55 protein-coding genes and 4 pseudogenes (2 of these 59 cut by a window edge) are annotated in these 55436 nt (G+C 57.3%); 20 read left to right on the forward strand and 39 right to left on the reverse strand.

What is annotated here, in order from left to right; translation table 11 throughout:
- The 5 genes from dgoR to AC6I7Z_RS10355 form a co-directional block, all read left to right on the forward strand.
- Positions 1-288, forward strand: partial view of a D-galactonate utilization transcriptional regulator DgoR gene (gene dgoR, locus AC6I7Z_RS10335; RefSeq protein WP_497814142.1) — the 3' end only. The gene continues 402 nt to the left of window position 1, outside the view; only the last 288 of its 690 coding nucleotides appear in the window; its start codon lies off the left edge, out of view; the stop codon is at positions 286-288.
- Positions 285-1160 carry a 2-dehydro-3-deoxygalactonokinase gene (locus tag AC6I7Z_RS10340; RefSeq protein ID WP_497814143.1) on the forward strand — a complete coding sequence of 292 codons (876 nt, stop codon included), beginning with the start codon at positions 285-287 and terminating at the stop codon, positions 1158-1160. Before dgoR ends, AC6I7Z_RS10340 begins: the two co-directional genes overlap by 4 nt.
- Complete coding sequence (locus AC6I7Z_RS10345; protein WP_497814144.1) at positions 1144-1761, forward strand: 2-dehydro-3-deoxy-6-phosphogalactonate aldolase; 618 nt, start codon at positions 1144-1146, stop codon at positions 1759-1761. The genes AC6I7Z_RS10340 and AC6I7Z_RS10345 overlap by 17 nt, the downstream gene beginning before the upstream one ends.
- Complete coding sequence (dgoD, locus tag AC6I7Z_RS10350) at positions 1758-2906, forward strand: galactonate dehydratase (RefSeq protein ID WP_497814145.1); 1149 nt, start codon at positions 1758-1760, stop codon at positions 2904-2906. The genes AC6I7Z_RS10345 and dgoD overlap by 4 nt, the downstream gene beginning before the upstream one ends.
- 85 nt (positions 2907-2991) lie before the next feature.
- Positions 2992-4383, forward strand: a complete 1392-nt coding sequence (locus tag AC6I7Z_RS10355) for an MFS transporter (RefSeq protein ID WP_497814146.1) — start codon at positions 2992-2994, stop codon at positions 4381-4383.
- Here the strand turns inward: AC6I7Z_RS10355 and AC6I7Z_RS10360 are convergent.
- Positions 4371-5276, reverse strand: a complete 906-nt coding sequence (locus AC6I7Z_RS10360; RefSeq protein WP_497814147.1) for a LysR substrate-binding domain-containing protein — start codon at positions 5274-5276, stop codon at positions 4371-4373. The two genes, AC6I7Z_RS10355 and AC6I7Z_RS10360, sit on opposite strands and share 13 nt — an antisense overlap.
- A 119-nt stretch (positions 5277-5395) precedes the next feature.
- Here AC6I7Z_RS10360 and AC6I7Z_RS10365 point away from each other — a divergent pair, with 119 nt between their 5' ends.
- Complete coding sequence (locus AC6I7Z_RS10365) at positions 5396-5689, forward strand: DUF1330 domain-containing protein (RefSeq protein WP_497814148.1); 294 nt, start codon at positions 5396-5398, stop codon at positions 5687-5689.
- A gap of 36 nt (positions 5690-5725) precedes the next feature.
- Here AC6I7Z_RS10365 and AC6I7Z_RS10370 read toward each other — a convergent pair whose 3' ends face one another.
- From AC6I7Z_RS10370 to AC6I7Z_RS10385, 4 genes are all read right to left on the reverse strand, one after another.
- On the reverse strand, positions 5726-8806 hold the full coding sequence (locus AC6I7Z_RS10370) for an efflux RND transporter permease subunit (protein WP_497814149.1): 3081 nt from the start codon (positions 8804-8806) through the stop codon (positions 5726-5728).
- Positions 8803-9951 (reverse strand): efflux RND transporter periplasmic adaptor subunit, encoded by a 1149-nt coding sequence (locus tag AC6I7Z_RS10375; protein WP_497814150.1) that lies wholly within the window; start codon positions 9949-9951, stop codon positions 8803-8805. The genes AC6I7Z_RS10370 and AC6I7Z_RS10375 overlap by 4 nt, the downstream gene beginning before the upstream one ends.
- 78 nt (positions 9952-10029) lie before the next feature.
- Positions 10030-11205 (reverse strand): sensor histidine kinase, encoded by a 1176-nt coding sequence (locus AC6I7Z_RS10380; RefSeq protein WP_497814151.1) that lies wholly within the window; start codon positions 11203-11205, stop codon positions 10030-10032.
- On the reverse strand, positions 11202-11894 hold the full coding sequence (locus AC6I7Z_RS10385) for a response regulator (RefSeq protein ID WP_497814152.1): 693 nt from the start codon (positions 11892-11894) through the stop codon (positions 11202-11204). Before AC6I7Z_RS10385 ends, AC6I7Z_RS10380 begins: the two co-directional genes overlap by 4 nt.
- Positions 11895-12016: 122 nt before the next feature.
- Between AC6I7Z_RS10385 and AC6I7Z_RS10390 the strand changes: the two genes are divergently transcribed.
- Together AC6I7Z_RS10390 and AC6I7Z_RS10395 are read left to right on the forward strand one after the other, a co-directional pair.
- Positions 12017-12799: a MipA/OmpV family protein gene (locus AC6I7Z_RS10390; protein WP_497814153.1), complete on the forward strand. Its 783-nt coding sequence runs from the start codon at positions 12017-12019 to the stop codon at positions 12797-12799.
- Between the two features lie 138 nt (positions 12800-12937).
- Positions 12938-13303, forward strand: coding sequence for a helix-turn-helix domain-containing protein (locus tag AC6I7Z_RS10395; RefSeq protein ID WP_497814154.1), 366 nt, complete (start codon positions 12938-12940; stop codon positions 13301-13303).
- 170 nt (positions 13304-13473) lie between these two features.
- Here the strand turns inward: AC6I7Z_RS10395 and AC6I7Z_RS10400 are convergent, their stop codons facing one another.
- Positions 13474-13869: a RidA family protein gene (locus AC6I7Z_RS10400; RefSeq protein WP_497814155.1), complete on the reverse strand. Its 396-nt coding sequence runs from the start codon at positions 13867-13869 to the stop codon at positions 13474-13476.
- A gap of 140 nt (positions 13870-14009) precedes the next feature.
- Between AC6I7Z_RS10400 and AC6I7Z_RS10405 the strand changes: the two genes are divergently transcribed.
- A complete protein-coding gene (locus AC6I7Z_RS10405) occupies positions 14010-14603 on the forward strand; it encodes a TetR/AcrR family transcriptional regulator (protein ID WP_497814156.1) in 594 nt (197 codons plus the stop codon).
- Here the strand turns inward: AC6I7Z_RS10405 and AC6I7Z_RS10410 are convergent.
- The gene (locus AC6I7Z_RS10410; protein ID WP_497815426.1) at positions 14600-15520 is read right to left on the reverse strand and encodes a nickel/cobalt transporter; all 921 of its coding nucleotides are present in this window, start codon (positions 15518-15520) and stop codon (positions 14600-14602) included. The genes AC6I7Z_RS10405 and AC6I7Z_RS10410 overlap by 4 nt on opposite strands.
- A 465-nt stretch (positions 15521-15985) precedes the next feature.
- Between AC6I7Z_RS10410 and ghoS the strand changes: the two genes are divergently transcribed.
- From ghoS to AC6I7Z_RS10425, 3 genes are all read left to right on the forward strand, one after another.
- Positions 15986-16276 carry a type V toxin-antitoxin system endoribonuclease antitoxin GhoS gene (gene ghoS / locus AC6I7Z_RS10415; protein ID WP_497814157.1) on the forward strand — a complete coding sequence of 97 codons (291 nt, stop codon included), beginning with the start codon at positions 15986-15988 and terminating at the stop codon, positions 16274-16276.
- 300 nt (positions 16277-16576) lie between these two features.
- On the forward strand, positions 16577-17350 hold the full coding sequence (locus AC6I7Z_RS10420; protein ID WP_497814158.1) for a COG4705 family protein: 774 nt from the start codon (positions 16577-16579) through the stop codon (positions 17348-17350).
- Positions 17351-17625: 275 nt separating this feature from the next.
- Entirely contained in the window at positions 17626-18834 is a 1209-nt protein-coding gene (locus AC6I7Z_RS10425) for an MFS transporter (RefSeq protein WP_497814159.1), read from the forward strand.
- Between the two features lie 151 nt (positions 18835-18985).
- Here AC6I7Z_RS10425 and AC6I7Z_RS10430 read toward each other — a convergent pair whose 3' ends face one another.
- The gene (locus AC6I7Z_RS10430; RefSeq protein WP_497814160.1) at positions 18986-19294 is read right to left on the reverse strand and encodes a YicS family protein; all 309 of its coding nucleotides are present in this window, start codon (positions 19292-19294) and stop codon (positions 18986-18988) included.
- Positions 19295-19488: 194 nt separating this feature from the next.
- A complete protein-coding gene (locus tag AC6I7Z_RS10435; RefSeq protein ID WP_497814161.1) occupies positions 19489-21465 on the reverse strand; it encodes an alkyl/aryl-sulfatase in 1977 nt (658 codons plus the stop codon).
- A gap of 545 nt (positions 21466-22010) precedes the next feature.
- Here AC6I7Z_RS10435 and AC6I7Z_RS10440 point away from each other — a divergent pair.
- Positions 22011-22079 (forward strand): annotated as a pseudogene (locus tag AC6I7Z_RS10440) (hypothetical protein); the annotation flags it as partial.
- Between the two features lie 73 nt (positions 22080-22152).
- Positions 22153-23082, forward strand: coding sequence for a tRNA 2-thiocytidine(32) synthetase TtcA (gene ttcA / locus AC6I7Z_RS10445; protein WP_497814162.1), 930 nt, complete (start codon positions 22153-22155; stop codon positions 23080-23082).
- A gap of 50 nt (positions 23083-23132) precedes the next feature.
- Here ttcA and AC6I7Z_RS10450 read toward each other — a convergent pair whose 3' ends face one another.
- The 3 genes from AC6I7Z_RS10450 to AC6I7Z_RS10460 all read right to left on the reverse strand — a co-directional run bounded on the left by AC6I7Z_RS10450 (position 23133) and on the right by AC6I7Z_RS10460 (position 26310).
- On the reverse strand, positions 23133-23279 hold the full coding sequence (locus tag AC6I7Z_RS10450) for a hypothetical protein (RefSeq protein ID WP_193390104.1): 147 nt from the start codon (positions 23277-23279) through the stop codon (positions 23133-23135).
- Positions 23280-23587: 308 nt separating this feature from the next.
- Positions 23588-24571 (reverse strand): zinc transporter ZntB, encoded by a 984-nt coding sequence (gene zntB / locus AC6I7Z_RS10455; RefSeq protein WP_312058841.1) that lies wholly within the window; start codon positions 24569-24571, stop codon positions 23588-23590.
- Between the two features lie 119 nt (positions 24572-24690).
- Positions 24691-26310 (reverse strand): peptide ABC transporter substrate-binding protein, encoded by a 1620-nt coding sequence (locus AC6I7Z_RS10460; protein WP_497814163.1) that lies wholly within the window; start codon positions 26308-26310, stop codon positions 24691-24693.
- Between the two features lie 155 nt (positions 26311-26465).
- Between AC6I7Z_RS10460 and mpaA the strand changes: the two genes are divergently transcribed.
- Positions 26466-27173 carry a murein tripeptide amidase MpaA gene (gene mpaA / locus AC6I7Z_RS10465; protein ID WP_286873175.1) on the forward strand — a complete coding sequence of 236 codons (708 nt, stop codon included), beginning with the start codon at positions 26466-26468 and terminating at the stop codon, positions 27171-27173.
- Here the strand turns inward: mpaA and ycjG are convergent.
- A complete protein-coding gene (gene ycjG, locus AC6I7Z_RS10470; RefSeq protein WP_497814164.1) occupies positions 27148-28131 on the reverse strand; it encodes an L-Ala-D/L-Glu epimerase in 984 nt (327 codons plus the stop codon). The two genes, mpaA and ycjG, sit on opposite strands and share 26 nt — an antisense overlap.
- Before the next feature lie 142 nt (positions 28132-28273).
- On the opposite strand from ycjG, the gene tpx reads away from it, so the two are divergent.
- On the forward strand, positions 28274-28777 hold the full coding sequence (tpx, locus tag AC6I7Z_RS10475) for a thiol peroxidase (protein ID WP_497814165.1): 504 nt from the start codon (positions 28274-28276) through the stop codon (positions 28775-28777).
- Between the two features lie 18 nt (positions 28778-28795).
- Here the strand turns inward: tpx and tyrR are convergent, their stop codons facing one another.
- The 7 genes from tyrR to pspA form a co-directional block, all read right to left on the reverse strand.
- Positions 28796-30376: a transcriptional regulator TyrR gene (gene tyrR / locus AC6I7Z_RS10480; protein WP_497814166.1), complete on the reverse strand. Its 1581-nt coding sequence runs from the start codon at positions 30374-30376 to the stop codon at positions 28796-28798.
- Positions 30377-30512: 136 nt separating this feature from the next.
- A complete protein-coding gene (locus AC6I7Z_RS10485) occupies positions 30513-31580 on the reverse strand; it encodes a TIGR01620 family protein (protein WP_497814167.1) in 1068 nt (355 codons plus the stop codon).
- Positions 31577-32971: a YcjX family GTP-binding protein gene (locus AC6I7Z_RS10490; protein ID WP_497814168.1), complete on the reverse strand. Its 1395-nt coding sequence runs from the start codon at positions 32969-32971 to the stop codon at positions 31577-31579. The genes AC6I7Z_RS10485 and AC6I7Z_RS10490 overlap by 4 nt, the downstream gene beginning before the upstream one ends.
- A complete protein-coding gene (gene pspD / locus AC6I7Z_RS10495; RefSeq protein ID WP_048786259.1) occupies positions 32955-33200 on the reverse strand; it encodes a phage shock protein PspD in 246 nt (81 codons plus the stop codon). Before pspD ends, AC6I7Z_RS10490 begins: the two co-directional genes overlap by 17 nt.
- Positions 33201-33256: 56 nt before the next feature.
- Entirely contained in the window at positions 33257-33604 is a 348-nt protein-coding gene (pspC, locus tag AC6I7Z_RS10500; protein WP_033746944.1) for an envelope stress response membrane protein PspC, read from the reverse strand.
- The gene (gene pspB / locus AC6I7Z_RS10505) at positions 33601-33825 is read right to left on the reverse strand and encodes an envelope stress response membrane protein PspB (RefSeq protein ID WP_033746941.1); all 225 of its coding nucleotides are present in this window, start codon (positions 33823-33825) and stop codon (positions 33601-33603) included. The genes pspC and pspB overlap by 4 nt, the downstream gene beginning before the upstream one ends.
- 36 nt (positions 33826-33861) lie before the next feature.
- On the reverse strand, positions 33862-34527 hold the full coding sequence (pspA, locus tag AC6I7Z_RS10510; protein WP_048786254.1) for a phage shock protein PspA: 666 nt from the start codon (positions 34525-34527) through the stop codon (positions 33862-33864).
- A gap of 163 nt (positions 34528-34690) precedes the next feature.
- Between pspA and pspF the strand changes: the two genes are divergently transcribed.
- A complete protein-coding gene (gene pspF, locus AC6I7Z_RS10515) occupies positions 34691-35680 on the forward strand; it encodes a phage shock protein operon transcriptional activator (protein ID WP_497814169.1) in 990 nt (329 codons plus the stop codon).
- 466 nt (positions 35681-36146) lie between these two features.
- Here the strand turns inward: pspF and AC6I7Z_RS10520 are convergent, their stop codons facing one another.
- Positions 36147-36305: a hypothetical protein gene (locus AC6I7Z_RS10520; protein ID WP_497814170.1), complete on the reverse strand. Its 159-nt coding sequence runs from the start codon at positions 36303-36305 to the stop codon at positions 36147-36149.
- Between the two features lie 836 nt (positions 36306-37141).
- Here AC6I7Z_RS10520 and sapA point away from each other — a divergent pair.
- A complete protein-coding gene (gene sapA, locus AC6I7Z_RS10525; RefSeq protein WP_497814171.1) occupies positions 37142-38764 on the forward strand; it encodes an ABC transporter substrate-binding protein SapA in 1623 nt (540 codons plus the stop codon).
- Positions 38765-39730 (forward strand): putrescine export ABC transporter permease SapB, encoded by a 966-nt coding sequence (gene sapB / locus AC6I7Z_RS10530; protein ID WP_033746932.1) that lies wholly within the window; start codon positions 38765-38767, stop codon positions 39728-39730.
- Between the two features lie 776 nt (positions 39731-40506).
- On the opposite strand, the gene AC6I7Z_RS10535 is transcribed toward sapB, so the two are convergent.
- The 10 genes from AC6I7Z_RS10535 to AC6I7Z_RS10580 all read right to left on the reverse strand — a co-directional run bounded on the left by AC6I7Z_RS10535 (position 40507) and on the right by AC6I7Z_RS10580 (position 46253).
- On the reverse strand, positions 40507-40818 hold the full coding sequence (locus tag AC6I7Z_RS10535; RefSeq protein WP_497814172.1) for a contact-dependent growth inhibition system immunity protein: 312 nt from the start codon (positions 40816-40818) through the stop codon (positions 40507-40509).
- Complete coding sequence (locus AC6I7Z_RS10540; RefSeq protein ID WP_497814173.1) at positions 40805-40963, reverse strand: MafI family immunity protein; 159 nt, start codon at positions 40961-40963, stop codon at positions 40805-40807. The genes AC6I7Z_RS10535 and AC6I7Z_RS10540 overlap by 14 nt, the downstream gene beginning before the upstream one ends.
- Positions 40964-41068: 105 nt before the next feature.
- Complete coding sequence (locus AC6I7Z_RS10545) at positions 41069-41362, reverse strand: barstar family protein (RefSeq protein ID WP_497814174.1); 294 nt, start codon at positions 41360-41362, stop codon at positions 41069-41071.
- A 14-nt stretch (positions 41363-41376) separates the two neighbouring features.
- Complete coding sequence (locus AC6I7Z_RS10550) at positions 41377-42027, reverse strand: hypothetical protein (protein WP_497814175.1); 651 nt, start codon at positions 42025-42027, stop codon at positions 41377-41379.
- A 319-nt stretch (positions 42028-42346) separates the two neighbouring features.
- Positions 42347-42607 (reverse strand): hypothetical protein, encoded by a 261-nt coding sequence (locus AC6I7Z_RS10555; protein WP_497814176.1) that lies wholly within the window; start codon positions 42605-42607, stop codon positions 42347-42349.
- 167 nt (positions 42608-42774) lie between these two features.
- On the reverse strand, positions 42775-43086 hold the full coding sequence (locus AC6I7Z_RS10560; protein WP_497814177.1) for a hypothetical protein: 312 nt from the start codon (positions 43084-43086) through the stop codon (positions 42775-42777).
- 12 nt (positions 43087-43098) lie between these two features.
- Complete coding sequence (locus AC6I7Z_RS10565; protein ID WP_497814178.1) at positions 43099-43896, reverse strand: VENN motif pre-toxin domain-containing protein; 798 nt, start codon at positions 43894-43896, stop codon at positions 43099-43101.
- Between the two features lie 356 nt (positions 43897-44252).
- Positions 44253-44903 (reverse strand): SMI1/KNR4 family protein, encoded by a 651-nt coding sequence (locus AC6I7Z_RS10570; protein ID WP_497814179.1) that lies wholly within the window; start codon positions 44901-44903, stop codon positions 44253-44255.
- A gap of 1 nt (position 44904) precedes the next feature.
- On the reverse strand, positions 44905-45666 hold the full coding sequence (locus tag AC6I7Z_RS10575) for a VENN motif pre-toxin domain-containing protein (RefSeq protein WP_497814180.1): 762 nt from the start codon (positions 45664-45666) through the stop codon (positions 44905-44907).
- Positions 45651-46253: a hypothetical protein gene (locus AC6I7Z_RS10580; protein WP_497814181.1), complete on the reverse strand. Its 603-nt coding sequence runs from the start codon at positions 46251-46253 to the stop codon at positions 45651-45653. Before AC6I7Z_RS10580 ends, AC6I7Z_RS10575 begins: the two co-directional genes overlap by 16 nt.
- A 605-nt stretch (positions 46254-46858) precedes the next feature.
- On the opposite strand from AC6I7Z_RS10580, the gene AC6I7Z_RS10585 reads away from it, so the two are divergent.
- Complete coding sequence (locus AC6I7Z_RS10585) at positions 46859-47053, forward strand: SymE family type I addiction module toxin (protein ID WP_497814182.1); 195 nt, start codon at positions 46859-46861, stop codon at positions 47051-47053.
- A 54-nt stretch (positions 47054-47107) separates the two neighbouring features.
- Here the strand turns inward: AC6I7Z_RS10585 and AC6I7Z_RS10590 are convergent, their stop codons facing one another.
- The 8 genes and pseudogenes from AC6I7Z_RS10590 to AC6I7Z_RS10625 all read right to left on the reverse strand — a co-directional run.
- Positions 47108-47338 carry a hypothetical protein gene (locus AC6I7Z_RS10590; protein WP_497814183.1) on the reverse strand — a complete coding sequence of 77 codons (231 nt, stop codon included), beginning with the start codon at positions 47336-47338 and terminating at the stop codon, positions 47108-47110.
- Positions 47335-47850, reverse strand: a complete 516-nt coding sequence (locus tag AC6I7Z_RS10595; protein ID WP_497815427.1) for a TNT domain-containing protein — start codon at positions 47848-47850, stop codon at positions 47335-47337. Before AC6I7Z_RS10595 ends, AC6I7Z_RS10590 begins: the two co-directional genes overlap by 4 nt.
- 189 nt (positions 47851-48039) lie before the next feature.
- Positions 48040-48699 (reverse strand): annotated as a pseudogene (locus AC6I7Z_RS10600) (VENN motif pre-toxin domain-containing protein); the annotation flags it as partial.
- A gap of 99 nt (positions 48700-48798) precedes the next feature.
- Complete coding sequence (locus AC6I7Z_RS10605; RefSeq protein WP_104187380.1) at positions 48799-49026, reverse strand: Imm31 family immunity protein; 228 nt, start codon at positions 49024-49026, stop codon at positions 48799-48801.
- 15 nt (positions 49027-49041) lie between these two features.
- Positions 49042-49317 (reverse strand): annotated as a pseudogene (locus AC6I7Z_RS10610) (polymorphic toxin type 17 domain-containing protein); the annotation flags it as partial.
- Positions 49318-49329: 12 nt separating this feature from the next.
- A pseudogene (locus AC6I7Z_RS10615) lies at positions 49330-50583 on the reverse strand (VENN motif pre-toxin domain-containing protein); the annotation flags it as partial.
- A gap of 44 nt (positions 50584-50627) precedes the next feature.
- Positions 50628-51002, reverse strand: a complete 375-nt coding sequence (locus AC6I7Z_RS10620) for a hypothetical protein (protein WP_497814184.1) — start codon at positions 51000-51002, stop codon at positions 50628-50630.
- A 2-nt stretch (positions 51003-51004) separates the two neighbouring features.
- Positions 51005-55436, reverse strand: the 3' portion of a protein-coding gene (locus AC6I7Z_RS10625) for a hemagglutinin repeat-containing protein (protein ID WP_497814185.1). 7025 nt of this gene lie beyond the right edge of the window; the window shows 4432 of its 11457 coding nt (coding positions 7026-11457); the start codon falls outside the window, past its right edge; it ends in the stop codon at positions 51005-51007.

Genomic DNA, 55436 nt, shown 5'->3' on the forward strand with positions numbered 1-55436 from the left:
AACAACCAGCACCGGGACGCCTTTAACGAAGCGGACATCCGCTATCACGAAGCGGTGCTGCGCGCGGTACACAACCCGGTGCTGGAACAGCTTAGCGTGGCGATCAGCTCCCTCCAGCGCGCCGTCTTCGAGCGCACCTGGCAGGGCGACGAGGCCAATATGCCGAAAACGCTAAGCGAACATAAAGCGCTGTTCGACGCCATACGGTTGCAGAACGGCGATGCGGCAGAGCAGGCGGCGTACACCATGATCGCCAGCTCGACACACAGGCTTAAGGACATCACATGAGATCTCGCTATATCGCCGTTGACTGGGGCTCCACCAATTTGCGCGCCTGGCTTTTCGACAACGAACGCTGTCAGGAAAGCAGAGAGTCAGAAGCGGGCGTTACCCGGCTGAACGGGAAGCGCCCGCAGGCGGTATTAGACGAGGTCACGCAGGGATGGCGCGACGGCGCGACGCCGGTAGTGATGGCCGGCATGGTAGGCAGCAACGTGGGCTGGAAAAGCGTGCCCTATCTGCCGCTGCCTGCCCCTTTTTCAGCGATCGGCGCGCAGCTAACGCCGGTCGACCACAACCTCTGGATCGTGCCCGGCTTGTGCGTCAGCCGCGAGGATCACCATAACGTGATGCGCGGCGAAGAGACGCAGCTGCTCGGCGCGCACGCGCTGGCGCCCTCGCCCGTTTACGTGATGCCGGGCACCCACTGCAAATGGGTGCAGGTCGACAACGAACGTATCTGCGATTTTCACACCGTGATGACCGGCGAGCTTCACGCTCTGCTGCTGCGCCACTCGCTGCTTGGCGCCGGTTTGCCTGCGCAGCAGCCGTCGCAGGCGGCGTTCGACGCCGGTCTGGCGCGCGGACTGGCGACGCCGGCGCTGCTGGCGCAGCTGTTCGAGATCCGCGCCGCGCATATCCTCGGCAGCCTGGCCCCTGAAGAGGTCAGCGAATTTTTATCCGGTCTGCTGATTGGCGCGGAGGTCGCCACGATGCGCGAACGCTTTGGCCATCAGCCGATCGTCCTCGTCGGCGGAGAAGCGCTGACCCGCCGCTATCACCAGGCGCTGGCCGCCGCTGGCCAGCAGGCCAGCGTCATAGCCGGCGATACCGCCTTTCAGGCAGGCATAAGGAGCATCGTTAATGCAATGGCAAACTGAACTTCCCCTGATCGCGATTCTGCGCGGGGTCACGCCCGACGAGGCCGTGGCGCACGTCGGCGCGGTTATCGACGCGGGTTTCGATGCGGTGGAAATTCCGCTCAATTCGCCGCAGTGGGAGCGCAGCATCCCGCTGATCCTTGAGGCTTACGGCGACAGGGCGTTGATCGGCGCCGGCACGGTGTTGAAAACCGAACAGGTGGACAGGCTGGCGGAAATGGGCAGCAGGCTTATCGTGACGCCGAATATTCAGCCGGCGCTGATCCGCCACGCCGTGAGCCTCGGCATGATTGTCTGTCCCGGCTGCGCGACGGCCAGCGAAGCCTTTAACGCGCTGGATGCCGGCGCCCAGGCGTTGAAAATATTCCCCTCCTCCGCGTTCGGCCCCGGCTACATCAAAGCGCTAAAAGCGGTGCTGCCCGACGACGTGCCGGTGCTGGCCGTGGGCGGCGTAACGCCGGAAAACCTGGCGCAGTGGCTCGAAGCGGGCTGCGCAGGCGCCGGGCTCGGCAGCGATCTTTATCGCGCCGGTCAGCCCGTGGAGCGAACCGCGCAGCAGGCGGCCGCATTTGTTCAGGCATACAGAGAGGCAGTGAAATGAAAATAACCCGGCTCACCACATACCGTTTACCCCCGCGCTGGATGTTTCTTAAAATCGAAACCGACGAAGGCGTCGTCGGCTGGGGAGAACCCGTTATCGAGGGACGCGCGCGCACCGTCGAAGCCGCCGTGCATGAACTCGGCGACTACCTGATCGGTCAGGATCCGGCGCGCATCAACGATCTGTGGCAGGTGATGTACCGCGCCGGTTTTTACCGCGGCGGCCCGATCATGATGAGCGCCATCGCCGGCATCGATCAGGCGCTGTGGGATATTAAAGGCAAGGTGCTTGGCGCGCCGGTATGGCAGCTGATGGGCGGCCTGGTGCGGGATAAAATCAAAGCCTATAGCTGGGTGGGCGGCGATCGACCGGCGGACGTCATCGCCGGCATCCATACATTGCGAGAAATCGGCTTCGACACCTTCAAGCTTAACGGCTGCGAAGAGCTGGGCATTATCGACGACTCGCGCAAAGTCGACGCCGCAGTGAATACCGTGGCGCAAATTCGCGACGCCTTCGGCGATAAGATTGAGTTCGGCCTCGACTTTCACGGCCGCGTAAGCGCGCCGATGGCGAAGGTGTTGATCAAAGAGCTTGAGCCCTACCGCCCGCTGTTTATCGAAGAGCCGGTTCTGGCGGAGCAGGCGGAATATTACCCCAGGCTGGCGGCGCAAACCGCTATCCCTATCGCGGCGGGCGAGCGCATGTTCTCGCGTTTTGAGTTCAAACGCGTGCTCGAGGCGGGCGGACTGGCGATTCTGCAGCCCGATCTCTCCCATGCCGGCGGCATCACCGAGTGCGTCAAAATCGCCGCCATGGCGGAAGCCTACGATGTCGCCTTCGCGCCGCACTGCCCGCTGGGTCCTGTCGCCCTCGCCGCCTGTCTGCACGTCGATTTCGTCTCGCGCAACGCGGTTTTCCAGGAGCAGAGCATGGGGATTCATTACAACCAGGGCGCGGAGCTGCTCGACTTCGTGAAAAATAAAGCGGACTTCAGCATGGAAGGCGGCTTCTTTAAACCCTTAATGAAACCGGGACTCGGCGTGGAAATCGACGAGGAGCAGGTGATCGAACGCAGCAAAAACGCGCCAGACTGGCGTAATCCGCTGTGGCGCCATGCGGACGGCTCCGTCGCCGAGTGGTAAGGCGGATTATTTAGCCCAGCTCCGCTCGCCGCGAATTATCTGACAATACATAAATAGAAAACACACCCTCTGTAAATAACAGGGCATGGTGAACGGCTTCGCCATGCCCAAAATCTGGAGACAGATTGCGATGGATATTTCCGTAAATAATGCAAAACCAGGGCGACGTCGTTATCTCACGCTATTCATGATCTTTATTACCGTTGTGATCTGCTACGTCGACCGGGCTAATCTGGCCGTGGCTTCCGCGCATATTCAGCAGGAGTTCGGCATCACGAAAGCGGAGATGGGCTATGTCTTTTCCGCGTTCGCCTGGCTTTATACCCTGTGCCAGATCCCCGGCGGCTGGTTTCTCGATCGCATTGGTTCGCGGCTGACCTATTTTATCGCCATTCTGGGCTGGTCGGTGGCGACCCTGCTGCAGGGCTTCGCCACCGGGCTGCTATCGCTGATCGCCCTGCGCGCCGTGACCGGCATCTTCGAAGCGCCCGCCTTTCCCACCAATAACCGCATGGTCACCAGCTGGTTCCCGGAGCAGGAGCGCGCCTCCGCGGTGGGTTTCTTCACCTCCGGTCAGTTTGTCGGCCTGGCCTTTCTCACGCCGCTGTTAATCTGGATTCAGGAGCTGCTGAGCTGGCACTGGGTCTTTATCGTCACCGGCGGTATCGGCATTATCTGGTCGCTGGTCTGGTTCAGGGTTTATCAGCCGCCGCGCCTTACCAAAGGTATCGGCAAGGCAGAGCTGGATTATATTCAGCGCGGCGGCGGCCTGGTTGACGGCGATGCGCCCGTCACACGTGAAGCGCGTCAGCCGCTGAGCAAAGCTGACTGGAAGCTGGTGTTTCATCGCAAGCTGCTGGGCGTCTATCTGGGACAGTTCGCCGTGACCTCGACGCTGTGGTTTTTCCTGACCTGGTTCCCCAATTATCTGACTCAGGAAAAAGGCATCGCCGCGCTGAAGGCGGGCTTTATGACCACGGTGCCCTTTCTCGCCGCTTTTGTTGGCGTGCTGCTCTCCGGCTGGCTGGCGGACAGGCTGGTGAAGAAAGGCTATTCCCTCGGCGCGGCGCGTAAAACGCCGATCATCTGCGGACTGCTTATCTCCACCTGCATTATGGGCGCCAACTACACCGACGATCCGGTCTGGATTATGGCGCTGATGGCGGTGGCCTTTTTCGGCAACGGCTTCGCGTCGATCACCTGGTCGCTGGTGTCGTCGCTGGCGCCGATGCGGCTGATTGGCCTGACCGGCGGCGTGTTTAATTTCGTCGGCGGGCTGGGCGGCATTACCGTTCCGCTGGTGATCGGCTATCTGGCGCAGGATTACGGCTTTGGTCCGGCCCTGATCTATATCGCGGCGGTAGCCTTGATCGGCGCGCTCTCCTATATCCTGCTGGTGGGCGAGGTCAAACGCATCGCCGAGCCTGAAGAGAGCCGGAAGGGTCTGCGTCTACTGGAGAGCCCTCAGTCAAAATAGGGTTTGAGCAGCGCTTCGGTCCAGTGCATAAAAGCCCTGACCCGTTGCGACAGGCTACGGCGGTGCGCCACCACGAAAAAGGCGTTAAGCGGCGCGGGGCGCAGATCGGGCAGCACCTCCACCAGCGCGCCGGCGGCGAGATGCGGCGCCAGCGCGGAGTAGCCCGCCTGGATGAGTCCCATCCCTGCCAGCCCGGCCTCGTGATAAGTCTGAACGCTGTTCACCTTCATCATGCCCGGCAGCATCAGCGTTTTGTAGCCGTCGCCCGACGGATATTCCCATCCGTCGGGCTTCGCGCCGAAATTTCTTACGTAGTGCACCATGCGGTGTTCCTGAGTGACCAGCTCCTCAAGGGTGCGCGGCGTGCCGTAACGGGCGAGATAGGCCGGGCTTGCGGCATTGATCATGCGCAGCTTGCCTAACGGCCGGGCAATCAGCGTCTCATCCGCGACGGGGCCAAGACGGATCACGCAGTCAAATCCTTCCTGCACCAGGTCGACGCGGCGATCGGTGCTGGAAAGCTCAATCTCCAGCGCCGGATGCGCCGCCATCAGCTGCGGCAAGGCCGGTATCACCACCGACTGCGCCAGCACGGTGGGCATATCGACGCGCAGCCGCCCGCGCAGCGGCGCGCCCTGATCCGCGAACATCGACTGCAACTCTTCCGCCTCCGCCAGCAGATCCCGCGCGCGGGAATAAAAGGCGCGGCCATCCTCGGTGAGCTGCACGCTGCGCGTGGTGCGGTGCAGCAGCGTGGCGCCGACCTCCGCCTCCAGTTCGCGTATCACTGCCGATACGCGCCCTTTCTGCATGCCCAGGCTTTCCGCCGCGCGGGTAAAGCTGGTCATTTCCGCCACGCGGGCAAAGACCAGCAGCGCATCGAGATTCTTCATTGTTCACTTTTCCAGTAACAGCGCGTTCTTATTTCACCCATTTATGCGCAGTTTAATACTCAATAAACTCGCTTTGCATCCTGCTTTTAAAGCTCTGTTAACTAATGAAGGTACTTATCATGACGGCAAAAGGTTATTTAATCGCTCACGTTACCGTATCGGACGCCGCGGCCTACGCGGAATACGCCAGCGCGGCCGGCGAGGCGATGCGGGAATTCGGCCCGGAAATCGTCGCCTGGTCCGGGCAATATGAAAATCTGGAAGGCGAAGCGCATGAGCGGCACGTGATTTTCGCCTTCGCCTCTTTTGCCGAGGCGAAGCGCTTCTACGAAAGCCCGGCCTACCAGGCCGCACGAACGCTGCGCGCGGGCGCGGCCACCGGCACCTTTGTGCTGGTCGAAGGCCGCGCCTGACATAGTTCTGACAGGGACGCCTCGCTGGCGGCCCTGTCAGCTCGCAGACGGATATCTGTCGGACCCGCGCCTCGCCCTGGCACTTGCTTCCGCCTGCATCACCAGACTGAGCGCCGCCGGCAGCACCGTCAGGATAACCAGCGTCGCGGCAAGCAGCCCGCCGATAATCGCCAGCGCCATCGGGCCCCAGAAAATCTGATGCGAAACCGGGATCATGCCCAGAATGGCGGCGCTGGCGGTCAGCAGCACGGGTCGCGCGCGGTGCATGGCGGCGGCGGCGATCGCCTCGTTACAGGGGCGTCCCGCGCTTAGCTGGCTCTCCGCTTCGGCGATGAGGATCACCGCATTGCGGATAATCATGCCCGCCAGCGCGATAATGCCCAGCAGCGCCACAAACCCCATCGGCGTGCCGCTCGGCAGCATCGCCAGTACGATGCCCGGCAGGGCAAAAGGCGCCATCAGCAGCGCAAGCAGCATGCGGGAAAAGCGCTGAAGCTGGAGCATCAGCAGCGTCAGCATGCAAAGCAGCGTGACAGGCAGCACGGCGAAAACCGATCCGTTGCCCTTGTTCGACTCGGCTACGGCGCCCTCTTCGCTGATGCTGTAGCCTGGCGGCAGGCTGGCGCTAAATCTGTTGAGGATCGGGCGCAGGCCGGCCGACACCGCTTCGGCGCGCAGGCCGGGCGGCAGGTCGGTCTGCACGGTGATAAACGGCAGGCGCTGGCGACGCCAGATCACCGGATCCTCCAGCCCCCACTGCGGCGTAGCGACCTGCGCCAGCGGGATTTTCACGCCCGTCGGCGCCGTTATCATCAGCGCCTGGAGGCTGCTGAGATCGTTTCTTTCCGCCGCGTTGCCCTGCAGCAGCACGTCAACCAGCCGGTCACTATCGCGCACGCGGGTGATCGTCGCGCCAGACCAGAGGGTGTTGAGATAGCGGGCGATCTGCTCTGAGGAGAGCCCTGCCGCGCGCGCGGCCGTCTGATTCACCTTCAGGGTCACCACCCGCTCAGGCTCGCCCGCCGTCTGATTCACCTCACGCGTCAGAGGGGATCGGCCGAGCGCGGCGGCAAGCCGTTCCGCCAGCGCCTGAACGCGTGCGTAATCCGGGCCGCTAATGCGATAACGCACCGGCCAGCCGACCGGCGGCCCCAGCTCAAGGGGCGACACGCGGGTGGTGATATCGCTGAATTCCCGGGCGAGCAGCGCGGCGAGATAGCGCTGAAGCCGCGCCCGTGCCGCCAGGTCTTTCGCCACCACCACCAGCTGGGCGGTGTTTTCATCCTCCAGCAGAACCTCCATCGGCAGATAAAAGCGCACCGCCCCGCTTCCGACGTAAGCGGAGTAGCGAGCGATATCGCGGCTGGCGGAGAGCGCGCGCTCCAGCCGCTGGGTCTGACGCAGCGTCGCCGCCTGCGAGGCGTTCGCCGGCAGCGCCAGGCTGACCAGCAGTTCGGGCCGGTCGGAGGCGGGAAAAAATTCGCCCTGCATAAAAGTGGCGCCCACGCCCGCCAGCAACAGCGCGGCGAGCGCGAGAGCAAGGGTGATAAGCCGATGCCGGAGAATGCGCTCAAGCAGGCGGCGATAGCGCGCGCTCAGCCCGCGGCTGCCCGACGCCTGCGGCGGCAGTCGGGCGGGCAGCAGCCAGCTGCCGGTCAGCGGCGAGAAGAGCACCGCCACGATCCACGAACAGAGCAGCGCGATAAACACCACCGCAAACAGGGTGTAGCAGTATTCGCCGGCGCTCGAGGCAGCAAAGCCAACCGGAATGAAACCCGCGATGGTGACCAGCGTGCCGGTCAGCATCGGCCAGGCCGTCGCGCGAAAGGTCCCGATCGCAGCGTCGGTGCGCGATTCACCCGCTTCGAGGCGCGCCACCATCGTTTCCACCGCGATCATGGCGTCATCGACCAGCAGACCCAGCGCGATAATCAGCGCGCCAAGCGAGATGCGCTGCAAACCGATACCGGCCAGATGCATACAGGCAAAGGTCATCGCCAGCACCAGTGGAATGGCAGCCGCCACCACCAGACCGGCCCGCATCCCCAGCGACACAAAGGAGACGGCCAGCACGATAACCACCGCTTCGGCGAGCACGCGGAGAAATCCGCTGACCGCCTGTTTCACCACCGCCGACTGATCGGCAACCTGGGTCATCTCTATGCCGTGCGGCAGCTGCGTGCCCTCCTGACGCATACGCGCGCGCAGCGCCTGGCCGAACGCCAGCATGTTCCCGGTGGGCGCCATGGAAATGGCCAGGCCAATAGCAGGCTGGCCGTTAACGCGAAACAGCGGAGCCGGAGGCTCCGCCACCCTGCGCGTCACCGTGGCGATATCGGTAAGCGGCACATAGCGCCCGTTGAGGCGCAGCGTCACCGCGCGCAGGCTCGCCTCATTGCGGAAGGCGCCGCTGACGCGCAGGGCGATATTATCCTCCGGCGTGCGCACCGTCCCTGCTGGCGCCACCACATTCTGCGCGCGCAGGGCGTCCGCAACCTGCTGTAGATCCAGCCCCATAGATGCGAGCTGACGCGGTGAAAAGGCGACCACCAGCTGTTCCTGCTGCTCGCCCAGCAGCTGCACTTTGCCTGCGTCGGGCAGGCTCATCAGGTCGCGGCGGATCGCCTCGACGCGATCGCGCACTTCCCGCAGGCTAAAGCCGTCGCCTGTGAAGCCGTAAATAGTGCCGAACGTATCCTCGAACTCATCGTTGACGGCGGGGCCCTGAACGCCCTGCGGTAATGCGGGCGCGATGTCCTGCATCGCTTTTCGTACCTGATACCAGATATCGGCCACCCGCTCCGGCGGCGTCTCATCGCGCAAATTAACGAAGATCACGCTGCGTCCGGCGCGCGTTTCGCTCTGAACGTAGTCGAGCATGGGGATCGCCTGCAGCTTCTTCTCTAGCGGATCGGTGAGCAGATGAACCGTGTCGTCAAGGGTCGCGCCGGGCCACGCTGCGGAGACCACCGCCGTTTTGATGGTGAAGGCGGGATCTTCGTTGCGCGCGAGCTGCTGGTAGCTGATGACGCCGGCCACCACGATCAGCAGCATCAGGAACGCCATCAGCTGCTGGCGGCGCAGCGCCCAGGCGGAAAGATTGAAGGCGGGCATCATAAAGCTATTCCTTCTGTCTGCGTCACCCGCTCGCCGTCGCGCAGGGTTCTGACCCCTGCCGTCACCACTCGCTCGCCCGGCGCAATGCCTGCGCGAATCAGCACCGACTCCGACGCATAGCCAGCGATGCGCACCGCGCGACGGCGGACCAGGCTTCGCAGCGGATCCAGCACGAACACCGCCGGCTCTCCCGCCAGCCGCGTCAGCGCGGCGGCCGGCAGCCTTATCAGCGGCTCGCCCTCTGCTGCGGGCAGCGCGATCGTCGCGCTTGCGCCCAGTACCATCTCCGGCGGCGGGTTATCCAGCGTGACGCGTACCCGCCAGCTGCGCGTTTGGGCATCGGCCTGCGGACTGACGTCGCGCAGATGGCCGGTGGTGGCGACGGCAGCATTGCGCAGCAGCGCGACGTGAAAAACCGCGCCGGGCCGCCGGGAAACGCTGTCGGGCGCGGCGACGTCAAATACCACGTCCCGACGGCTGCCGAAGGCGACGCTATAGACCGCCTCTCCGGCGCTGATGACCTGGCCTGCCGACGCGCTGACGCCGATCACTATTCCATCATCGGGGGCGGTCAGCGCGCGCCAGCGCAGGTTTTCCTGCGCGTTCTTTAGCGCCGCCTCGCTGCTGCGCAGCCGCGACAGCGCGGCCTGCCAGTCAGCCGCAGCGGAATCGAGCTGCGCCCGCGCGACGGCGCCGGACGGCATCAGCAGACGCATGCGATGCAGCGTAAGCGCCGCGACTTTTTCGGCGGCGCGGCTGCTGTCGAGGTCCGCCTGCGCGCGCGTCATCTGGCTAAGGGCCAGCGGGCTGTCGAGGGTGGCCAGGGTGTCGCCGCGCCGGAATCGCGCGCCCGGCTCGGCGCTGCGCGTCAGGATCCTGCCCTCAAGCCTGAAGCTCAGCGTGGTTTCATCGTGGGCGCGTATGTCGCCGGTCAGGAGAGGCGCCGTGACGGCGGCAGGCGCGACCGTCACGCACTTGACCGGACGCGGCGGCGGCGGCGCGCTGGCGGGCCGCTGCCGATCGCAGCCGGTCAGCATGACGACCATCAGCATCAGCCCCGGCAGCAGCGGCAGCCAGTTGAGATGGCGGGTCACGAGCAAATGCCCGGCGCCCTGCTCGATCAGGGCGGTAACTTCATCAGACATGGCGCAGTTCCTTCGTAATGTTTGCGCCATTACACCGCTTAATTATCGAGATTCTTGCGGTGAACCATCAAGACGGTGTCAAGAAAGGTCTCCGGGCAGCAGAATGCGCATCCGCAGACCGCCCTCAGGCGGAAGCGACGCCGCGATGGCGCCACCGTGCGCCTGACAGATCGCCTGGGCGATAGAGAGGCCCAGCCCGCTGCCTCCGGAGTGACGCGCCCGTGACGCTTCGCCGCGCGTAAAGCGCTCAAACATAACCGGCAAAAAGGCCGGCGGCACGCCGGGGCCGCTATCCTGAACGCTGATTTCATATCCCTCATCGCAGCGGCGGGCGCTGAGCATTATCCTGCCGCCGGCGCCAGCATAGCGCAGCGCATTTTCCAGCAGGATGGTTAATACCTGTCCCAGCCGAAACGGATCGATATTCAACACCGTGTTCTCCATTACCCCAATTTCCGCGCGCATGCCCGCCGCATCAAGCTGCGGCCTGATCCACAGCAGGCGCTCGCGCAGCAGATCTGCTGGATTACAGGGTTTGGTGTCCAGGCTGAGCTGCCCCGCGTCGGCCAGCGAAAGCAGATGTAGCTCATCAATCAGCCTGCGCAGACAGCTTAACTGCTCCATGATCAGCCCATGCTGACGCCGATCCGCCGTGAATACACCGTCGATCAGCGCCTGCAGCCGCACCATCGCCGCCGTCAGAGGCGAGCGCAGCTCATGCGCCATAGCGACGTGAGAGGCGCGCAGCTCTTTGTCATAGCGCGCCAGCTGTCGCGTCATGGCGTTAAAGTTCTGCGCCAGATGCGCCAGCTCCGCCGGCGCGCCCGGCGTCAGCGCGGCCTGCGCGCCGAAATCCCCCTCCGTTACGCTCTCCGCGGCGCGTCTGAGCTGGCTGAACTGCGCCGAAAGCGGCCGGGCGTGACGCAGGCCAAAATAGGCGATAAACGGAATGGTCACCAGCACCAGAATGCCGACGGTGATCCAGTCGGCCGAGGCGATAGAGGGATCGGAATAGCGAATGCCCCACCAGCTATCGACAATCTGGTGAAAGCGAGCAGGATCGATTTGCGGATTCTCACGCAGGATCAAAAAGGTTTTCAGCACATCAGGCGGCATATGCCAGGTGATCCAGAGATACTGCGCCGTGAAGCGCAGCCACATGCAGAGCGCGATCAGCACCACGGTGCCGATCGCCAGGGTGAGAATGCGGACGCAGAGCCAGCGCCACAGGGTTTGCGGATGCGTTTTTTTCATGGCTGCCGGAACCGGTAGCCGATGCCGCGCACGTTCAGCAGCACCTCGACGATGCCCGCCGCTTCCAGCTTGCGCCGCAGGTTATAGATGTGCGTATCCACGACGCGCTCCAGCGCGTCGCTTTCGGGCAGGCACTGCTCAAGCAGATACTGGCGGCTCAGCGCGCGCACCGGCGCGCGCATCAGCGTGGCCAGCAAGGAAAATTCAGTCGGCGTGATGTCGAGGCTGGCCACGCCCTCTCCCCGCTCCACCGTCACCGTCATGGCCGCGGTATTGACCTCCAGCGCCCCCCATCTCAGCACCTCTTCCGCCGGCGGCTTCGGGTGGCTGCGGCGTAATACCGCCTGCACGCGCGCCACCACCTCGCCGGGATGATAAGGCTTGACCACGTAGTCATCCGCCCCGTAGCGCAGCGCGCCGATGCGATCCGGCGTATCGCCCATCGCCGTGACCATAATAACCGGCACATCGCTGCCGCGTCGGATCTTTGCCAGCACCTCGGTGCCGTTCAGGCCGGGCAGCATCACGTCGAGCAGCACCAGATCGGGCCGCCAGCGCTCGGCCTGCTCCAGCCCGGACAGGCCGTCCGCCGCCACTCTGACCAGATAGTTTTCCCGGCGCAGATAGGCTTCCAGCACCTCCGCCACGCTGGCGTCGTCTTCGATAATCAGAATCTTTTTGTTCTGCATGGCTCACCTTGACACTTTCTTCATAAATCCCTGGCCGTTTATTGACACGTCCGCCGGATAGTTGCGGCTGGCGGTGCGATCGCCCGTCAAGGGGCGGAGAAAACGGATGACGAGGAGGCATGATGATAACCAGAAATACGACGCTGTACATGGCCGGACTGGCACTGCTCGCCAGCGCCGCGGCGCGCGCAGATGAGGGCGGGACGCAGGATGGCGTAATGGTCGGCCTTGGCGCGCAGTATGCGCCGCGCTACAGCGGCTCCGATAAGATGCGGCTGCAGCCGGTGCCGATTTTTCAGGCAAGGCGCGGCGCTTTTTTTGCCGATGCCCAGAAAGGCGTTGGCTACGATCTGCAGAGCGACGGCGGCTTCTACCTTGAGCATACGCTGGGCTACAGCCTGGGCCGCGCCGATAAAGACGCCGACTGGCGCGACGGCGCCGACAGGCTTAAAGGCATGGGCAACATCGACGCCAGCGTCAATACTGCGCTGGCGCTGGGCTGGCAGATCACGCCCTGGCTCAGCGCTGAGGGCAAGGCGGTGCTGCCGCTCAGCGACAGTCAAGGCGTCAATTATCAGGCGTCGCTGACGCTGGTGCCGCTGCAATCCGCCAGCGATACCCTGGCGCTGCAGTCGGCGGCGCTGTTCGGCGATGCGCGCTATATGAACAGCTGGTATGGCGTCAGCGCCGCGCAAAGCCGCCGCGCCGGTTTTGAACGCTACCGTGCGCCCGGCGGATTTTATGGAGTGCAAACCTCGCTTAGCTGGAGTCATCAGTTTGATGCCAACTGGGGAAGCCTGGTCAGCGCAGGCTACAGCTGGCTCGGCGATGGTGCGGCGGAGAGTCCGGTGGTATTCCGCCGCGGCGAAGGCGTGGGCACGCTCGCCATCACCTACAGCTTTTGATGATGTATTCCACAAAGGACCTGCTCACGCTTGTCGCCGTCTATTTAGCGTGCGTGACGGTCTATCTGCTAGCCTGGGCGCTCTATCTCATTTGATCTCGCGACAGACGCCAGCTAAAGCCCCACAGGGAGTCTCTCTATGTTGCCAGAACAGCAGCTATACGCCGACCTTGCGCGCTGGATAAGGGAAAATGTTGCTCATCGCCTGCTCCTTCGGGATATCGCCGCCCGGTTTGGCTATTCACAGTGGTATTTAAACCGGCGCTTTCTTCTTTTTTACGGCATCAGCCTCGGCGCGTTTATCCGTCTGGAACGCATGAAAGCGATCGCCAGCGAACTGATAACCAGCGATCGGCGCATTGCCGATATTGCCGTCCGCTATCATTTTGAGTCGCAGCAGACGCTTACCCGGGCTTTTAGCCGTCAATACGGCATCCCTCCCGGCCTGTACCGGCGCACGATGCGGGCGGCGCGTCTGCGGCGTCACCAGCGCGACGCGCGGTAGATGCCCGGCGGCCGTTGAGGCGAGCTGCACCCCCTCCACGGCGCTGAGCCGATACGGCAGCCCGGCGCCGCTGTCCAGATGGCCGCCGCCAGGCACGGTCTGCTCCGGCAGCGTGTCGCGGCGCTGCTGCTCCATCAGGCGACAGCATTGGAGTAAAGGCGTCGCCCTGTTTACTGGGCGGGGATCCGGGCAATCACCTTGATTTCAAAATCGAAGCCTGCCAGCCAGTTGACGCCAACGGCCGTCCAGTTCGGGTAAGGCGGTTCGGGGAATATGGCGTGTTTGACCTGCATAATGGTCGGGAACTGCTTTTCCGGCTCGGTATGAAAGGTCGTGACGTCAATCAGATCGTTAAAGGTGCATCCGGCGGCGGCCAGCGTCGCCCGGAGGTTGTCGAAGGCAAGCTGCACCTGCGCGGCGAAATCGGGCTCCGGCGTGCCGTCGGCGCGACTGCCGACCTGCCCTGAGACAAACAGCAAATCGCCGGAGCGGATGGCGGCGGAATAGCCATGCTCTTCATAGAGCGCGTGGCGGTTAGCCGGGAAAACGGGTTGAGGCTGGTTCATGATATTTCCTTCTGTAAGGGCAGGAAGCGGGATGCGCAGCCGGTATAAATAATTTAATATACGCCGCGTATGTAAAACTAATCACACATACGCCCCGTATGTCAATTCAGATACGCTACGTATGTGACAAAGGAGTAGCTATGGCTGTAACACGCCGCGCCGAAACCATGGAGGCAAACCGCGCCAGGCTAATTGCCGCCGCGCGAAAAGCCTTTGCGGAAAAGGGCTTTGCCGCCGCATCGATGGATGAGCTGACCGCCAGCGTCAATCTGACGCGCGGCGCGCTCTATCATAATTTCGGCGATAAAAAAGGATTGCTTGCCGCTGTCGTTACACAGATAGATAGCGAGATGGCGCAGCGCGCCAGGGATGCCGCGGCGGAGGCTGAAGATGAGTGGGAAAAGCTGCTGGCGGAAGGGGTCGCCTATATCAAGATGGCGCTGGATGAGGAAGTGCGGCGCATCGTGCTGCTGGATGGCCCCGCTTTCTTAGGCAATCCGGCCCAGTGGCCAAGCCAGAACAGCTGCCTTGAATCCACCCGGCAGCGCATTGCCGAGATGCTCGAGCGCGGCGTCATTAAAACGGTAGATCCGGACGCCACCGCCTGCCTGCTGAACAGCGCCGCGCTCAATGCCGCCCAGTGGATTGCCGCCAGCGACGATCCGCAGCAGGCGCTGCCGAAAGTCATTCAGGTGTTCACGCTGCTGGTGAAGGGTTTACGTCAGACGGCCTAGCAGCCTGCCGTGATAAAATCGCCGTTCGCACTGACCGGGATCACGGTGGAAAACAGCACCGCCGCAAAAAGGATCAGCGCCATGCCGCCCGCGACTATCGCCACTCTGCCCAGCGAGGCCGCATAGCGCATTATCGCGGGACGGTTCGCGGCAAGCATCCACTCCCTGAGGTGATGCACCCAGGTGGCCAGCATCATAATGGAGACCGCGGTGCCCAGCGACATCGCCATCACCGCCGCGACGCCCCAGCTGAACATGCCTACGGCGTTGGCAAAGACCAGGATCATCAGCGCCCCGCTACAGGGACGGATGCCGATACCGGCAATCACCCAGGCCGCATTGCGCCAGCCGCCAGTGAGATCGGCGGCGTTGGGCTGATGCTTATGCCCGCAGCCGCAGGCCGCATCATGCTGATGGCTCGACGCTCTGGCACCGAACAGTCGCAGGCGATCGCGACCGATCGCCCGTCCGATGAGCGCGAGACCAAATCCCGCGATAAGCACTGCGCTCGCTTTTTCCATCCAGAAGCGGCTTACGCTGAGGTCGCCCATAGAGAGATTTAGCGAGATGGCGAGAATAAGGACAAACAGCACCGCGACGACGCCCTGCATCAGGCTGCCTGCCAGCGTAATCAGGCGGCTGGCGTTGAGTTTTTCCCGGTGCGTGGCCAGCCAGGTGGTAATGACAAACTTGCCGTGGCCGGGGCCGACCGAATGCAGAAACCCGTAGGCAAAGCTGCCTGCCAGCAGCAGCAGTCCGCCTTTGATGTGATGGTCGCGCTGCAGAAGCAGGTACTGCACCAGATAGCGATGCAGTGAAATCTGCAGGGTGAGACAGTACTGCACAAACTCGCCCCAGTGCCGGGCAAAAAGAGAGAGCAGCGCCACGCCCACTACCGCGCTAAAGCTCAGTAGCATGATCAGTGAGGCGGCGCTGCGGCGATCGTTTTTCAATAGACTATCCTGCCAGGTTTATCGTACAGCGCAGAGCCGGATACCTGAGATCCGCGTTTGCCGGTTCGGTCAGGCACCATGCTGTTACGCTACTCATCGACCCTTTTCTGAGTTATGTCTTGTTTATAACACACTGGCGCAGCCCCGCCCTGTTTACTCCAGGCGTTTCGCCTGGCGCAGCTGCTGCCATTACGCGCTGAGTTAACGGAACAGGCGCATACGTTTGGGTAAGAGGCGATGGAGTCTTCAATAATCAGCTGACGAAGCTGATCGTCGGTCTGCTACGGCGACTGCGCCGCTGAAGCCCGGACCCAGAGCAAACTCATGGCCATGCGTCTGAGCTAAGACATATCTTAATTGCAGATATTTTATCCAGCCCATGCTCTATAATTTAAGAATTCTTAAATTACATATTATCAGGGTATCATCATGACCAGCTATACCATCCAGGTCGAGCTTAAAGAGCAGAGTGAGAAAACGCGCATTGAACTGCATATTACTATGCTGGAAAACGGCTTTTCGCATAATGTTATGTGCGACAAAGGGATCACCTACGCCCTGCCAACCAATGATTTTGTTTACGCGGGCAGTGAGACTATCGGCATTTTAATGGACCGGATCGTTCTTCTGGTCAACACGCTGAGCAAAGACTCCTCTATTCTGGTCACCCGTTCCGAGGAGCGCTGCTGGTCGGGATTGCGGGTGGTTCATCCAGAATAGCAAGCGCGTTACTGCGGCGTTAATGCCGTCAGCCGCCCTGTTAAGCAAACTTAAAAACCGCCCTGCACGCACCTTGCCCGCGCTGACTGGCAGCGCGATCGGAGTGCGGTTTGCTGTCCGCCCTTCCAGTCGAAGCGGCTGACGGAACAGGCGGGCCTTCTCTATGTCCGTGCTAAGCAGCGCTTTTGCATGCTTCATAATTTCGCTTATGCATTCATAGCGCTTAATCTTTGCTTAAGAATAATCCTATAAAGTGGACGCTGTATTAGCCCAGATCGGGCTTTTCCGGAGCCTACCCTCATGCAAAATAAGATCGCAGATTCTCAAACCCTCAGCAAAGTACCTGCCGTTACTCTGGCGTTCTGGTTAACCAAAATCGCTGCAACCACGCTGGGTGAAACCGGCGGCGATGCGGTGACCATGTCGATGAATCTGGGCTACCTGACCGGTACGCTGATTTTCGCCATTATCTTTTTAGTCGCTGTCGTGGTGCAGATTAAACGCCACAGCTTTAATAAGTGGATCTACTGGTTTACCGTGGTCGCCACTACCACCGTCGGCACCACGCTGGCGGACTTTGCCGATCGCTCGCTGGGGATAGGCTATCTGGGCGGCACGCTGCTGCTGAGCACGCTGCTGGTTCTCTCGCTGTTTATCTGGCGCATTACCTGCGGCACTATCGCCGTGAATTCCGTCAACAACGGCGTGACCGAGTGTTTTTACTGGGTCACTATTATGTTCTCGCAAACCCTGGGCACGGCGTTAGGCGACTGGACCGCAGACAGCGAAGGACTGGGCTACGACGGCGGGATCCTGCTGTTCGTCGGCGCGCTGGCCATTATCTGGGCCGCCAGCCGCTTTACCTCGCTTTCGCGCACCGCGCTGTTCTGGGCGGCCTTTATCCTGACCCGACCGCTTGGCGCGGTGGTGGGCGACTTCCTGGATAAGCCCGTCGCATCGGGCGGCCTTGCGCTGAGCCGCTACAGCGCCTCACTGACGCTGGCGCTGATTATCATCGCGTTTCTCTGGCTGTTGCCGCAGCGTGCGGCGATGAAGACCGCGGCGGCGAGTTAATACCACCGCGCCAACGGCAGCCTGGCTGCCGGCGCTTATCGCGCTGAGATTATGTCGAAGCCGCCAGCGATGGCGGCTTTTGTATTATCTGAGGGGAGGGAAAAGTCGCGCGGCTCGTACGTCGAGGACGGAGCAGGCTATTATTGAACATCCGGATCATATGGCTCGTGTCATTGGGGAAATTCCTCTGCCGCGCCTCAGTGGTGGGCTGGTTATGCAGAGATTTGAGCCATAAGAGGGGGGAATTAGCCCATAACGGATGAAATGGAGGTTGAGTGAAGATCAATAGCCCTGAGAGTATCGGCACGTCAGAAAAGTCAGCTTTAAACCGCATGCTCATCCTGCTGTTCGCCATCACGGGCGGGATGGCGGTCGGTAATCTCTACTGGGCACAGCCGCTGCTCAATGATATCGCCCTCTCATTTGGCGCTCAGCCAGACTCAGCCAGTATGCTAATCACCTTTACCCAGTTGGGTTATGCAACCGGCATTCTGCTGCTGGTGCCGCTGGGTGACATCCGCAATCGCCGCAGGCTGATTCCTGCCATCCTCTTTCTCTCAGCGCTTTCGCTTTGTCTGACAGCGCTTGCGCCCTCGATGCCACTCCTGATGGCGGCAATGGCGCTGACAGGGCTGACGACCGTCGCTGGCCAGCTTTTGACGCCGTTTGCCGGCGATCTGGCGAGCCCCTCCCAGTTGGGAAAGGTGCTGGGCACTATCATTTCAGGGATGCTTATCGGCATTCTCTTGTCGAGAACCGTCAGCGGAGTGATTGCCGATTTGCTCGGCTGGCGTGCGGTCTATTTTATCGCGGCGGGCGGCGCGTTCATCCTGTCGCTCCTGATGCTGCGTATGCTTCCAGCCGATATTCCTCGCCAGCATCTCAGCTACAGAGCATTGATGCGCTCGCTGCTGTCGGTGATAGCGGAAAGCGCAACGGTGCGTATTACCCTGCTTATCGCTGCCTGCGGCTTTCTGGTTTTCACCATGTTCTGGACCAGCCTGACCTTTCTGTTAAGCGCTGCACCCTACTCTTATACGGTCAGCCAGATCGGCCTGACGGGGCTGGCAGGACTGGCCGGCGCGCTGATGGCCAGACGGGCAGGCATTCTGCACGATCGGGGGCACTCGGTGACGGCGACGGGTCTGGCGCTGTTGCTGGCCCTCGCCGCTATCGGCGTCGCCGCCTGGGGCCGCAACAGCATTGGGTTGATCGTCCTGGCGATTATCCTGATCGATATCGCCGTACAGACATTAAATGTGTTGCATCAGACACGCATCATTTCAATTAATCCGGCGATGCGTAGTCGCCTGAGCACCATCTTTGTCGTCTCTAACTTTATCGGCGCGGCGATGGGTTCAGCGCTGGCGGGCATACTGTGGCACGCTGGCGGCTGGCGCATGGTCATGATCGGCGCGGCGGGATTTCTGGCGCTGGCGCTGGCGATCTGGTTTCTGAAGCGAGATAGCCTTAAGCTCAAGTAACCGCTGTCAGGCTGTATTACAGAGCTGAGAAAAACGCGCGCTGCCCTCGATACTGAAAGCGACAAATACCCGTAATTGATGCCCAGCCCGACGCCCCTGGGTGAGGGTGGCATTAGCTTGCATTGATAATGCTGGAGTCAGCACGCCGTTATCAAAGCATGGAGGGACAGCGGATTTCAGACAGTGAACGGGCATACTGTTCCCGGTTGCCGGCCTTCAGGGCATCAGCCGCTTTGATAATGGCGCGATGATTTTCAGAGTCGGCCAGAAAGGTACTGCGGATTTTCTCGTCTGAAACTCCCTGTCCGATGCGGCAGTGCGTTCTGAGATCGTTAATCATCACCTGTTGACGCAGTGCGAATGCCGCACCTTCGAGGGGGCTGGCAGCCGCAGTAAAACTGATAAGCAGGATACCTGCCAGCGGCAGGCGTAGAGCTTTTATACAGGTCATTAATTTCATCTTTTCTCCTGAGACTGCGCGGAGCGCAGGATTAATTCACCACTTGCAGGTTCAGCTCGCCCAACTGGCCTGACAGCCGAGTGCGGCCGCGGCAGGACAGGTATCCGGGCATGCAGGCGCATATCTGTTTCAACGTTCAGATGAAGCAAGCCGGCCGAATGCCCCCTGCTTAAGGCGGCAGGGGGAACTGACCATCAGGGGGTGACCATGTTGAACCAGAACTCGAACTTATCGAGACTGCCCAGCAGCTCGTCTACCTTTTGCGCATTGCCGTTAATTTGCACTTCGCCCTTGTCCTGCGCCTGCTTCAGCGTCTCTTCACGCAGCAGGATTTTGTTCATGGTGTCGCGGGACATACTGATGCTGGCGTCCGCCTTCTCATCCCTGACGCCCGCGCTATGGTTCAGCACGCCGTTTTCCAGCTCAAGCTTGTACATCCCCTCCTCGCCGCCAAAATCGACGTTCAGCACGGACTTCAGGTTGGCCGCCTTCTCGCCGTTGACGTGCAGCGCCAGATAGTCGAAGAACATCTCCGGCGTCATCGAGCGCACCGTATCCGGGCTGGCGGTATTCGGCGTCGGCAGCTGCTTCACGCCGCTGCGCAGCTCCTGCGCGCCGGTCAGATAGAAATTGCGCCACGGGCCGGACTCCGCCTGATAGCCCAGCTGCTCCAGCGCATCGGCCTCCAGCTCACGCGCCGCCCGGTTATCGGGATCGGCAAAGACCACCTTGCTGACGACCTGCGCCACCCAGCGGAAGTTGCCTTTGTCATAGTCCGCTTTCGCCTTTTGCAGGATGGCGTCCGCACCGCCCATATACTCGACGAACTTTTTCGCGCCCTCTTCCGGCGGCAGCTCGTCGAGCGTGGCCGGGTTGCCGTCAAACCAGCCCAGATAGAGCACGTAGGTCGCCTTGACGTCGTGACTCACCGAACCGTAATAACCACGGTTGGCCCAGGTGTTGGCCAGCGACGGCGGCAGCCTGAACATCGATGCGATTTCATCGCGCGTGTAGCCCTGGTTCGCCAGGCGAAGGGTCTGGTCGTTGATATAGCGATAAAGATCGCGCTGGCTCTTCATCAGGTTATTGACGTTATCGTTGCCCCAGGTGGGCCAGTGGTGCTGAGCCATCAGCACTTCAGCCTTGCCGCCCCAGCGGTTGATGGCGTCGTTGATGTATTTAGACCAGGGCAGCGGCTCGCGGATTTTGGCGCCGCGCAGGGAATAGGTGTTATGCAGCGTATGGGTGACGTCTTCCGCAGTCTGGATAGTTTTCTTCTCTTCGATATACCAGAGCATTTCTGCCGGCGCTTCTGAGCCTGGCGCCATCATAAAGTCGTAGGTCAGCCCGTCGATGGTGCGCTTTTCACCTGTGTGGGTGATATAGTCCGTCGGCGCGATCAGCGTTACCGTACCCGCTGAGGTAGTGGTGCCCAGTCCGGCGCCAACCTGGCCCTTCGCATCAGGCTGCAGCAGGTTGCCATACATATAGCTGGCGCGGCGGCTCATCACATTGCCGGCCATAATGTTTTCCGCTACCGCTGCCTCCATAAAGCCCGCCGGCGCATAGACTTTAGTTTTGCCCGACTTCACATCCTCTTCGCGCACCACGCCGCGCACGCCGCCGTAATGGTCAACATGGCTGTGGGTGTAAATCACCGCCACGACCGGCTTCTGGCCGCGATTTTTGAAGTAAAGATCCATCCCCACTTTGGCCGTCTCCGCCGAAACCAGCGGATCGACCACCGTTACGCCCTCCTTGCCCTCGATAATCGTCATGTTGGACAGGTCAAGGTTGCGGATCTGATAAATACCGTCAGTGACCTCAAACAGTCCACTGATATTGATCAGCTGGGCCTGCCGCCACAGGCTGGGGTTGACGGTATCCGGCGCTTTCTCTCCCTCTTTGATGAAGGCGTATTTTTTCGGATCCCAGACAAGGTTGCCGCCTTCACCTTTGATTACCGCGTCGGGCAGCGCGGCGATAAAGCCTTTATGTGCGTCGGAAAAGTCGGTCTTGTTGTCAAAAGGCAGCTGCTGGTAGAGCGCATCATTGGCCTGTTTTGTCGCGGAAGCGGCATCTTTCTGGCTGGCATCGGCGAAGACCTGGACGGGAAGCGTGGTGAGTAGCCCGCAGAGTGCAAGACTCTGAACAAGGGGTTTGAGTTTCATTGACATCCTCTTGGACATTAAAGGTTAACGTACCGTGTAAAGCAAAGAGGCCTGTCAGCGCCTTCCCGATGTCTGACAGGATTTTATGGTGAAATGGATGAGCTCGGTTACATTTCGATATAACTGTAGTGAAGAAACTTACATGCGCCAGTTTGACTTAAGTCATTTGAGAAGTAATCGGCATTATTGAAAAAGGGTTAAATAAAATAATTAAGGCAATTACCGGAGAGAAAAAAATAAAATCATGAAAAGACCTTTTTAATTAGTCGTTTAGCCTGGATGATAATTATAAAATACAACCATTTATAATTAGAGGGATATTTTAACAGAAAATAAAAAACCAGGATTTACGCCAGGCTCAAATTACACGCCCTTAAGATTCTCCCGAGTCCGCATCCTCCTTTAAATGACTGAATGAATCGAAAGTGTTTTATGGCCGAGAGGGTGAAATAATGAAAAAAATTTATTGGCCATCACTCTTTCAATTCGCTTCATTGGGCGACCATCATCCCAGACACGCAAAATTTCGTATGTGATTTTACCCAGCGATAAAACGTGCTGGCATTCGCCGCCGTAATCCGTACCATACGCGGCATACTTTTGCCTGCTGGCTATGCTGAATAGCAGGATAGCGCGCCGAGGCGCTGCGCGTTATCTGCCCTCTTTTGGTTGCTGAGATATTACCTAATGCAAGAAAATCAATCGGTTGACAAGAAAGAACAGTACAACCTCAACAAACTCCAGAAGCGTCTGCGTCGCAACGTCGGCGCCGCTATCGCCGACTACAACATGATTGAAGAAGGCGACCGCATAATGGTCTGCCTGTCAGGCGGCAAAGACAGCTATACGCTGCTGGAGATCCTGCGCAATCTGCAGCAGAGCGCGCCGGTTAACTTCTCGCTGGTGGCGGTCAACCTCGACCAGAAACAGCCGGGCTTTCCGGAGCATATCCTGCCGGAATATCTGGAATCGCTGGGCGTCGAATACAAAATCGTCGAGGAAGATACCTACTCCATCGTTAAAGAGAAGATCCCGGAAGGCAAAACCACCTGCTCGCTCTGTTCGCGCCTGCGCCGCGGCATTCTCTATCGCACCGCCACCGAGCTGGGCTGCACGAAAATCGCGCTGGGCCACCATCGCGACGACATTATGCAGACGCTGTTTTTAAACATGTTCTATGGCGGGAAAATGAAAGGCATGCCGCCGAAGCTGATGAGCGACGACGGCAAGCATATCGTGATCCGCCCGCTGGCCTACTGCCGGGAGAAAGATATCGTGCGCTTCTCGGAGGCGCGCAGGTTCCCGATTATTCCGTGCAACCTCTGCGGTTCGCAGCCGAACCTGCAGCGTCAGATAATCGGCGATATGCTGCGCGACTGGGATAAGCGCTATCCGGGACGGCTTGAGACGATGTTCAGCGCGATGCAAAACGTCGTGCCGTCGCATCTGGCGGATACCGCACTATTCGATTTCAAAGGTATCCAGCACGGCGATGCGGTCGTGGACGGCGGCGATCTCGCCTTTGACCGTGAAACGCTGCCGGTGCAGCCTGCCGGCTGGCAGGAAGAGGAGGATGCCGCACCGGCGGTTCGCCTCGACGTGCTGCAGCTGCCCTAATCCGCAGCCGAATGAAAAAGGGCGCGCTGTTGAGTCAGCGCGCCCTTTTTTTACCTGTGCGGCAGCGGATCGAGAATCGGCGGATAACCCGGTTCTGGCTGCGGATCCGGTTGCGGACTCGGCGGCGGCTGCGGTATTGGATCGGGGATCGGGACGGGATCGGTAGGAATCGGATCGCTGGCGAAAATGGATGTCATACCCTGCTCCTCTGTGGTCGTTGTCCTTCAAGCATAGGTATAACTCAGCCGCAGGGGCAAAAAAAAAGCCGGCGGATAAGGCCGGCGTATCGAATTAATATGTGCTATGCAGTAATTCTAAAAAAAAGGAAGTAAGACAATATGGAGCACAACGCCCATCGCTTGACGTTGCATTCACCTGCGGAACAAAGTTTGCCGCTGTTGCCCTAAAGGGTTATTGACCTCGATCAGCTTTTTTTCCCTTTTTGCCTCTTGCCGCGCATTATTGTCCTGACGTTAACCTTAGTAACCCGTTGATTACAATATTGTCACAGCCAGCGGCGCCGCTTCAGCCACCAGGCGACGCCGACAATCATAATCAGCAGCAGCAGACAGAACATGCTGAAGCCAAGATGCCAGTTGGCGCCCGGAATGCCGCCGAGGTTAACGCCGAACAGCCCGGTCAAAAACGTAGTCGGCAGAAAGATCATCGCCAGCAGCGACATGGTGTAGGTGCGGCGGTTCATCGCCTCCGCCATCTGCGAGGCGACCTCATCGGCCAGCACGGCGGTGCGCGCCACGCCAGCGTCGAGATCGTCCAGCCCGCGCCCTAGCCTGTCGGAGACCTCCTGCATACGGCGGCGGTCGCTGTCATCCATCCACGGCAGCTTCTCGCTGGCAAGGCGCGAATAGACGTCGCGCTGCGGCGTCATATAGCGCCGCATCACGATCAGCTGCTTGCGCAGCAGCGACAGCTCGCCGCGCGCCGGCACGCGCTGGTCCAGCAGCGCATCTTCCAGCACGATAATTTTGTCATGCAGCTCTTCAATAAATTCGCTGGCGTGATCGGTCAGCGCGTCGCAGATATCCACCAGCCAGCTGCCGCCATCTTCCGGACCGTTGCCGTTCTGCAGATCGGTCAGCACCGCGTCCACCGCGTAGACCTTGCGGCGGCGCGTCGACACGATCAGCTTGTCGTTGATAAAGACCCGCATCGCTACCAGCTGTTCCGGCCGGGAGTCGGCGTTATGGTTGACGCTGCGCAGCACGATCATAAAGCCGTCGCCAAGGCGGCTGACGCGCGGCCGCATGCTGTCGCCCGCCAGCGCGTCGCGCACCGTGTCGGGGATCAGCGGCGTAGACTGCAGCCAGTCGGCGCTCTCACGATGGGTATAGTTAAGATGCAGCCAGCAGGGACGCTCGCAGTGGATGACGTCCTTATCTTCGATGGGGATCAAGCCGCCCTTGCCATCAAGCTGGCAGGCGATTATAGCGTCGGATACCTGCAACGCTTTGCCTTCAATGACGTTCACTCACTTGCCTCACTACAAAAATCAATACGATACAGTCTAGCGCGGCGCGGTTGAGTTGCAATCCTCAGGCTGTGAGCAAAGGTGTCTGCAGGCGGCCTGCCAGGCAGGCCGCGCAGGGCCTAGTGTTTTTCGATCCACAGCTCGCGGCTGTAGGCGACATCTTCAGGGTTGTTGATGGGATAGCCTTTCACCCACGGCTTGATCAGGCGGCCGTTGGTGTACTGATAGATCGGCGCGATCGGCGCCTGGTCCGCCAGAATCTGCTCCGCCTTGTTGTAGTCGCTGTTGCGCGCCTCGGCCTGGGTTTCGCCGCTCGCTCTGGCGAGCACCGCGTCGTAGTCGGCGTTGCTGAAGCGCGCGATATTGCTGCTGTTGCCGCTGGTCAGCAGGCTGAGAAAGGTAGACGGCTCATTGTAGTCGCCGACCCAGGAGGCGCGGATCACGTCGAAATTGCCGCTGTTGCGGCTGTCGATATAGGTCTTCCACTCCTGATTCTGCAGCGTGACCTGAACGCCGAGGTTCTTCTTCCACATCGACGCGACGGCGATAGCGATTTTCTGATGGCTTTCCGAGGTGTTGTAGAGCAGCGTCAGGTGCAGCGGTCGGCCTGGCCCGTAGCCGGCGGCGGCCAGCAGCGCCTTCGCCTGAGCGTTAAGCTCCTGCTGGCTGTGCTGTTCAATATACGACTGCGCCGGCTTAAAGCCTGCGGTCACGTCGGGAGTAAAGCGCCAGGCGGGCTTCTCGCCGGTGCCCAGCACTTTTTCCGCGATAATGCGGCGGTCGATGCTCCACGACAGCGCCTTACGCACGCGCGCATCCGCCGTCGCGCCTTTTTGGGTGTTGAAGGCGTAGTAGTAGGTGCCGAGCTGATCAGGCGTATAGACCTCGCCCGGCAGCGTTTTTTTCAGCTGCGCATACAGGTTTTTCGGGAACGATTCGGTGATATCGATATCGCCCGCGCGGTAGCGCTTGGTGGCGCTGGACTCTTCGTTGATGGGAATAAAGGTCACTTTGGTCAGCACCGAATGCGCGTCGTCCCAGTAGGCTGGATTGCGCGTCAGCACGATCTTCTCATTCACCACGCGCGATTCCAGCTGATAGGCGCCGTTGCCCACCAGCTTGCCCGGCGCGGTCCAGCCGTCGCCTGCGCTGGCGATAACGCGCTGCGGCACCGGGAAGAGCGCCACATTGGCCGCCAGCGCCGGGAACCAGGGCACCGGACGATCCAGCGTTACTTTAAGGTGCTGCGCGTCGACGGCGCTGACGCCGAGCCGATCCGCCGGCATCTCGCCTTTGGTTATCGCGCCCGCGTTGCTGATGCCCGCCAGCCCGGCGAACCAGGCAAAAGGCGAGCTGTTTTTCGGTTCGACCAGACGCTGCCAGCTGTAGACGAAATCCTGCGCCGTCACCGGCTCGCCGCTGGACCATTTCGCATTGCCGCGCAGCGTAAAGATCCAGGTTTTATTGTCGCTGCTGCTCCAGCTTTCGGCCACGCCCGGCACGATATTGCCCTGCGCATCCTGACTGGTGAGTCCTTCGAAAAGATCGCGGATCACCTGAATTTCCGGCAGGCCGACCGCTTTCATCGGGTCGAGCGAAGCGGGCTCGTCTTTGATATGCCGGACGATCTCCTGCTTATCGGCCAGCTGCGCGCCAGCCGGCAGCTGCGCCGCCAGCGCAGGCGTCGCGTTGGCGGCGAGGATCAGCGCCGTCAGCGTCTTGCGAAATGTGCTTTTCATCTTCACTCCCTTACCCTAATGAAGCGCTGCGCAACGCACTGCAGGGCGCAGCATGACCCAGGCACTGTAGCGCAAATGCCTGAAGAATAAATAGCGATTTTCCGCGCGCGGCTTTTCCGCTACTTTGTCTGAAGAGGCAATAAAGGAGAAAGCCGATGACGGTGTTACACCCGCGACCACGACGCGGCAAACTTGAGATTCCGTATCAGCGCTACGGCGACAGCGTGCTGGGCGCGCCGCTGCTCTGGTTTCCCGCGCCGGCCGCCGATAGCGACAGCGGGCTGATCCTGGCGGGCACCCATGGCGATGAGAATGCCGCCGTCGCCACCCTTTCCGCGGCGATGCGCACGCTGCCGGACCGGCTGCGTCGTCATCACGTGGTGCTGGCGGTCAATCCAGACGGCTGTCAGCTGGGCCTGCGCGCCAACGCGCACGGCGTCGATCTCAACCGCAACTTTCCAGCGGCCAACTGGCAGAGCGGCGAGACGGTCTATCGCTGGAACAGCGCCGCCGAGGCGCGCGACGTGCTGCTCTCAACAGGCGATCGGCCCGGCTCCGAGCCGGAGACCCAGGCGCTGTGCGAGCTGATCCACGGGCTGAAGCCGCGCTGGGTGGTCTCCTGGCACGAGCCGCTGGCCTGCATCGACGATCCGCGCAGCAGCGAGCTTGGCCACTGGCTGGCGCAGCAGACCGCGCTGCCGCTGGTGGGCAGCGTCGGTTACGACACGCCCGGCTCGTTCGGCAGCTGGTGCAACGACCTCGGTCTGCCCTGCATCACCGCCGAGATGCCAGCGATTTCAGTGGATGAAGCGACAGAGCGCTATCTGGAGCCGATGATTAACCTGCTGCGCTGGCAGCGATAACCACTTTGCCGGCGCTGACCTGAATGGCGGGCTCGACATCCACCGCCAGCCAGGTCGGCCCGTCGAGATCGGCGAAGCGCGCCGCCGGCGCCAGCGGCAGCGCGGCATGGATCGCGCGCGAGGTGCAGATCATGCAGCCGAGCATCACCTCCAGTCCGAGCGCCTTCGCCTCTGCGGCCAGCGCCAGCGCTTCAGTCAGCCCGCCCGCTTTATCCAGCTTGATATTGACCATCTCATAGCGTCCCTGCAGCGCAGGCAGGCTGTCGCGGGTATGGCAGCTTTCGTCAGCGCAGATCGGCAGCGGATGGATAAAGTTCGCCAGCGCCGCATCCTGTCCGGCGGGCAGCGGCTGCTCCAGCATCGCCACATCCAAATCCGCCAGCAGCTGGCAGCGCGCCGCCAGCCCTTCGGCCTGCCAGGACTCGTTGGCGTCGACAATCAGCGTCGCCTGCGGCACCGCCGTGCGGATCGCCACCAGCCGCTCGGTGATAAAGGTGTCGTCCAGCTTGATTTTCAGCAGCGTCGCGCCGTGCTGCCAGAGCGCCCGGGCGCTGCTCGCCATCGCTTCGGGGGTGTCGATGCTGACGGTCTGCGCCGTCACCACTTCGGCAGGCGCCGCGACGCCGTTCAGCGCCCAGAGATCCTGGCGCTGCTGGCGGCTCTGCAGATCCCACAGCGCGCTGTCGATAGCGTTGCGCGCCGCGCCCGCCGGCATCGCCAGCTGAAGCGCGTCGCGCGTCATGCCCTGCTGCAGCGACGGCAGGATCCCGGCGATTTGCGCCAGCACGGAGGCTTCAGTTTCGCCGTAGCGCGCATAGGGCGTCGCCTCGCCGGTGCCTTTGACGCCATTCTCTTCAATCTCCACCACCACCACTTTTGCTTCGGTGCGGCTGCCGCGGGCGATGACGAAAGGGGTATGCAGCGGCCAGGATTCGGGATAGCTTTTTACCGTTCTCATACTCTCTCCATGTCATTCGATAACTGCGCGTCGTCTCGGATAATCTGCGTTTTCCGCTCGTAAGTCTTTTATAGATATGTCATAAACCTTTTTTCAAACCATACTTACCTGTAGCCAGTTATCTGACATTTAAGGAATCGCTATGTCTCACACTGTTCATTTTCAGGGCAACCCGGTTGAGGTTGCTGGTCACTTTCCCCAGACGGGCGAGCAGGCTAAAGCCTTTTCGCTGGTGGCGAAAAATCTCTCCGACGTGTCGCTCTCTGAGTATGCAGGAAAACGCAAGGTTCTGAATATTTTTCCCAGCGTCGATACCGGCGTCTGCGCGGCCTCGGTGCGCCGCTTTAACCAGCTGGCCAGCGAGCTGACCAACACGGTGGTGCTCTGCATCTCCGCCGATCTGCCGTTTGCGCAGTCGCGCTTTTGCGGCGCCGACAACCTGAATAACGTCGTGACGCTCTCGACGCTGCGCGGCGCGGAATTTAAACAGGATTACGGGGTGGCGATTTCTGCTGGCGCGCTGGCGGGCCTGACGGCGCGCGCGGTGGTGGTGCTGGATGAGCATGACAAGGTGCTGTACAGCCAGCTGGTCGACGAGATCACCACGGAACCCGATTACGACGCGGCGCTGGCCGTACTGAAGTAGCGTTAACTCCGGCGGCGGTTAGCCGCCGCTTTTCTCTTCCTGCTCGCCGCGTCTCTGCCCCAACCCATACTCACGCAGCTTGTTGGCGATAGCCGTATGCGAGACGCCCAGGCGTTTCGCCAGCTTGCGGGTGCTGGGATAGGAGAGATAAAGACGGGTAAGCACGGAACGCTCGAAGCGGCTGGTGATCTCGTCGAGCGTGCCTTCCATCGCCTCTTCGCCCAGCGAGGCGTCCAGCGCCTGCTCAGGCAGCACGATATCCTGCGGCCGCAGCTCATGCCCCTCCAGCTGCGTCAGCGCGCGATAAAGCGCATTCTTCAGCTGGCGCACGTTGCCCGGCCAGTTGTAGCGCGTCAGCAGGCCGTTAAGCTGCGACGAGAGGCGTGGACGCGGAATGCCCTGCTCATCGGCAAAGCGCGCCACAAACATTTCGGTAAGCGGCAGGATATCGAGCGGGCGCTCGCGCAGCGGCGGCAGATGCAGCGTCAGCACATTGAGACGATAAAAAAGATCTTCGCGGAACTCGCCGCGCTGCACCAGCTCGATCAGGTTTTTCTGCGTGGCGCAGATGACGCGCACGTCGACATGCACCTCATGCTCCTCCCCGACGCGGCGGAAAGTGCCGTCGTTGAGAAAGCGCAGCAGCTTGGTCTGCATGCGCGGCGACATTTCGCCGATTTCGTCGAGCAGCACCGAGCCGCCGTTGGCCTGCTCGAAGAAGCCCTTTTTCCCCTCTAACGCGTTGGGATAGGCGCCGGCGGCATGGCCGAAAAGCTCGCTCTCCGCGACGTCGTCCGGCAGCGAGGCGCAGTTAAGCGCCAGGAACGGCTTCTTGCCGCGCGCGCTGCGCAGGTGGCAGGCGCGCGCCAGCATATCTTTGCCGGTGCCGGTATCGCCGACGATCAGCAGCGGCGCATCGTGCATCGCCAGCTTGCGCGCCTGATCGATCACCTGACGCATCTTCGGCGTTACGGCGATGATATGGTCGAACTCCGATTCGTCGGTCACCACCAGGTTTTGCAGCTGACGCCCCATGCGGGCGGTGGATTTCAGCATCACCATCGCGCCGACCGGCTGGTCGCCTGCGCCTTCGTCGGCGGTCAGGTAGATGGGACGCGCCTCCATCAGGAAGTCGCGGCCGTCGATCACCACATGCTGCGCCTGCGCCTCAACGCGGTCGCTCTCCAGCCAGCGCTGGAAGTTGAAGCCGCTAATCAGGTTGCCTGCGCTGTGGTTGCGAATTTTTTGTTCATCGAGATCGAACAGGTTTTGCGCCGCCGGATTGGCCAGCTCGACCTTGCTTTTCAGATCGATAGAAAAAACCGGCTCCGGCATGGCGACCAGCAGCGCGCTCAGGGCGCGGTGCTCCCGCTCCGAGGGCATATAGGCGACGGTGCGCACGTCGGTTACGCCGGGCGTACGGCGAATCTCCGCCATCAGGCTGCTGAACTGGTCGAATTCAAGCGCAGAGAAGTTAAGATAAATACGGCCGAGCGCCGCGATTTCAATGCCGCGTAAATCGATGTTACGGGCGACTAACAGATCGAGCAGCTCGCGCGCCAGACCGATGCGGTCCTGGCAGAAGACTTCAAGACGCATTGCGATGGCCTTAGTCAGGTGAAGAATCTGGAGATAATACGCTAACTTGCGGCAGGTCTGAAGAGGCGTGGAAGCAAAAGTTGACAGTGGTGTTCAGCCTGCGGTGCGCATGGCGGCGCACCAACAGGGAAAGCGCTTAGCCTTCGCGCTTCGCGCCGCTTTTCGGCAGCGTCTCTTTAAGCTGGCTGATAAGATCGCGGCGAAAATCGCCCAGCCGCGGCTTATCCTCCTCCAGCCAGGGCAGCGGGCGGCACAGCTCCATCGCCTTGATGCCGAGCCGCGCGGTGAGCAGACCGGCGCCGATGCCCTGCGCGGCGCGCGCGGAGAGCCGGGCGGCGATATCCTGCGACATCCAGTCCATGCCGACTTCGCGCACCAGCTCCGACGCGCCGGCGAACGCCATATTCAGCAGCACCAGCCGAAACAGCCGCAGCCGGCTGAAATAGCCCAGCTCAATGCCGTAGATGGCGGCGATGCGGTTAACCAGCCGCAGATTGCGCCAGGCGATAAATGCCATATCCACCAGCGCCAGCGGGCTGACGGCGATCATCAGCGTCGACTCCGCGGCGTGGCGACCGATTTCGCGCCGCGCCTGGCGATCCTGCACCGGCTGCACCAGCTGCGCGTAGAGCGTGACGGTTTCACGGTCGTTCTGGGTTTCATGCAGCGAAGCGTGCCAGCGCTGCAGCGCCGGATGCGCCTGATCGAGCCCCGCCTGCTGCGCCAGTTTTTCGCAGAAGGCGCGCCCTTTGCCGACGCTGTGGCTGTGCAGCAGTTCGCGTCCGACGTCGCGCGTCTCAGCTCTTGCGCGCAGCTTATAGAGGCGGCGCCACTCGCTGGTCAGCGCGCCGACGCCGGCAATCACAATTAAGGCGCCCGCCGTGCCGCTGCCGAGCGCAAACCAGTCACGCGTCAGCCAGGCGTCGTGCATCCACTGCACGCTCTGCGCCGCAACGCTGGCGGCGAACAGCGCCGCGCCCGCGCCGACCAGCCGACGCCACAGGCTGCGCTTCGGCCGCAGCGCCTGCTCCACCGCCCGCTCTCCCGCGCCCTCTTCCATCACCTCGTCGGCCTGCTCGTCGACGGCGAGAAACGCCTGCCGCGCCTCGCCGTCGAAAGCCTGCGCCGGACGCAGCGCAGGCTCGCGCGGGGCGTCCAGCGGACGGGCGAAATCGATACGCGGCTTGAGTTGTTCGTCGTTCATCGCAGCTTGTCTCCTAATAAAAATTCCAGCGCGGCGTCCATGCGGATATGGGGCAGCGGTCGATCGATATCGAGCGGCTGCGGCCGGAACTGCTCAAACTGAAATCCCTGCTGCTGCCAGAAGGCGTGGCCAGGCAGGCGCGGCGGCACTTCACCTGGATAGAAGGTCAGGGCCTCGCCGTCCGCCAGCCGCTCGCCGCGCAGCGCCGGGATCTTTTCACCGCGGTGATCCACCAGCCCGCTCTGGGTGGCCTGCACCGACGCGAGGCCGACGCAGTCCATGCTGATGCCCTCGAAGGCGGCGTTTTGCCACGCGTCCTGCACCAGCTGCTGCAGCAGCGACACCATATTGCCGTGCTGATCGGCGGTGATATGGTCCGCTTTGGTGGCGGCAAACAGCAGCTTGTCGATCACCGGCGAAAACAGCCGGCGGAACAGGGTGCGCTGCCCGTAGTGAAAACTTTGCATCAGCTGAGTCAGCGCCAGCCGCATATCGTTAAACGCCTGCGGGCCGCTGTTCAGCGGCTGCAGGCAGTCCACCAGCACGATCTGGCGGTCGAAACGCAGGAAGTGGTTGCGGTAAAAGTCCTTCACCACATGCTGACAGTAGTAGCGAAAGCGCTGCTGCAGCATGGCGAAGTTGCTGCCTTTGTCAGCCTGCGCCAGCTTGCCGCGTTCCGCCTCGTCCGCCAGCGGCCAGGGAAAGAACTGCAGCGCGGGCGCGCCCGCCATCTCGCCCGGCAGCACAAAGCGCCCCGGCTGAATAAAGTGCAGCCCTTCGGCCTTGCAGCGGTGCAGATAGTCGGTCCAGGCGGCGGCGATGGCGGCCAGCCGGTTTTCGTCGGCGGGCGCAAAGGGATCGAGCGACGCGCAAAGCTCACGCCAGGGCTGCGCCCACTGGGCGCGATCGCCCTGCAGCAGCCCGACCATCTGCCGCGACCAGTCGAAATAGTCCTGCGCCAGCATCGGCAGATCGAGCAGCCATTCGCCGGGATAGTCAACGATCTCCAGATAGAGCGTCGCGCTCTCTTTGAAGTGACGCAGCAGCGAATCCTGCGAGCGGTAGCGCAGCGCCAGCCGCATTTCGCTGACGCCGCGCGTTGGCGTCGGCCAGGCGGGCGGCGTGCCGTAGAGCTGCGCCAGCCCTTCGTCATAGGTGAAGCGCGCCGTGCCCATATCGCGCTGCGGAATGCGCTTGACGCCCAGCAGGCGTTCGTCGCGCACCACGGAAAAGAGCGGCAGCCGCGCGCCGCTGTGCACGTTAAGCAGCTGGTTGACTAATGAGGTGATAAAGGCGGTTTTACCGCTGCGGCTCAGGCCGGTTACCGCCAGGCGCAGATGACGATCCGCGCCGCGGTTGAGTAGTGACAGTAGTTCAGACTTGTTTATCATCTTTTTCCCTGATGAAGCGCGCCGCCGCCCGCTTCATTACGCGCTGCAGCAACGGCTCCAGCGCCAGGGAAAGCAGCATGCGCAGCGGGCGACGCGCAACCGATTTTACCGCCCAGCCGGTCAGGCCGGCCGGTCCATAGCTCACGGCATTGATAATGATGAATTTCCCGACCGACTTCAACGCGGGGGTCGCGCGGCGGCGAAAAGAGGACGTGCGTGAATATAACAAAGTATACCTCCGGTTGACGGGTATAACGGGGCCGAAGCGGCCCCGTTCAGGGAAAGTCAGAGCTGGCGAAAGCGGCTGCGCACGCTGAAGGTTTCAGAAGTGACGTAGCGTTCGATCTCGCGCACGCTGTACTCATCGCGCCGCAGCGCGCTTTCCAGCCGATCGAGCAGTTCGCCGGCGTTGGGCTTCGCCGCGCCCTCTTCGGCATCGGCCGGTTTCACGTCAAGCACGAACCCCAGAATGAAGTAGGCGCAGATGGTAATCGCGAACAGGCCGAAGAACAGCGACAGCACCACGATAACGCGCAGCAGCCGCACTGGAATATCCAGGTACTCCGCCACGCCAGCGCAGACGCCCATCAGCTTCCCTTCGTCCGGCTTGCGCCACAGCTTGCGTTTAATCATGGCTGCCTCCAGTTAGGATGTTCGGCGTCCAGAATAGACTCCAGCGCATGGATGCGGTCGCGCATACGTTCCGCATCCTGCGTCAGCTGCTGCAGGCGCTGAAGATCGCCTGCCGACAGTTCGTTGCCGCTGCGGCGATTGCTGTAGTGCAGCCATAACCAGATCGGCGCGACAAACAGCACGAATATGGTCAGCGGTATAGCGAGAAAAAGTGCGCTCATTGACTCTCCTTAATCACTCTCGCAGATCAAATAGTGTTATTCGCTACGGTTCAGTTTGGCTTTCAGCGCTTCCAGCTGCTGGCTGATTTCGTCATCGGCCTGCAGATCGGCGAACTGTGCGTCCAGCGACTTCGACTTGCCGAAACGCTGGCTTTCCGCTTCTGCTTCCATATGGTCGATGCGGCGCTCAAAAGATTCAAAGCGCGCCATGGCTTCATCCAGCTTGCCGCTATCGAGCTGACGACGCGCGTCGCGCGAGGTAGAAGCAGCCTGATGACGCAGGGTCAGCGCCTGCTGACGAGCGCGGGTTTCGCTCAGCTTTTTCTCCAGCTCGCCGATTTCACCCTTCATGCGCTCCAGCGTCTCTTCGACGTGAACCACTTCCTGCTGCAGCGAGGCGATCAGATCAGTCAGCTTCTGTTTTTCGATCAGCGCCGCACGCGCCAGGTCATCTTTTTCTTTGCGCAGCGCCAGCTCCGCTTTTTCCTGCCATTCGGCCTGCTGGATTTCCGCCTGTTCGATGCGGCGGTTCAGCTGTTTTTTCTCCGCCAGCGCGCGCGCCGAGGTGGAGCGCACTTCAATCAGCGTGTCTTCCATTTCCTGAATCATCAGGCGTACCAGTTTCTGCGGATCTTCCGCACGCTCCAGCAGCGAATTGATGTTGGCGTTAACGATGTCGGCGAAACGAGAAAAAATACCCATAATGATGTTCCTCTTTGATTATGTTGGTGCGCCATGCGCTGATTGTTATATTCAAAAGGCGTGCCAGTTTTTATTTTACTGATTTTTATAGCTATTTATATTTTACAGCCTAGCGCCGCTCGCGTAAGGTAGTTAAATTGATTAAGAGGTGGTGAATTTCATCATGGCAGACAGCAACGATAACCTGTTAGGCGAATCCAATAACTTTCTCGAAGTCCTTGAGCAGGTTTCCATGCTGGCGCCGCTGGAGAAGCCGGTGCTGGTGGTCGGCGAGCGCGGCACCGGCAAAGAGCTGATCGCCAGCCGCCTGCACTACCTTTCCGACCGCTGGCAGGGCCCCTTTATTTCGCTTAACTGCGCCGCGCTGAACGAAAACCTGCTCGACTCCGAGCTGTTCGGCCATGAGGCGGGCGCCTTTACCGGCGCGCAGAAGCGCCATCTGGGCCGCTTCGAGCGGGCGGATGGCGGCACGCTGTTTCTCGACGAGCTGGCGACGGCGCCGATGCTGGTGCAGGAAAAGCTGCTGCGCGTTATCGAGTATGGCCAGCTGGAGCGCGTCGGCGGCAATCACGCGCTGCAGGTTAACGTGCGGCTGGTGTGCGCCACCAACGAAGATCTGCCCGCGCTGGCGGCGGCGGGAAAATTCCGCGCCGACCTGCTCGACCGCCTCGCCTTTGACGTGGTGCAGCTGCCGCCCTTGCGCGAGCGGCGCAGCGACATTCTGGTGATGGCGGAGCATTTCGCTATTCAGATGTGCCGCGAGCTGGGGCTGCCGCTGTTTCCCGGCTTTACGCCCGAAGCGCAGGAGACGCTGCTGGCCTATCAGTGGCCGGGCAACGTGCGCGAGCTAAAAAACGTGGTGGAGCGCTCGGTGTACCGCCATCACAGCAGCGATGAGCCGCTGGATCGCATTATTATCAATCCCTTTGCGCCGCGCGCGCAGCCAGTGACCGCCGCGCCGGATGACTCTTCAGGCTCCCTGCCCGCTTTGCCGCTTGATTTGCGGCTGTGGCAAAATCAGCAGGAGCGCGCGCTGGTGGAAGCCAGCCTGCAGCAGGCGAAATATAATCAGCGCCGCGCCGCGGAGCTGCTGGGCGTGACTTATCATCAGCTGCGGGCGATGATGAAGAAGCACGGGATTGAAAAAGAGTAAGATAAATGTCGTTATGGCTTTATTTGTATTTCAAGGCTCGCCGAAGCGAGCCCTGAGATATTGATGGGCTTACTTGCCAGACATCTTAATAAAAAAAAGAGTTAGATCCTTTAAGATAGCTATACCTCCATAATAACTAATCAAAACCAGGAGGGAGCTTGCAATATTGCAGGGTAATAATGCCAACCAGGGATTATGCAAAACATTAACCGATGATAGCAACACCCCGGCTAAAATTATGCCTGGGAAAATGCATGCTCCTTTGATCCTTTTTTCTCTACCAGGTACATTGTCCGCCAATGCTATTGCTCCCTACACCGCCGCCATTTCCATTGCCTCCGGAGAAACATCCTCCTGCTACAGCGCCTGCAATGCCACCTTTAATTGCATTCGCCCAGGAAACTTGAACCTCCAAACATGCCTGAAGCAATTCCAAAGATACATCTGTTACTATTGAGAATCGTGCCTAAATCCAGCCCTGCGGAATGGGTACCAACAAATCCTTCCCCTGAGCACCATAACTGGTGTGGCCGGTATAATTACGAGGATTGTTGAATGATTCATAGTTACCGCCGCCGTTCGCACCAGAAACCCTGTAGACATTCGCGTTATTCAAAATTTTCATTTCCGAATCTCCTAAGAATTATTCAAGCCAGAAGTAAGCAGCGCTGCATCAGTTTTTATACTAGTCCTTTTTTAAAAAGTCAAAATCCAATTCACCCCCTTCTCCTTAAAAAAATACACTATTAAAACATTGCTTCTCAATAAAAGGTTTTTTACTGGAATGAATTAAGCTTGCAGTTAATTTAAATCCACCGAATATATTCGAATAAATGCGAATCTGAACACAGTATTTTCTTATATGAAAATCAAGTGTTAAAAAATAATTTTTTTACCGTTATTTTTAGCAATAGCTTAATTACGATTAACTCTCTGACGCGCTCAGCATAACAAGAAGCGCTTTCCTCCTTTTGCAATTTTCCCTGCTTATTGCTGATTCATCAGGGAGTGTCGCAGGCACCATGCATCGACGGCCTTGAAAGCATCCCGCGAGAATCTGTCGAGAGGTGGGTTTACATCTGTTCCAGGGAAGTGTGGTCGAATATGTGTTTGCCTTTTTCCTGCTTTTGCGCTGTCCCCCTAAGCGTACCTCACCGGGCACATGGGATTGCAGAACGCAGCAGGCAAAAAAAAAGCCCGCTTGCGCGGGCAACAATACTGGAAGCAATGTGAGCAATGTCGTGCTCTTCACCGGTAGAGCCACCGCTGAAGCGCAATGAAATAATAATCATTCTTGTTCTCACTTGTAAAGCCCTAATTGAGAATTTTTCTCATTACCACAGCAAGGGTGTGTCTATTTTCTGCGCTCTGGCGAAAATCCCCTCAGCCGCGTCACCATATTTTGGGACATCGCCGCCTTTGCGATACACTCAGCCTATTGCCCGAACACCGTTGAGTTCTATGTCAAAACTAATCCCGTCGCTGATGCTTATTCTCAGCGTATTCAGCGCGTCTGCCTGGTCGGCAGAGAGCCGCGATATTCGCCATAGCGGCTTCGTCTACTGCGTCAACGGCACGCTGAATACCTTCAATCCGCAGATGGCGAGCAGCGGCCTTGCTGTCGATACCCTCGCCGCGCAGCTTTACGATCGTTTGCTGGATGTCGATCCCTACACCTATCGTCTGGTGCCCGATCTGGCCTCCTCCTGGGAGGTGCGCGATAACGGCGCGACCTACCGCTTCCACCTGCGTAGCAAGGTTTCTTTTCAACGCACGTCCTGGTTTACGCCAACGCGCGCAATGAACGCTGACGACGTAGTATTCAGCTTTGCCCGCATGTTCGATCGCCACCATCCGTGGCACAACGTTAACGGCGGCAACTATCCCTACTTCGACAGCCTGCAGTTCGCTGACTCGGTGCAGAGCGTTAAAAAGCTCGACGGTAATACGGTTGAGATACGGCTCAATAGCCCAGACGCCTCCTTTCTCTGGCATCTGGCGACCCACTACGCGCCGGTGCTGTCGGCGGAATATGCCGACCAGCTGACCCGCAGCGGCCGCCAGGAAGAGCTCGATCGTCAGCCGGTAGGTACTGGCCCTTACCAGCTCAGCGAATATCGCGCCGGACAGTATATTCGGCTGGCGCGCAATCCCGCCTACTGGAAAGGCGTGCCGCGCCTGCAGCAGGCGGTGATCGATATGGGCGCAGGCGGGACGGGCCGCCTGTCTAAGCTGCTGACGGGAGAGTGCGACGTGCTCGCCTATCCCGCCGCCAGTCAGATATCTATCCTGCGCGACGATCCCCGCCTGCGCATGACGCTGCGCCCCGGCATGAACATCGCCTATCTGGCGTTCAACACCCGTAAAGCGCCGCTGGACCGTCCGGAAGTGCGCCACGCGCTGGCACTGGCGATCAATAACGAACGCCTGATGGAGTCGATCTACTACGGTACGGCGGAAACCGCCGCTTCGGTGCTGCCGCGCGCCTCATGGGCTTACGATAGCGAAGCGCGCGTCACCGAGTATGACCCGAAAAAAGCGCGCGAGATGCTGGCGTCGCTGGGCATTACCGATCTCCATTTGCGTCTGGTGGTGCCCTCCGCCTCGCAGGCCTGGAACCCCAGCCCGCTGAAAACGGCGGAGCTGCTGCAGGCCGATCTGGCGCAGATTGGCGTTAAGGTCAGCATCGCGCCGGTAGAGGGCCGCTTTCAGGAAGCGCAGCTGATGGCGATGAACCACGACCTCACTCTCACCGGCTGGGCGACCGACAGTAACGATCCCGACAGTTTTTTCCGCCCGCTGCTGAGCTGCGCGGCGATTCGCTCGCAAACCAACTATGCGCACTGGTGCTCGCCTGGCTTCGATGAAGCTCTGCAGAAGGCGCTGCTGTCGCAGCAGCTGGCGGGCCGTATTGAGAACTATCACCTGGCGCAGCAGATGCTGGCACGCGATCTGCCGGTGCTGCCGCTCGCCTCTTCGCTGCGGTTACAGGCCTACCGCCACGATATTAAAGGCCTGGTGTTAAGTCCGTTCGGCAACGCCTCTTTTGCCGGAGTCTACCGTGATGAGCGCGAGGAGCAGTAAGTGATCATCTATATGTTGCGTCGCCTGTTATTGCTGGTGATTACCCTGTTTCTGCTGTCGCTGGTGGGCTTTAGCCTGAGCTACTTCACGCCCAACGCGCCGCTGGAAGGCGCTTCGCTGTTCGATGCGTGGTGGTTCTGGTTCAGCGGCATGCTGCAGTTTGATTTCGGTGTCTCCAGCACCAACGGCCAGGAGATTGGCCTGCAGCTGCGCGAAGTGTTCCCCGCCACGCTGGAGCTGTGCGTGCTGGCGTTCGTACTGGCGCTGCTGACCGGGATTCCGCTCGGCATCTGCGCCGGCGTGACGCGTAATAAGTGGCAGGATAAAGTGATTAGCGCGCTGGCGCTGCTCGGCTTCTCGATGCCGGTATTCTGGCTGGCGCTGCTGTTTACGCTGTTCTTCTCGCTGACGCTCGGCTGGCTGCCGGTGTCCGGCCGGTTTGACCTGCTCTATCCGGTGCAAAATATTACCGGTCTAGCGCTGGTTGACGCCTGGCTGAGCCCGTCGCCGTGGCGTCATGAGATGCTGGTCAGCGTAATGACGCATATGATCCTGCCGGTGATTGTGCTGGCGGTCGCCCCCGCTACCGAAGTGATCCGCCTGCTGCGCGCCAGCACCAGCGAGGTGATGGATAAGAACTACGTGAAGGCGGCCGCCACGCGCGGGCTGTCGCGTTTTACCGTGATCCGCCGCCACGTGCTGCATAATGCGCTGCCGCCGGTGATCCCGCGTCTGGGCCTGCAGTTTTCCACCATGCTGACGCTGGCGATGATCACCGAGATGGTGTTCAACTGGCCTGGGCTGGGCCGGTGGCTAATTAATGCTATTCGTCAGCAGGATTATGCGGCGATTTCCGCAGGCGTGATGGTGGTTGGCGGTCTGGTTATTCTGGTGAACGTGGTTTCTGATATTATTGGCGCGGCGATGAATCCGTTGAAGCATAAAGAGTGGTATGCGTTGCGGTAGGGAATGTGGGATGGCGGTGCGTCTCTTGCAGGCTGATGCACACGAGGTCCAGGTTATAAAGCCGATTGTTTATATATGGGCGCATCAAAAGCAGCGATTCCGGCATAAGCCGGCATCGCTCATTCAGTCAATAGTACTGGCAAGATGATAAAAAACATGTCGATTGTTTCTTTATCTTTTTCATGAAAAACAATCTCTAGTTGATACCTTTCATCGTTGATCCAATCAAGGACTTAACCTTTTAATACCTCTAAATATACACACAGATCAGCATCTGGAGTGCTCGGCAATGACTCATGCACGATCATTGCTTTATTTTCACCAATTAACTCTAGATTACGCAAACAATCATAGAGAGTTACAGTTGAGACCAAATTACCTATGAAACCAAAGTAGGTAATAAAAAGATATTAGTAATTCATCAGTATGAGCGATGTTTGTACCCACACTGGCTACAAACACCCGCCACCATTATAACACACTGTTTTATTTGCGAATTCAAATACAGGCATCTCATCATTACCTGATTTTTGTGAACGTCTTATAATGATCATTTGTATAATAAGTCTCGCCATTTTGTTCGACAATGACTCGTTGAGGACCAGCCCTGATATATTTGGATACGGTAAAGTGGCAGATGATGCATAGGGGTAAGTGGTTGGTTATAAAAAAAGCAATAAAAAGGATCGAGGTTCATTTTCAAGTATGAAAAAGTTTTTCTATTTTTTCTATATCCTTAATGATCTTATTATCAAAGATTGATTTATCCAAAGGATTTAAAAATAACTAATACGCCGATGAGTATGCAATACGGCTCTTGCCTCATTACTATCTAAAGAAGCTATAGAGGATATCAATTGTCCATCATAGTCTTCTTCAGCCAACGGATCCTGCTTAAGTATAACTTCAGCTCTTGGTAAAATCTCTGCCAAAAATAGCTCTTGTCTTATTGCTCGTGCAACATCACCAACATCTAATTCATCAAGAGGAATAACTAAAATCCCATTAAACCACTCATCTAGAAATGAGTGATTTTTTCTTTTATAATCAATTGTATTGATAAGTGAGATTTCTCTAAACGTTGTCATATTCCGTATATATCCTTTCATATTCTTCTGGAGTTATAGCAACTTTATACTCACTTATATGATCGCATAATATCTCAAAGGCAAGTGGTTCTTCATTTGACTGGATATAAACTAAAGCTCTTTGATCAAAGCTGGTTATAACCAATCTTCAAGATTTTTCCTAAGTAACTAATTACGTTACCAAAAATTTATACATTCCTTACTATTTTTATCGGGTTAGACTGCGCCTGAATAGGTTTCCTATCAAGGGTCAATCAAGTTGGAAGTCAAATTGCATTTCCTCTCCTTTGCCTTGATATCTTTTTTTTGTTTTATTAAAAAGATCAATAATAATATCAAATTTTTCACCCAACCTTTCTTTGGAAGTGGATGAGTTCTTCCAGCATATAAAAAAACCACAAGCCATACCCGAACTTAACATATCCCATAAAGCGTCAGTATTATTACCATAGTACGGTCCAAAATCTAACATCTCAGCTAAATTACGATGAAAATCTTTCTCTGAATTCATGATATCGCCATCTATTATGATACTTTGATACATATACTTCCCCTTTGTCACTTCCACTTGCCTATTGATGTTACTGTTTCATAGTGGTCTGTTGTTATATATAAAAGGCCATCATCAGAATACAGTAAACATGTGCCACCTTGTTTTGCTCTTGACATCACATTATTTATTCCAATATCAGCTTCATACCAAGTCCTTCCTACCGAAGAGGGTAAAATACCAGTTGTATTATTAAACACATCACCACCTATCTGCCCTCCAGGTACATAATTATTTAAAGCTTTTCCAGCAGACCATCCATTATCTTCTGCAGTTTGTTTGATTACATAATTTGATGGTAACCTCCCAGTGTTACGCAAGCTATCAACAATTTCATTAGCTGCTTGGGTAGTTTTCAGATCCATTTTAAGGCCAGCATAATAGGTAGCATTATGCGCGGCATTAGCCGCTACAGCTTCAGCTTTCGCCGTCGTCGCCTCTGCAACTGTTTTGCCAATACCTATTGCTCCACCAGCTCCAACTCCGCCCGGAACAACTGTCTCAGAAACCTGAATACCAATATTGTTGAGGCAGATGGCAAAGGCGCCTTTGCAAGTCTGGAGTGCAACTCTGGCCGCTGTCGCTATTTCTGGTGTTGCCGCTGCCAATAGACCACCGCCAAGACCTGCTGGCAATGCAACCATCAGCGTATTTTGCATAGCCAGGCCTTTCTGACATGAAGCCGAATCAGGGTCCGTACTGCATGACAAGATATTTTTGCCATGTTCCTGAGCAAAATTTACCTGACCATCTTCTGTACCGCCGAAGAGATTATTTTCTACATCATTACTCTCCTGCGCAAATTTTTAAAAAATTACAACTTAACTAAAGAAATATTATTTTGTAAATCATCGCTGACTCCATGAATAATTGGCAAGCACCCATCAACTTCCAGCACGCTGAACCCACAATCCCCACAATCAAAGTATATCCCGACACATCCCTCTTCGATTTTATTTATCCTGTATTCATAAGTGTTTAATATTTTTTTCCGATGTAACAGGTTAAACCTTTAACATCTTGCACTGGATATGCAAATTCATCATCAATTTTTGTTATATCTAAAAGTGATGGTTCACAAGGCTCTCGAGAAAGCTTTGATACACCTTCATCAATAGTCAACGACATCCAACCAGACGATGACGTTTTAAAAAACAACACAAGAACCTGACAAATTAATTCTTTCTCTATGAAAAATGAACGACACCTAAAATTATCAAAGGTTTCATTTTTTAACATGATTGCCTCTTTTAAAATTTTGAATACTTTTCCGGAATCAACGTATCAAAGTCATATTTTCCATTAGGTAACACTCTTAAGCTCACAGTGCTATTGGTTTTGGAGCTATATACATGAATCAAATCATACTCTCCCCTAACAGAAGCACTTGGAATTTTGGAGCTGATCTAAGTAGCATTTTCCAATGTTTCTTTAATGGTTTTTTTCGCCATTTCAACCCCATTTTTTCCCGCCTCATAAGGTAATCGCCCCTCTCCGATTTTAGCACCTAATTTTTTATTAAGGTTTTTGGATTGTGATGCAAGGAATTCATCGATACTACCCAAGCTTTCGACTCGAACAATACCCTGAGCTACATTTCCTGCCTTAAGCGCTGCAACGTTCCCCATAGTATTTGCGGCCGCAGCTATCGCCCAAGTAACGCGCTCTGCATCTGTCGGCATCTTACCACTGACGGGATTTGTTCCTCCTGCTGCCATATAACTCTGACACTAGGCTGTTGCCACTCCCGGCATCCCACAACCTGCTTCAAAATATGCAGCACCAAGCTCTTTTATAAAATCTTCCGTCTTACCATTCTGGTGTTTTGCGGCAATTGCCTGAACTTCATTTGCAGGTTCAAGCATCCACTCCCGCCCGTTTACCGCTGATGTGTCTGTTACCACACAGTATCCGTTACTGGAACCAACACAGGAGACCACTTCACCTGGCTTATGCTTAATACTGTCCACGCCGCCCAGCTGAAAATCCGGTCCAAGTTCGCTGTATTCGGTTTTATCAATACTCTGACCTTTTTCGTACAGCTTATCGATATCCTGTTTCAGTTTCCGGCATGAGCTGTTACCTGCATTCTCACCCTGACATGATGAGTTATATTCTTTCTCTTTACTGGTCAGGGTGATTTTTTCAACTGTGCTAAGGTGGTTATTCTCAACCGCATTCTTTCCGGCCCCCGCCCCGGTCCCTGCTCCCAGCGCCGAATCCGATGCTATCCCGCCCGCCAGTCCTGCCGCCATCTGGCTCAGCGCGCTTACCCTCTGCTTCTGGCTCTCCGTCAGGTCACGGATGTCCGTGCCCGGATACATCACCTTCACGATAGCTTTCGCTGCCAGCTCTCCGCCTGTCGCACCCGCTGCGCCTGCCGCCGCGCTGCCGCCCGCTATCTGCGCCAGCACCGCGCCCGCGACCGCGTGCGCCATGGTGTTCGCCAGCACGTCGGTGTGCGGGTTACCCTGAGCGTCATAGGTTGTCGTGGCTTTCTTGATTGCGTTAGCGAGGTACGGCGCCATCGCGCCGCCTGCTGCGGCACCCAGGTTGCTGGCGCTCAGCCCGCCCAGCGCGCCCGCCACCGCGGATGCTATTTAAATTATTGCGATTATCTTTTCAAGATAATTATTTTCGCAACAAAATCATGAATGAAACATTAAATTCCCTGGCAATCTTAGTAAGATTTATTTTAATATAATCCTAACTGATACACTTATTTACCCAGCTTTAAAATTAATGCATAGCATTATTTATTTTCGCTCAATCAATGCCCAGGAGATTCGTACCCCTTCTGACATAACCGCCAGAAGCGGTTATTTTAAATCAGATAGTTAAACTTAGGTAACAACAGTGGTATTTTTGAAAATCCTTATATCTTTCAAACAGGATTTGAATTATCAACGTCAAGCTTTATTGTTCCACCATCAGGTAGGTTTCTGATTTGAACCGCGATACTCCCCCTGTATCTCATTGCTGTTACAGAATGTTGCATACGCAAGTTCTTCACTGAAAAATCCCCACCCAAAACAAACGGAATTACAGGAATAAGCCTATGTCCTTCCTTAACTCTACCATTTCTGGCTTGCCACTCATGCATTAAAGAATGCCCCGTAAGAAAATCATAATCATTCAGAATTGCCTCGCACCATTGGGATAAGCTATCACATAGTTTTTGGCTTTCACCTGTCTCAGGGTCAAATGTGAATATTCCATCTTTTTTGATAGAAAACTGGCCACCAAAAGCATCTTCAGCAAAAAAGAAATGCTCCTCTGTCATACCGTCATAACTATCTCGCCAAAGCTTATTATCGTTCCATTGTAAGACATCAAGACTATTCTCTTTAGATATTAAAGGAAAAACATGTAATGCTGATTCGAAACCATAAAACCCATTACACTTCCTCAATACAGAAATATATTCTGTAAAATCTGATAAAAAGCCGAAAGGAAAGAGGTCAAAGTCATCATCGAAGGGCTTCGCTATGCCATTACTGCAAATCGATAATAGTTTTGAAATTGGATCTTTCATGTTATTCCTCTTTTTTCGTTTTGATTACGATAGTTGTTCCATCGGGTAGCCCACGACATTGTAAGCCAATGCATGCTCCTGCACCTCTGTTATCCGATGGTGAGATTGGCCTGATGGATGCTCCTTGCCCCCCCTCCTTAAACATTGCTGGCGGATATTCATCTCTATCTTTTCCGCTGACCACAGGTGTGTCTTTCAAGGATTCTCGGCGACGTTGGGCGGCCCCTGATCTGTCAATTGTAAGAGTTGAAGGGTAACCCGCATCCTGGGCATCTTCAATGTGCTTAGCAGACTCTGGATACTTAGATTTATCAACTGTAATGACTTTGATGCCGCTATCTTCGTTTGATTTACCCCCAAATGGTCCAACCATGCCCATGCCATATGAACCGGGGATCGGATGGCCTAATGCATCATGTTTTTGGCCTATTCCATTTGTTACATGAACTATATCAGGTTCGTGAATGCCTAATTTATCTTCATGTGTAGAATCTTTTTCATCACCCAGGGTATTATTTTCGACAGCATTCTTTCCAATTCCTGCGCCGGTAATTATCCCCACGGATGAGTCCGACGCGATCCCGCCCGCCAGTCCGGCCGCCATCTGGCTCAGCGCGCTTACCGTCTGCTTCTGGCTCTCCGTCAGGTCGCGGATGTCGGTGTCCGGATACATCACCTTCACGATGGCTTTCGCCGCCAGCTCTCCGCCTGCCGCACCCGCTGCGCCTGCCGCCGCGCTGCCGCCCGCTATCTGCGCCAGCACTGCGCCAGCACTGCGCCCGCGACCGCGTGCGCCATGGTGTTTGCCAGCACGTCGGTGTGCGGGTTACCCTGGGCGTCATAGCTTGTCGTGGCTTTCTTGATGGCGTTAGCGAGGTACGGCGCCATCGCGCCGCCCGCTGCGGCGCCCAGATTGCTGGCGCTCAGCCCGCCCAGCGCGCCCGCCACCGCGGTCATCGCCATCGAATAGGTGCCGCCCGTGCCCCACTGCGCCGCCGCCGCTTTGTAGCCCGGGTCGCCCTGCACGATTGCGCTGAGCTGGGTCTGCGAGAGGCGGGCATAGTCAGGATGCTCTTTAAGCAGGCGCGCTGAGGTCTCTTTCGCTGCCGCATCCAGCATCCACGCTTTCACATCGCCGACAACGTTTCCTGCCAGCTGCTGGACGCCCTGCGCAAACGCTATCTGGTTGTTGACTTTCTCCTTGTCGAAAATCTTGTCGATGTGGCCGTTGGCGTTTTCGGTGTCGCGGCTGAGGCCCGTCACGTCCTGCGTCTGATGCTGAGCGTCGCGCACCGTGACCGTACCGTCCGCCACCGCAGAGCGCGTGGTGCCGGAGGCGCTGCCGCTCATGTTTACAAAGGTCGGCAGCGCGCCGTCCGCAAACTGCTGGCCCGGCGCATTCTTGCTGTCATAGCCGCCGCTGATGCCGAAGGAGGCGCTGCTGGCGCTGTAGGAGGCGTGATTATCAATGCTGTCCCAGCCCAGCGTGCCGGTAGACAGGCGGTTATTCGCCGCATCCGCAGTGGAGGCGATGACCGCGCCGTTAAGCTGTGTATGGTTGCCGACAAAGATGTCATAGCCGCCGTCGCCCGCAAACAGCCCGCTCTGGTCGCCAACGCTGGCGTACTCGCTGTTTATCTTGCTTTTGCTGAGGCTTAACCCGGCCGAACCGCCCGTGCCCCAGGTGAAGCTGAAGCCGCCGCTGGCGCTCTGCTGTTTGCTCTGTACGTCTTTGCCAGTGATACCACTGACAGCCAGCGTCAGATCGCCGGTGGCGACTACAGCTACGCTACCGCCCCCGCTGAGAGAACTGCCACTGACGGTATTGCTACTTTATTCCGATGTGGATTTGCTTTACTGGATCCAACGGAGAGTTTCTCTTCTAAAGCAGGAATGAATGATATAGCAGCAAGTGCGTCGTTTATTTTTTGATTAGAAGACAGGTCTTCTACTGCTTGATTATTACCCGGCAGGAGCCGCAGCCAGAGTTACCCGCCGAACCGGACGTGGTGACCACGCTGCGTAAGGCCTGTAAGAGGCTTTCGGCCCGCAAGCAGCGCGAGATAGCGGCGTTTATTGAGCTGGTTGCCACGCTACAGAAGCAACCACGCAAGATCCGGGCCGGGGCTGTGGAGTGGCGACCGTTTTGAGGTAACTGGCTGGTTGTAAAGTAAAATCCCAGCCGGTTGGCTGGGATTGATAATTTACCATCCATAATCTTCTTTCATTATCTGATAAAACTGGTCACATGCCTGTTCTTCACTATTAAAAGATTCTCTATACGTAATTTCCCCACGGCTGTTATATACAATATCCCATGCATTTTCTGCTTGAATAAGGCACAAGCATTCACCATCTTTTATTCCATCAAGGCTATAAATACCTTCAGGAACATTTTTCTTATTTAATTCTGCTATTAACTTTTCTCTTTTCATTTTTTCTCTCCTAGGTACTTATTATCTAAATACCATTGGACTGGCTTGTTCAGTTCATATTGTGTGCCCTGTCCAGGCTGGCCGAACCACGGTAAAATTTTACTTTGAGAAACACCATCTATAGGTTTTAACACTTCATACACATTATATGGTGCGTTTGCGGAATATGATGGTAACGCCCTGTTTTCAAAAGGGACACCAACAGGGGAAGTAAATGTTCCTCTCGTTGAACCATACCGATCAATTACGGTTCCTGTAGGCAATGTTACCTGCTCTACTGGCCCATAAGCCCCACGATTCGGTGGCCAGATCCCCAGATTTTCCTGAACTGCACCTTCAGCTTTGCTGTATTGCCTACAATTAGATGACTCACGGGATTTTTGGCTGGTTGCAACGTTTTCTTTTATTTTTTCAGCCTGGGAAATCGCTGCACTACCGCTTTTCCCTGCACTGCTGACGCTATTACTTCCATAGTAACCCGCCAGAGTAGAGACCAGTGCCTGTGTCTGCATCGCCGTATCATAGCGACTGGCGGCAGTTTCCCAGCTTACGCCGGATGCCTGCGCTATTGCCGTGATTGCCTGATCACGGCTGATGCTGCCTGCATTCAGTCCCTGCAACACGCTTTGCAGATTTGCTGCATCCTGCGGATAGAGGTCTTTGTACAACAGTGAGTAAGTGACGTTTTCGCCATATTTACTCAGCGCCTCCTGTGCTGGTGCTATCAGCGCACCGCAGGCCGCGCTGCCTTTATTGCCCTGTGTACATACATCGTGAATAGCCTGGTCACGGGTTTTATCGGTCTGATTGATACCTGACAGCTCCTGCCGCTCGTCAGGCGTGATGGTGCCAGCCTTTTCCTTACGCTCCAGAATGGCTTTTCTTTCGGCTTCCTGCACGCTCAGCCAGTTATTCTCAACCGCGTTCTTACCCGCCTGCGCTCCGGCAACCGCATCCGCTATGCTGTCTCCGGCCACGCCGCCCGCCAGTCCGGCCGCCAGCGTGCCCAGCGCACTTATCGTTTGCTTCTGCTCTTCGCTCAGGTCTTCCCGCTTAACGTCTGGGTAAAGCTGCTGCGCGATATACTCGCCCATCACTGCGCCCGATGCGCCCGCCAGCGCGCTGTTGCCCGCCGCGTAAGCCGTTACCGCCCCCACTACCGCGTGCGCTATCAGGTTCGCTTCGATGTTCACCACGTCTTTGCCATCCGGGCCTTTCGTGGTGGTCATGTCGTGAATGACTTCAGCCAGGTAAGGCGCCGTCGCGCCGGTCAACGCCTGCCCGATATTGCCGCCCGCCAGCCCCTGAAACGCCGACGTTGCCGCCTGAATCCCTCTTTGCAGGCTGCTACCAGTGCCGAACCACCGCAGAAGCGGCCACGGCGCAACGGTAAGGTCGAATGGCGGGCGGTGTGAGAGGATAAAAAAAGATCCCGGCCAATAACCGGGATCTGTGTTGGATCAGTAAAAGTCTTCTTGAGTGAGTTGCTTCCCTGTCGGAACCACTTCATCTTTATCAAAAGATAAAAGATATTCTTCGTCGTAAAGTTTTATTGAGTATCCGTACAGTACTCCATCTTCTTCACTTATTCCCATGACTCCGCCTTTCTTACCGACATACTTTTTATTTTTATCTTTGCAACCAGAAGTTATTTCTATCTCCTGATAAAAACCGATTTTACTTTCCATAAATACGCGCCTTACTTATTTATGTGTGATTTTTCCGTCAAGGGACACATTCAAGTGCGATCCATCTCTTGTCGCCCAGCCAAGCTGAGCTTTCCCTTTAGGTGATAATTGAACATCCCATTCGAAGGCTTGCCCTGCGGTGCGGGAGGGACCTTTCACCCATTCATTACCAAATTTATCAAGATAACCGTTATTTGGTCCTTTTGGTAACGGATTACTGGGAGAGTAATTACCATCAGGAACAAACCTTATTTTCCCTTGAGTCGGAAGCTCTACGTATTTTATACGTCCCTTTGTGGACCATTACTGCGCACCTCCTGCTGTACCGCCGGGGTTAAACGGTGGTTCATCAACATAACTAAGGTCCTTGTCAGCCTTTGCTGCCGGTGACTTGCTGACGGTCGAGGGCTGTTTTATCTCAATACCCTTCATGCCCGCCAGCGCAACAGCGATTGCCTGTGCCTGCATGGCTGAATCATATTGTTCAGCAACTTTGTCCCAGCTTTGCCCAGACTGCTTTGCTATCGCCGTTATCGCCTGATCACGGCTGATGCCTCCCGCATCCAACCCCTTCAATGCGCTTTCAAGATTTGCAGCGTCCTGCGGGTACAGGTCTTTGTAAATCAGCGAGTAAGGAACCCTATCGCCGTATTTTTCAAGTGCCGTCTGAGCCTGGCTGACCAGCGCACCGCAGGCCGCGCTGCCTTTATTGCCCTGTGTACATACATCGTGAATAGCCTGGTCACGGGTTTTATCGGTCTGATTGATACCTGACAGCTCCTGCCGCTCGTCAGGCGTGATGGTGCCAGCCTTCTCCTTACGCTCCAGAATGGCTTTTCTTTCGGCTTCCTGCACGCTCAGCCAGTTATTCTCAACCGCGTTCTTACCCGCCTGCGCGCCCGCCACCGCATCTGCCGTGCTGTTACCCACAACGCCGCCTGCCAGACCCGCCGCCAGCGTGCCCAGCGCACTTATCGTTTGCTTCTGCTCTTCGCTCAGGTCTTCCCGCTTAACGTCTGGGTAAAGCTGCTGCGCGATATACTCGCCCATCACTGCGCCCGATGCGCCCGCCAGCGCGCTGTTGCCCGCCGCGTAAGCCGTTACCGCCCCCACTACCGCGTGCGCTATCAGGTTCGCTTCGATATTCACCACGTCTTTGCCATCCGGGCCTTTCGTGGTGGTCATATTGTGAATGACTTCAGCAAGATAAGGCGCCATCGAGCCGGTCACCGCCTGCCCGATATTGCCGCCCGCCAGCCCCTGAAACGCCGACGTTGCCGCCTGAATCCCTCTTTGCAGGCTGCTACCGGTGCCGAACTTCTGCATTTCGGCTTTGTATTCTGGCGAGTCACGCAGCATATCCAGATAGGCCGCACGCTCTTTCTCCGTGGCATTCTCTTTCAGCGGGCCAAGTTTCTCTTTCGCCGCGTTAAGTCCGTTGATGTCGCCCTGCGTCCGCGCTATATCTGCAACCTGCCCCCCAATCTCGCCTATCAGCTGCGCGGTCTGGAGACGCTTTTGCTCTTTCTCTTTGTTAAAGATCGCAATTAGGTTTCTTTTTTAAGTAAAATCCCAGTCAGGCGTTGGGGTTTTACTAAGTATTACTGGCCGAAGTTTTTCCAGGCTAGTGCATGTTTTTTGGATTCAGGCTGTAAACAGGTTTCTATTTCTTTCCAGAGTTCTTCATTTTCATCAGAAGCGGTAACTAATGATTCAACTAATCCAGTTGCAACTGCCGTAGCCAATTCATCGTTTTCAGAGCACATACCTAACTCAATGTGCTTAAAAAAAAGTGTTCTTTCAGCTTTGTTCAGTGAATATAATTGATCCGCAAGAACCTTCCCTATTTGTGAAAATAATATAATGGTAGGCACCGGTTCCGGAAGCCAATATTCCACAAGCTTTTCAACGATATTTTTTACTGGCTCTGAATTTAGAGTAAAAAAACTCAAATAATCATTAATATAATTATCCATTACTATTTCCCTTTGAGAGCATTTTGCATATCTTTCAACACGTTCTCAGCCGCAGCCCTATCTACCTGAGAAGCTTGAGGATTTTTATTTAACCAATCCTGAAGTGCTTTAGAATATGTCTGAGCTTTTTCAATATGGCCTCGCCCCCCAACTTTTTCTCCTGTTGCCAGTTCATAGCGGACAGCATCCGCAGTACTTCCGCTACCAACTTTCGCATTAGGTCTATAAAGATCATTAATTAAATTTTTAAGATTTTCATCTTTGACATCTGGCTTTTCCATCGAGGCACGTAAAGAGTCTACATATTCTTCATGTTGCGCTCGGTTTTTAGGATCCAGTGAACTGCTATTGTTACGCCCAGATTCTTCATCCTCTGGCTCATGTCCTCCCGGTGTTCCCGATCCCGAACCACCCAGCTCCGCTTTTTCCGCATCCGTCAGATCTTTTGCCACATTCGGATCGCGGGATTTTGCAGCGTCATCACGTTCTTCAACGATTGAGGGGCCATCAGTAATCGGCGGCGTATCTGCCTCGACGACTGACCCGCTCAGAGCCTTATCCAGTTCCGATGCAATATTGTTGTTAGCGTCCAAAACAACTTTATCGCCTGGACTAAGCGGCAACCCCGGAACAAGCACCGGGGTTGCCCTTAGTGATAAAAGGTTGTTGTTTTCCGCCGAATTTTTACCCGCCTGCGCTCCGGCAACCGCATCCGCTATGCTGCCTCCGGCAACGCCGCCTGCCAGACCCGCCGCCAGCGTGCCCAGCGCACTTATCGTTTGCTTCTGCTCTTCGCTCAGGTCTTCCCGCTTAACGTCTGGGTAAAGCTGCTGCGCGATATACTCGCCCATCACTGCGCCCGATGCGCCCGCCAGCGCGCTGTTGCCCGCCGCGTAAGCCGTTACCGCCCCCACTACCGCGTGCGCTATCAGGTTCGCTTCGATGTTCACCACGTTTTTCCCATCCGGGCCTTTCGTGGTGGTCATATTGTGAATGACTTCAGCAAGATAAGGCGCCATCGAGCCGGTCACCGCCTGCCCGATATTGCCGCCCGCCAGCCCCTGAACCGCCGACGTTGCCGCCTGAATCCCTCTTTGCAGGCTACTACCAGTGCCGAACTTCTGCATTTCGGCTTTGTATTCTGGCGAGTCACGCAGCATATCCAGATAGGCCGCACGCTCTTTCTCCGTGGCATTCTCTTTTAGCGGACCAAGTTTCTCTTTCGCCGCGTTAAGTCCGTTGATGTCGCCCTGCGTCCGCGCTATATCTGCAACCTGCCCCCCAATCTCGCCTATCAGCTGCGCGGTCTGGAGACGCTTTTGCTCTTTCTCTTTGTTAAAGATCGGACTGATGCTGTGGTTAGCATGCTCAGTATCACGACTCAGGTCAGCAAGGCTCTGCTGCTGGTTTGCCTGATCGCGAACCACAATCGTACCTTCAGCCACTGCAGATTGTGTAGTGCCTTCAGCATGCCCCTTGCTGCCGGCCCCGGCAAGAAGAGTGTTCGCCATATTACCGGCAAACTGTCCACCCATGCTCGCGCCAGAGCTGATTCCGATACCCTGATGCTCGGTTTTGTAATCCGCCTCGTTATGAATATCCGTAAAGCCCAGGGTTCCGGTATCGAGACGGTTTTTGTCGGCGTCAGCCTGGCTGGCGATAACGGCGCCGTTCAGCTGGGTGTGGTTGCCAACGATAACGTCGAAGCCGCCTTTCCCGGCATAAATACCGCTCTGCTCCTGCACGCTGTCATAGTTGCTGTGCATTTTGTCCTGGCTGACATTGATGTAGCCCGATCCCGTCATGGAGCCGATGGTAAAGCTGCCGCCTGCGCCAAAGCTGGTCTGCTTCGAATCGTAATTATCACTGTCCTGCAGACTCGTTATCGTCAGATCGCGCCCGATATCTGCCCTGACGCTGTTGCCATTTACCTGCGCACCGCTGAGTGTGGTATCGTGGCCGCTGGTGATAGATACGTCTCCTCCGCTGTCCAGCGTGGTTTCACTCCAGACAGTACCGTTGCCCTTTTCATGACCTTTAGCGCCATTGGCGCTGGCAAAGATACTGAGACCTGCACTTCCTGAACCGACGCCAAAGCTGAGTCCTATTCCGCCACCGCTGCTGCTGTTCTTTCCGGTAGTCTGTTGCGTACTGGCAGCGCCCGTCAGGGTGATGTCATTGGCTGCTTGTAAAGAGGTATCCCCGCCGGCTTTCAGCTGACTGCCTGCAATCAGCAGGTTCCCGCTGTTGACCCCGTTACCTTTACCGGTCGCATCGATACTCAGATTTTTACCGGCGTTGATTGTCGAGCCGCTGACAGTATCAGAGGCCTGATGCTGTTGCGATTTTGATTGTTGAGTGGTCAGCGAAATGCTGATGCCTACCCCGTTATTAGGATCGCCCTTTGCCTGCGCCAGCTGACTTGCCTGACTGGCCTGCACCCCGGAAAGGACAGCCTTTGTCGCCTGCAGAGCGGCGAGTCGTCCGTCACTTTCCTGTTTTGCCGACTGCGCTGCGGCAACCGCGCTGTTAACCGCTTCAGCGACGGCTCCTGAAAGCGCCAGCGTCAGGCCGCTCGTGCGTTGCTCAAATCGTTCATCACGCGTACGCAGGTCATGACCCGGTGTGATGGCTATGCTGTCGCCCTGAAGTGACATGTTGCCACCGGCAATCAGATCGGCCCCGTTGACCTGCAGCTGCTTACCCGCCGTAATGGAAACATCTCCGGCGGTGCTGCCCACCGTGCTTACGCTCTGACTCTGCGTGGTGCCTTTATCCTTAACCTCATGGAGCGTTTTGCTGCTGCCGATACTGATCCCGAGCCCGCCCGTGCCCATCAGGCCACTTTTGTGGGTTTCTGAGAATCGCCAGGTTGAATCCGTGTTCGTTGCGGCGAAAATTTCAACATTATTGCCCGCGCTCAGGGCAACCTTGCCGTCACCGGCTACCTGCGATCCTGTCACCATCAAGTCATTACCAGCGGAAACAGAGACATTATTACCGCTTAGCAGAGTGCCTTTTTCACGGGTGGCGCTGTCTTCCTGAATGGTATGTGTTGTCTTCTTACTGAACAGACCTTTTTTGGTTTTGGTCTCTTCTTTGTAGTAATAATCGCTTTCTGTCGCAGTACCCAGATCCACGTTATTACCGGCCTGTAACGCAATATCCTGTTGAGCCGTCACGTCACTTGCCTTGCTGGTGATGTCATGACCTGCGTTCAGACTGATATTTCCGCCACTGGCTATTTCAGTGCCCTGCTGACGTATCGTTTCATTAATAACGGTTTTCTTGCTGCCGCGTTCGCTGTTGCCGGTTCGGCTCTCTTCCGCGTTCAGGTTGATATCGCGTCCGGCCTGCAGCCCGACATCGCCGTCTGCAACAATCGCTGCTGCCTGGCTGGTGAGATCCTGCCCTGCAGCCAGTACCAGATCCCCACCCGAAGAAATTGTCGTGCGATCAGAACCAGAGCTGTGCGTTTCCTTATTCCCCTTGCTCTGCTTGCTGCTCTCACTGGTTTGGGCGGCGTTAAGCTGCAGATTGTTTGCCGCGCTGAGGGTGGCATTGCCTTTGGCAGTAACATCACTGGCCGTAATCGCCACATCGTGTCCGGCCTCAATAACAAGGTTACCACCAGCACTGATGCGGCTTCCCTGATAGGAGACTTTATCGTTCTGAACTGGCTTATAACCACTGCCGGATGTAGTGGCTAACTGATTGGCATTCAGGGCAATGTCGCCCCAGGCGCTCATTAACAGATTGCTGCCTGATGAGAGGGACGCTCCTTCAAGCGTAATATCTTTACCCGCATTGAGTGTTAAGGATTGGCCTGCAGTGATGGCGGCAATGCTGCCAGTCTGAACATTTTTCAGGCTATTACTGACTATCCCGAGTGGATTAGATAACGTGATGTTGTTGATGCTGCCATTCAGCGTTTCCAGTGCGACGGTTTTGCCCTGAAGGACGCTGCTGACATTGTTGATATCACCTATTGCGCTGAGATTCAGGCTGTTACCCGCTTTCACCAGCCCATCATTCAGGTTGCTAATACTGTTCTGACTATCGAGAGACAGGCTGTCTGATGCCAGCACCGTACTGCCGCTGTTGGTTAATGAGCCGGCGGTCAGGTTGACATTTTTAGCGGCGATCACGCTACCGTTATTAACGGCGGTATCTTTGGCTGAAAGGTAGAGTTTGGGCACCATGACGGTTTCGCCGTTAATGGTCGTCGACTCCCACCACAGAATGCTATGGTCGAGAGAGGCGATCTGATCGGCGGAAAGTGAGACGCCAAACTGCAGCCCCAGCGACTGTTTAGCCGCAGCAGCGTTATCCATCAAATACTGCATCTGTTCCAGATCCGACCCAATGCCATTCAGATACTGGCTGCCGGTCTGGTTTAGCACCACATTGCTGACGTAACGGGTATCAAAAGCC

Source organism: Pantoea sp. X-Soil-MYKO-1289, from assembly GCF_059730625.1.

What these genes read in the sequence shown, in the direction of transcription:
- mpaA (WP_286873175.1), top strand. Translation starts at nt 26,466, where the DNA reads ATGACGGTGTTACACCCGCGACCACGACGCGGCAAACTTGAGATTCCG.
- AC6I7Z_RS10405 (WP_497814156.1), top strand. Translation starts at nt 14,010, where the DNA reads ATGGCTGTAACACGCCGCGCCGAAACCATGGAGGCAAACCGCGCCAGG.
- AC6I7Z_RS10520 (WP_497814170.1), bottom strand. Translation starts at nt 36,305, where the DNA reads ATGAAAATTTTGAATAACGCGAATGTCTACAGGGTTTCTGGTGCGAAC.
- AC6I7Z_RS10345 (WP_497814144.1), top strand. Translation starts at nt 1,144, where the DNA reads ATGCAATGGCAAACTGAACTTCCCCTGATCGCGATTCTGCGCGGGGTC.
- AC6I7Z_RS10365 (WP_497814148.1), top strand. Translation starts at nt 5,396, where the DNA reads ATGACGGCAAAAGGTTATTTAATCGCTCACGTTACCGTATCGGACGCC.
- AC6I7Z_RS10375 (WP_497814150.1), bottom strand. Translation starts at nt 9,951, where the DNA reads ATGTCTGATGAAGTTACCGCCCTGATCGAGCAGGGCGCCGGGCATTTG.
- tpx (WP_497814165.1), top strand. Translation starts at nt 28,274, where the DNA reads ATGTCTCACACTGTTCATTTTCAGGGCAACCCGGTTGAGGTTGCTGGT.
- AC6I7Z_RS10390 (WP_497814153.1), top strand. Translation starts at nt 12,017, where the DNA reads ATGATAACCAGAAATACGACGCTGTACATGGCCGGACTGGCACTGCTC.
- AC6I7Z_RS10560 (WP_497814177.1), bottom strand. Translation starts at nt 43,086, where the DNA reads ATGGCAGCAGGAGGAACAAATCCCGTCAGTGGTAAGATGCCGACAGAT.
- AC6I7Z_RS10595 (WP_497815427.1), bottom strand. Translation starts at nt 47,850, where the DNA reads ATGCAGACACAGGCACTGGTCTCTACTCTGGCGGGTTACTATGGAAGT.
- pspA (WP_048786254.1), bottom strand. Translation starts at nt 34,527, where the DNA reads ATGGGTATTTTTTCTCGTTTCGCCGACATCGTTAACGCCAACATCAAT.
- AC6I7Z_RS10360 (WP_497814147.1), bottom strand. Translation starts at nt 5,276, where the DNA reads ATGAAGAATCTCGATGCGCTGCTGGTCTTTGCCCGCGTGGCGGAAATG.
- AC6I7Z_RS10590 (WP_497814183.1), bottom strand. Translation starts at nt 47,338, where the DNA reads ATGAAAAGAGAAAAGTTAATAGCAGAATTAAATAAGAAAAATGTTCCT.
- AC6I7Z_RS10485 (WP_497814167.1), bottom strand. Translation starts at nt 31,580, where the DNA reads ATGAACGACGAACAACTCAAGCCGCGTATCGATTTCGCCCGTCCGCTG.
- pspC (WP_033746944.1), bottom strand. Translation starts at nt 33,604, where the DNA reads ATGATTAAACGCAAGCTGTGGCGCAAGCCGGACGAAGGGAAGCTGATG.
- AC6I7Z_RS10570 (WP_497814179.1), bottom strand. Translation starts at nt 44,903, where the DNA reads ATGAAAGATCCAATTTCAAAACTATTATCGATTTGCAGTAATGGCATA.
- pspB (WP_033746941.1), bottom strand. Translation starts at nt 33,825, where the DNA reads ATGAGCGCACTTTTTCTCGCTATACCGCTGACCATATTCGTGCTGTTT.
- AC6I7Z_RS10435 (WP_497814161.1), bottom strand. Translation starts at nt 21,465, where the DNA reads ATGAAACTCAAACCCCTTGTTCAGAGTCTTGCACTCTGCGGGCTACTC.
- ttcA (WP_497814162.1), top strand. Translation starts at nt 22,153, where the DNA reads ATGCAAGAAAATCAATCGGTTGACAAGAAAGAACAGTACAACCTCAAC.
- AC6I7Z_RS10340 (WP_497814143.1), top strand. Translation starts at nt 285, where the DNA reads ATGAGATCTCGCTATATCGCCGTTGACTGGGGCTCCACCAATTTGCGC.
- AC6I7Z_RS10400 (WP_497814155.1), bottom strand. Translation starts at nt 13,869, where the DNA reads ATGAACCAGCCTCAACCCGTTTTCCCGGCTAACCGCCACGCGCTCTAT.
- ycjG (WP_497814164.1), bottom strand. Translation starts at nt 28,131, where the DNA reads ATGAGAACGGTAAAAAGCTATCCCGAATCCTGGCCGCTGCATACCCCT.
- dgoD (WP_497814145.1), top strand. Translation starts at nt 1,758, where the DNA reads ATGAAAATAACCCGGCTCACCACATACCGTTTACCCCCGCGCTGGATG.
- sapA (WP_497814171.1), top strand. Translation starts at nt 37,142, where the DNA reads ATGTCAAAACTAATCCCGTCGCTGATGCTTATTCTCAGCGTATTCAGC.
- AC6I7Z_RS10420 (WP_497814158.1), top strand. Translation starts at nt 16,577, where the DNA reads ATGCAAAATAAGATCGCAGATTCTCAAACCCTCAGCAAAGTACCTGCC.
- AC6I7Z_RS10430 (WP_497814160.1), bottom strand. Translation starts at nt 19,294, where the DNA reads ATGAAATTAATGACCTGTATAAAAGCTCTACGCCTGCCGCTGGCAGGT.
- AC6I7Z_RS10460 (WP_497814163.1), bottom strand. Translation starts at nt 26,310, where the DNA reads ATGAAAAGCACATTTCGCAAGACGCTGACGGCGCTGATCCTCGCCGCC.
- AC6I7Z_RS10550 (WP_497814175.1), bottom strand. Translation starts at nt 42,027, where the DNA reads ATGCAAAATACGCTGATGGTTGCATTGCCAGCAGGTCTTGGCGGTGGT.
- ghoS (WP_497814157.1), top strand. Translation starts at nt 15,986, where the DNA reads ATGACCAGCTATACCATCCAGGTCGAGCTTAAAGAGCAGAGTGAGAAA.
- AC6I7Z_RS10620 (WP_497814184.1), bottom strand. Translation starts at nt 51,002, where the DNA reads ATGGATAATTATATTAATGATTATTTGAGTTTTTTTACTCTAAATTCA.
- AC6I7Z_RS10580 (WP_497814181.1), bottom strand. Translation starts at nt 46,253, where the DNA reads ATGAGCGGCAGCGCCTCCGGCACCACGCGCTCTGCGGTGGCGGACGGT.
- pspF (WP_497814169.1), top strand. Translation starts at nt 34,691, where the DNA reads ATGGCAGACAGCAACGATAACCTGTTAGGCGAATCCAATAACTTTCTC.
- tyrR (WP_497814166.1), bottom strand. Translation starts at nt 30,376, where the DNA reads ATGCGTCTTGAAGTCTTCTGCCAGGACCGCATCGGTCTGGCGCGCGAG.
- AC6I7Z_RS10380 (WP_497814151.1), bottom strand. Translation starts at nt 11,205, where the DNA reads ATGAAAAAAACGCATCCGCAAACCCTGTGGCGCTGGCTCTGCGTCCGC.
- AC6I7Z_RS10355 (WP_497814146.1), top strand. Translation starts at nt 2,992, where the DNA reads ATGGTGAACGGCTTCGCCATGCCCAAAATCTGGAGACAGATTGCGATG.
- AC6I7Z_RS10605 (WP_104187380.1), bottom strand. Translation starts at nt 49,026, where the DNA reads ATGGAAAGTAAAATCGGTTTTTATCAGGAGATAGAAATAACTTCTGGT.
- AC6I7Z_RS10535 (WP_497814172.1), bottom strand. Translation starts at nt 40,818, where the DNA reads ATGACAACGTTTAGAGAAATCTCACTTATCAATACAATTGATTATAAA.
- AC6I7Z_RS10565 (WP_497814178.1), bottom strand. Translation starts at nt 43,896, where the DNA reads ATGGCGCCGTACCTCGCTAACGCAATCAAGAAAGCCACGACAACCTAT.
- AC6I7Z_RS10545 (WP_497814174.1), bottom strand. Translation starts at nt 41,362, where the DNA reads ATGTATCAAAGTATCATAATAGATGGCGATATCATGAATTCAGAGAAA.
- AC6I7Z_RS10410 (WP_497815426.1), bottom strand. Translation starts at nt 15,520, where the DNA reads ATGCTACTGAGCTTTAGCGCGGTAGTGGGCGTGGCGCTGCTCTCTCTT.
- AC6I7Z_RS10370 (WP_497814149.1), bottom strand. Translation starts at nt 8,806, where the DNA reads ATGATGCCCGCCTTCAATCTTTCCGCCTGGGCGCTGCGCCGCCAGCAG.
- AC6I7Z_RS10385 (WP_497814152.1), bottom strand. Translation starts at nt 11,894, where the DNA reads ATGCAGAACAAAAAGATTCTGATTATCGAAGACGACGCCAGCGTGGCG.
- AC6I7Z_RS10450 (WP_193390104.1), bottom strand. Translation starts at nt 23,279, where the DNA reads ATGACATCCATTTTCGCCAGCGATCCGATTCCTACCGATCCCGTCCCG.
- AC6I7Z_RS10395 (WP_497814154.1), top strand. Translation starts at nt 12,938, where the DNA reads ATGTTGCCAGAACAGCAGCTATACGCCGACCTTGCGCGCTGGATAAGG.
- AC6I7Z_RS10490 (WP_497814168.1), bottom strand. Translation starts at nt 32,971, where the DNA reads ATGATAAACAAGTCTGAACTACTGTCACTACTCAACCGCGGCGCGGAT.
- AC6I7Z_RS10555 (WP_497814176.1), bottom strand. Translation starts at nt 42,607, where the DNA reads ATGTTAAAAAATGAAACCTTTGATAATTTTAGGTGTCGTTCATTTTTC.